58 protein-coding genes and 3 pseudogenes (2 of these 61 cut by a window edge) are annotated in these 54,201 nt (G+C 65.2%); 35 read left to right on the top strand and 26 right to left on the bottom strand.

From position 1 onward, the window contains the following. Positions 1 to 914 (bottom strand): annotated as a pseudogene (locus YP76_RS17120) (aldehyde dehydrogenase (NADP(+))); it reaches 663 nt to the left of the window's first position. Between the two features lie 32 nt (positions 915 to 946). Next, complete coding sequence (locus tag YP76_RS17115; protein ID WP_046764796.1) at positions 947 to 2,749, bottom strand: IlvD/Edd family dehydratase; 1,803 nt, start codon at positions 2,747 to 2,749, stop codon at positions 947 to 949. A gap of 121 nt (positions 2,750 to 2,870) precedes the next feature. On the opposite strand from YP76_RS17115, the pseudogene YP76_RS17110 reads away from it, so the two are divergent. Both YP76_RS17110 and YP76_RS17105 read left to right on the top strand, forming a co-directional pair. Then, positions 2,871 to 3,760 (top strand): annotated as a pseudogene (locus YP76_RS17110) (2-dehydro-3-deoxygalactonokinase). Between the two features lie 106 nt (positions 3,761 to 3,866). Next, complete coding sequence (locus YP76_RS17105) at positions 3,867 to 4,496, top strand: 2-dehydro-3-deoxy-6-phosphogalactonate aldolase (RefSeq protein ID WP_046764795.1); 630 nt, start codon at positions 3,867 to 3,869, stop codon at positions 4,494 to 4,496. Between the two features lie 25 nt (positions 4,497 to 4,521). Here YP76_RS17105 and YP76_RS17100 read toward each other — a convergent pair whose 3' ends face one another. Beyond that, positions 4,522 to 6,567: a hybrid sensor histidine kinase/response regulator gene (locus tag YP76_RS17100; RefSeq protein WP_046764794.1), complete on the bottom strand. Its 2,046-nt coding sequence runs from the start codon at positions 6,565 to 6,567 to the stop codon at positions 4,522 to 4,524. Between the two features lie 145 nt (positions 6,568 to 6,712). On the opposite strand from YP76_RS17100, the gene YP76_RS17095 reads away from it, so the two are divergent. From YP76_RS17095 to YP76_RS17070, 6 genes are all read left to right on the top strand, one after another. Then, positions 6,713 to 7,759 (top strand): COX15/CtaA family protein, encoded by a 1,047-nt coding sequence (locus tag YP76_RS17095; RefSeq protein ID WP_046764793.1) that lies wholly within the window; start codon positions 6,713 to 6,715, stop codon positions 7,757 to 7,759. Further along, positions 7,756 to 8,076 (top strand): divalent-cation tolerance protein CutA, encoded by a 321-nt coding sequence (cutA, locus tag YP76_RS17090; RefSeq protein WP_046764792.1) that lies wholly within the window; start codon positions 7,756 to 7,758, stop codon positions 8,074 to 8,076. Before YP76_RS17095 ends, cutA begins: the two co-directional genes overlap by 4 nt. Before the next feature lie 130 nt (positions 8,077 to 8,206). After that, positions 8,207 to 8,686 (top strand): 50S ribosomal protein L13, encoded by a 480-nt coding sequence (gene rplM / locus YP76_RS17085; RefSeq protein WP_046764791.1) that lies wholly within the window; start codon positions 8,207 to 8,209, stop codon positions 8,684 to 8,686. Continuing rightward, entirely contained in the window at positions 8,686 to 9,222 is a 537-nt protein-coding gene (rpsI, locus tag YP76_RS17080) for a 30S ribosomal protein S9 (RefSeq protein WP_052757470.1), read from the top strand. Before rplM ends, rpsI begins: the two co-directional genes overlap by 1 nt. Before the next feature lie 169 nt (positions 9,223 to 9,391). Further along, positions 9,392 to 9,574 (top strand): CsbD family protein, encoded by a 183-nt coding sequence (locus YP76_RS17075; protein ID WP_046764790.1) that lies wholly within the window; start codon positions 9,392 to 9,394, stop codon positions 9,572 to 9,574. A 124-nt stretch (positions 9,575 to 9,698) separates the two neighbouring features. Next, on the top strand, positions 9,699 to 11,021 hold the full coding sequence (locus tag YP76_RS17070; protein WP_046764789.1) for an aminopeptidase P family protein: 1,323 nt from the start codon (positions 9,699 to 9,701) through the stop codon (positions 11,019 to 11,021). Here the strand turns inward: YP76_RS17070 and YP76_RS17065 are convergent. Then, positions 11,018 to 12,391 carry an alanine/glycine:cation symporter family protein gene (locus YP76_RS17065; RefSeq protein ID WP_046764788.1) on the bottom strand — a complete coding sequence of 458 codons (1,374 nt, stop codon included), beginning with the start codon at positions 12,389 to 12,391 and terminating at the stop codon, positions 11,018 to 11,020. The genes YP76_RS17070 and YP76_RS17065 overlap by 4 nt on opposite strands. 90 nt (positions 12,392 to 12,481) lie before the next feature. Here YP76_RS17065 and glmM point away from each other — a divergent pair, with 90 nt between their 5' ends. The 5 genes from glmM to YP76_RS17040 all read left to right on the top strand — a co-directional run bounded on the left by glmM (position 12,482) and on the right by YP76_RS17040 (position 16,240). After that, a complete protein-coding gene (gene glmM / locus YP76_RS17060; protein WP_046764787.1) occupies positions 12,482 to 13,822 on the top strand; it encodes a phosphoglucosamine mutase in 1,341 nt (446 codons plus the stop codon). Further along, a complete protein-coding gene (locus YP76_RS17055; RefSeq protein ID WP_046764786.1) occupies positions 13,822 to 14,046 on the top strand; it encodes a DUF1272 domain-containing protein in 225 nt (74 codons plus the stop codon). The genes glmM and YP76_RS17055 overlap by 1 nt, the downstream gene beginning before the upstream one ends. Continuing rightward, positions 14,043 to 14,804: a bifunctional hydroxymethylpyrimidine kinase/phosphomethylpyrimidine kinase gene (gene thiD / locus YP76_RS17050; protein WP_046764785.1), complete on the top strand. Its 762-nt coding sequence runs from the start codon at positions 14,043 to 14,045 to the stop codon at positions 14,802 to 14,804. Before YP76_RS17055 ends, thiD begins: the two co-directional genes overlap by 4 nt. Further along, complete coding sequence (locus YP76_RS17045) at positions 14,797 to 15,396, top strand: ribonuclease HII (protein ID WP_046764930.1); 600 nt, start codon at positions 14,797 to 14,799, stop codon at positions 15,394 to 15,396. The genes thiD and YP76_RS17045 overlap by 8 nt, the downstream gene beginning before the upstream one ends. A gap of 199 nt (positions 15,397 to 15,595) precedes the next feature. After that, a complete protein-coding gene (locus YP76_RS17040; protein ID WP_046764784.1) occupies positions 15,596 to 16,240 on the top strand; it encodes a L,D-transpeptidase family protein in 645 nt (214 codons plus the stop codon). Between the two features lie 3 nt (positions 16,241 to 16,243). Here YP76_RS17040 and YP76_RS17035 read toward each other — a convergent pair whose 3' ends face one another. The 4 genes from YP76_RS17035 to betI all read right to left on the bottom strand — a co-directional run bounded on the left by YP76_RS17035 (position 16,244) and on the right by betI (position 19,797). Beyond that, on the bottom strand, positions 16,244 to 16,543 hold the full coding sequence (locus YP76_RS17035; RefSeq protein WP_046764783.1) for a hypothetical protein: 300 nt from the start codon (positions 16,541 to 16,543) through the stop codon (positions 16,244 to 16,246). 160 nt (positions 16,544 to 16,703) lie between these two features. Beyond that, a complete protein-coding gene (gene ahpF, locus YP76_RS17030; RefSeq protein ID WP_046764782.1) occupies positions 16,704 to 18,296 on the bottom strand; it encodes an alkyl hydroperoxide reductase subunit F in 1,593 nt (530 codons plus the stop codon). Positions 18,297 to 18,463: 167 nt separating this feature from the next. Continuing rightward, the gene (ahpC, locus tag YP76_RS17025) at positions 18,464 to 19,027 is read right to left on the bottom strand and encodes an alkyl hydroperoxide reductase subunit C (protein WP_046764781.1); all 564 of its coding nucleotides are present in this window, start codon (positions 19,025 to 19,027) and stop codon (positions 18,464 to 18,466) included. Positions 19,028 to 19,146: 119 nt separating this feature from the next. Further along, a complete protein-coding gene (gene betI, locus YP76_RS17020) occupies positions 19,147 to 19,797 on the bottom strand; it encodes a transcriptional regulator BetI (protein ID WP_052757469.1) in 651 nt (216 codons plus the stop codon). 128 nt (positions 19,798 to 19,925) lie between these two features. Here betI and YP76_RS17015 point away from each other — a divergent pair, with 128 nt between their 5' ends. Together YP76_RS17015 and YP76_RS17010 are read left to right on the top strand one after the other, a co-directional pair. Beyond that, positions 19,926 to 20,396 (top strand): hypothetical protein, encoded by a 471-nt coding sequence (locus tag YP76_RS17015; protein ID WP_046764779.1) that lies wholly within the window; start codon positions 19,926 to 19,928, stop codon positions 20,394 to 20,396. 67 nt (positions 20,397 to 20,463) lie between these two features. Then, complete coding sequence (locus YP76_RS17010) at positions 20,464 to 20,706, top strand: hypothetical protein (RefSeq protein WP_046764778.1); 243 nt, start codon at positions 20,464 to 20,466, stop codon at positions 20,704 to 20,706. 117 nt (positions 20,707 to 20,823) lie between these two features. Here the strand turns inward: YP76_RS17010 and YP76_RS17005 are convergent, their stop codons facing one another. The 4 genes from YP76_RS17005 to YP76_RS16990 form a co-directional block, all read right to left on the bottom strand. Further along, entirely contained in the window at positions 20,824 to 21,351 is a 528-nt protein-coding gene (locus tag YP76_RS17005) for a CarD family transcriptional regulator (protein WP_046764777.1), read from the bottom strand. Positions 21,352 to 21,633: 282 nt separating this feature from the next. Then, a complete protein-coding gene (gene fdxA, locus YP76_RS17000; protein WP_046764776.1) occupies positions 21,634 to 21,972 on the bottom strand; it encodes a ferredoxin FdxA in 339 nt (112 codons plus the stop codon). A 110-nt stretch (positions 21,973 to 22,082) separates the two neighbouring features. Then, a complete protein-coding gene (locus YP76_RS16995; RefSeq protein WP_046764775.1) occupies positions 22,083 to 22,379 on the bottom strand; it encodes an RNA-binding S4 domain-containing protein in 297 nt (98 codons plus the stop codon). After that, positions 22,372 to 25,074, bottom strand: coding sequence for a helicase-related protein (locus tag YP76_RS16990; RefSeq protein ID WP_408640448.1), 2,703 nt, complete (start codon positions 25,072 to 25,074; stop codon positions 22,372 to 22,374). The genes YP76_RS16995 and YP76_RS16990 overlap by 8 nt, the downstream gene beginning before the upstream one ends. 226 nt (positions 25,075 to 25,300) lie before the next feature. Between YP76_RS16990 and YP76_RS16985 the strand changes: the two genes are divergently transcribed. Further along, positions 25,301 to 26,854, top strand: a complete 1,554-nt coding sequence (locus YP76_RS16985) for a M23 family metallopeptidase (protein WP_046764773.1) — start codon at positions 25,301 to 25,303, stop codon at positions 26,852 to 26,854. 36 nt (positions 26,855 to 26,890) lie between these two features. Beyond that, positions 26,891 to 27,676, top strand: a complete 786-nt coding sequence (locus YP76_RS16980) for a nucleotidyltransferase family protein (RefSeq protein WP_046764772.1) — start codon at positions 26,891 to 26,893, stop codon at positions 27,674 to 27,676. Here YP76_RS16980 and YP76_RS16975 read toward each other — a convergent pair. Then, complete coding sequence (locus tag YP76_RS16975) at positions 27,673 to 28,014, bottom strand: ArsR/SmtB family transcription factor (RefSeq protein WP_046764771.1); 342 nt, start codon at positions 28,012 to 28,014, stop codon at positions 27,673 to 27,675. The genes YP76_RS16980 and YP76_RS16975 overlap by 4 nt on opposite strands. A 288-nt stretch (positions 28,015 to 28,302) precedes the next feature. Between YP76_RS16975 and YP76_RS16970 the strand changes: the two genes are divergently transcribed. The 3 genes from YP76_RS16970 (at position 28,303) to YP76_RS16960 (ending at position 30,980) form a co-directional block, all read left to right on the top strand. Further along, entirely contained in the window at positions 28,303 to 29,427 is a 1,125-nt protein-coding gene (locus tag YP76_RS16970) for a site-specific DNA-methyltransferase (RefSeq protein ID WP_046764770.1), read from the top strand. Positions 29,428 to 29,476: 49 nt separating this feature from the next. After that, the gene (folP, locus tag YP76_RS16965; protein ID WP_046764769.1) at positions 29,477 to 30,601 is read left to right on the top strand and encodes a dihydropteroate synthase; all 1,125 of its coding nucleotides are present in this window, start codon (positions 29,477 to 29,479) and stop codon (positions 30,599 to 30,601) included. Positions 30,602 to 30,734: 133 nt separating this feature from the next. Continuing rightward, positions 30,735 to 30,980 carry a hypothetical protein gene (locus tag YP76_RS16960; protein ID WP_046764768.1) on the top strand — a complete coding sequence of 82 codons (246 nt, stop codon included), beginning with the start codon at positions 30,735 to 30,737 and terminating at the stop codon, positions 30,978 to 30,980. A 120-nt stretch (positions 30,981 to 31,100) separates the two neighbouring features. On the opposite strand, the gene YP76_RS16955 is transcribed toward YP76_RS16960, so the two are convergent. Continuing rightward, positions 31,101 to 31,736, bottom strand: coding sequence for a hypothetical protein (locus YP76_RS16955; RefSeq protein WP_046764767.1), 636 nt, complete (start codon positions 31,734 to 31,736; stop codon positions 31,101 to 31,103). Positions 31,737 to 31,805: 69 nt separating this feature from the next. Next, positions 31,806 to 33,254 (bottom strand): sigma-54-dependent transcriptional regulator, encoded by a 1,449-nt coding sequence (locus tag YP76_RS16950; protein ID WP_046764766.1) that lies wholly within the window; start codon positions 33,252 to 33,254, stop codon positions 31,806 to 31,808. Positions 33,255 to 33,403: 149 nt separating this feature from the next. Here YP76_RS16950 and YP76_RS16945 point away from each other — a divergent pair, with 149 nt between their 5' ends. The 4 genes and pseudogenes from YP76_RS16945 to YP76_RS16930 all read left to right on the top strand — a co-directional run bounded on the left by YP76_RS16945 (position 33,404) and on the right by YP76_RS16930 (position 35,473). Beyond that, a complete protein-coding gene (locus YP76_RS16945; protein ID WP_046764765.1) occupies positions 33,404 to 33,535 on the top strand; it encodes an aa3-type cytochrome c oxidase subunit IV in 132 nt (43 codons plus the stop codon). A 119-nt stretch (positions 33,536 to 33,654) separates the two neighbouring features. Further along, positions 33,655 to 33,921, top strand: a complete 267-nt coding sequence (locus YP76_RS16940) for a proton-translocating transhydrogenase family protein (protein WP_046764764.1) — start codon at positions 33,655 to 33,657, stop codon at positions 33,919 to 33,921. Then, positions 33,921 to 34,745 carry an NAD(P)(+) transhydrogenase (Re/Si-specific) subunit beta gene (locus YP76_RS16935; RefSeq protein WP_084733221.1) on the top strand — a complete coding sequence of 275 codons (825 nt, stop codon included), beginning with the start codon at positions 33,921 to 33,923 and terminating at the stop codon, positions 34,743 to 34,745. The genes YP76_RS16940 and YP76_RS16935 overlap by 1 nt, the downstream gene beginning before the upstream one ends. Before the next feature lie 36 nt (positions 34,746 to 34,781). After that, positions 34,782 to 35,473 (top strand): annotated as a pseudogene (locus YP76_RS16930) (aspartate/glutamate racemase family protein). Between the two features lie 210 nt (positions 35,474 to 35,683). Here YP76_RS16930 and YP76_RS16925 read toward each other — a convergent pair. From YP76_RS16925 to YP76_RS16890, 8 genes are all read right to left on the bottom strand, one after another. Continuing rightward, positions 35,684 to 36,115 carry a DUF2147 domain-containing protein gene (locus tag YP76_RS16925; RefSeq protein WP_046764762.1) on the bottom strand — a complete coding sequence of 144 codons (432 nt, stop codon included), beginning with the start codon at positions 36,113 to 36,115 and terminating at the stop codon, positions 35,684 to 35,686. A gap of 134 nt (positions 36,116 to 36,249) precedes the next feature. Then, positions 36,250 to 37,242, bottom strand: a complete 993-nt coding sequence (locus tag YP76_RS16920; RefSeq protein ID WP_046764761.1) for a type II secretion system F family protein — start codon at positions 37,240 to 37,242, stop codon at positions 36,250 to 36,252. A 16-nt stretch (positions 37,243 to 37,258) separates the two neighbouring features. Beyond that, complete coding sequence (locus YP76_RS16915) at positions 37,259 to 38,257, bottom strand: type II secretion system F family protein (protein WP_046764760.1); 999 nt, start codon at positions 38,255 to 38,257, stop codon at positions 37,259 to 37,261. Positions 38,258 to 38,300: 43 nt separating this feature from the next. After that, positions 38,301 to 39,581, bottom strand: a complete 1,281-nt coding sequence (locus YP76_RS16910; protein ID WP_046764759.1) for a pilus assembly protein CpaE — start codon at positions 39,579 to 39,581, stop codon at positions 38,301 to 38,303. A 1-nt stretch (position 39,582) separates the two neighbouring features. After that, positions 39,583 to 40,239 carry a CpaD family pilus assembly protein gene (locus YP76_RS16905; protein WP_046764758.1) on the bottom strand — a complete coding sequence of 219 codons (657 nt, stop codon included), beginning with the start codon at positions 40,237 to 40,239 and terminating at the stop codon, positions 39,583 to 39,585. Positions 40,240 to 40,256: 17 nt separating this feature from the next. Continuing rightward, on the bottom strand, positions 40,257 to 41,756 hold the full coding sequence (locus YP76_RS16900) for a type II and III secretion system protein family protein (protein WP_046764757.1): 1,500 nt from the start codon (positions 41,754 to 41,756) through the stop codon (positions 40,257 to 40,259). 1 nt (position 41,757) lies between these two features. Continuing rightward, positions 41,758 to 42,777 carry a Flp pilus assembly protein CpaB gene (gene cpaB, locus YP76_RS16895; RefSeq protein WP_046764756.1) on the bottom strand — a complete coding sequence of 340 codons (1,020 nt, stop codon included), beginning with the start codon at positions 42,775 to 42,777 and terminating at the stop codon, positions 41,758 to 41,760. Positions 42,778 to 42,828: 51 nt separating this feature from the next. Further along, entirely contained in the window at positions 42,829 to 43,302 is a 474-nt protein-coding gene (locus YP76_RS16890) for an A24 family peptidase (RefSeq protein WP_046764929.1), read from the bottom strand. 42 nt (positions 43,303 to 43,344) lie between these two features. Between YP76_RS16890 and YP76_RS16885 the strand changes: the two genes are divergently transcribed. Genes YP76_RS16885 through YP76_RS27070 form a run of 3 tightly spaced genes read left to right on the top strand, consistent with a single transcriptional unit; the run spans position 43,345 to position 45,641 of the window. Beyond that, entirely contained in the window at positions 43,345 to 44,340 is a 996-nt protein-coding gene (locus tag YP76_RS16885; RefSeq protein WP_084733235.1) for an alpha/beta fold hydrolase, read from the top strand. Continuing rightward, complete coding sequence (locus YP76_RS16880; protein WP_046764755.1) at positions 44,337 to 45,440, top strand: NAD(P)/FAD-dependent oxidoreductase; 1,104 nt, start codon at positions 44,337 to 44,339, stop codon at positions 45,438 to 45,440. The genes YP76_RS16885 and YP76_RS16880 overlap by 4 nt, the downstream gene beginning before the upstream one ends. A gap of 24 nt (positions 45,441 to 45,464) precedes the next feature. Beyond that, the gene (locus YP76_RS27070) at positions 45,465 to 45,641 is read left to right on the top strand and encodes a YegP family protein (protein WP_084733219.1); all 177 of its coding nucleotides are present in this window, start codon (positions 45,465 to 45,467) and stop codon (positions 45,639 to 45,641) included. Between the two features lie 22 nt (positions 45,642 to 45,663). On the opposite strand, the gene rnhA is transcribed toward YP76_RS27070, so the two are convergent. From rnhA to ispH, 3 genes are read right to left on the bottom strand one after another with little or no spacing between them, the layout of a single operon-like run. Beyond that, complete coding sequence (gene rnhA / locus YP76_RS16875) at positions 45,664 to 46,110, bottom strand: ribonuclease HI (RefSeq protein WP_046764754.1); 447 nt, start codon at positions 46,108 to 46,110, stop codon at positions 45,664 to 45,666. Beyond that, positions 46,107 to 47,099: a homoserine kinase gene (gene thrB, locus YP76_RS16870; RefSeq protein WP_046764753.1), complete on the bottom strand. Its 993-nt coding sequence runs from the start codon at positions 47,097 to 47,099 to the stop codon at positions 46,107 to 46,109. The genes rnhA and thrB overlap by 4 nt, the downstream gene beginning before the upstream one ends. A 4-nt stretch (positions 47,100 to 47,103) precedes the next feature. Beyond that, entirely contained in the window at positions 47,104 to 48,063 is a 960-nt protein-coding gene (gene ispH, locus YP76_RS16865) for a 4-hydroxy-3-methylbut-2-enyl diphosphate reductase (RefSeq protein WP_046764752.1), read from the bottom strand. Between the two features lie 155 nt (positions 48,064 to 48,218). Here ispH and YP76_RS16860 point away from each other — a divergent pair, with 155 nt between their 5' ends. From YP76_RS16860 to tatB, 8 genes are all read left to right on the top strand, one after another. Continuing rightward, the gene (locus YP76_RS16860; protein ID WP_046764751.1) at positions 48,219 to 48,827 is read left to right on the top strand and encodes a hypothetical protein; all 609 of its coding nucleotides are present in this window, start codon (positions 48,219 to 48,221) and stop codon (positions 48,825 to 48,827) included. A gap of 107 nt (positions 48,828 to 48,934) precedes the next feature. Next, positions 48,935 to 50,662 carry an arginine--tRNA ligase gene (gene argS, locus YP76_RS16855; RefSeq protein ID WP_046764750.1) on the top strand — a complete coding sequence of 576 codons (1,728 nt, stop codon included), beginning with the start codon at positions 48,935 to 48,937 and terminating at the stop codon, positions 50,660 to 50,662. A 19-nt stretch (positions 50,663 to 50,681) separates the two neighbouring features. Further along, positions 50,682 to 51,398 (top strand): SPOR domain-containing protein, encoded by a 717-nt coding sequence (locus YP76_RS16850; protein ID WP_046764749.1) that lies wholly within the window; start codon positions 50,682 to 50,684, stop codon positions 51,396 to 51,398. 51 nt (positions 51,399 to 51,449) lie between these two features. Further along, positions 51,450 to 52,463 (top strand): beta-N-acetylhexosaminidase, encoded by a 1,014-nt coding sequence (nagZ, locus tag YP76_RS16845; RefSeq protein WP_046764748.1) that lies wholly within the window; start codon positions 51,450 to 51,452, stop codon positions 52,461 to 52,463. Positions 52,464 to 52,466: 3 nt separating this feature from the next. Then, positions 52,467 to 53,249 carry a segregation and condensation protein A gene (locus YP76_RS16840; protein ID WP_046764747.1) on the top strand — a complete coding sequence of 261 codons (783 nt, stop codon included), beginning with the start codon at positions 52,467 to 52,469 and terminating at the stop codon, positions 53,247 to 53,249. An 11-nt stretch (positions 53,250 to 53,260) separates the two neighbouring features. Next, on the top strand, positions 53,261 to 53,854 hold the full coding sequence (gene scpB / locus YP76_RS16835) for an SMC-Scp complex subunit ScpB (protein ID WP_046764746.1): 594 nt from the start codon (positions 53,261 to 53,263) through the stop codon (positions 53,852 to 53,854). A gap of 29 nt (positions 53,855 to 53,883) precedes the next feature. Next, positions 53,884 to 54,135, top strand: coding sequence for a twin-arginine translocase TatA/TatE family subunit (locus YP76_RS16830; RefSeq protein WP_046764745.1), 252 nt, complete (start codon positions 53,884 to 53,886; stop codon positions 54,133 to 54,135). A 29-nt stretch (positions 54,136 to 54,164) separates the two neighbouring features. Beyond that, on the top strand, positions 54,165 to 54,201 hold the 5' portion of the coding sequence (tatB, locus tag YP76_RS16825) for a Sec-independent protein translocase protein TatB (RefSeq protein WP_046764744.1). It continues 404 nt past the right edge of the window; 37 of the gene's 441 nt are visible here — the first part of the coding sequence; it begins with the start codon at positions 54,165 to 54,167; its stop codon lies off the right edge, out of view.

Here is a 54,201-nt window from a genome sequence, read left to right as displayed (position 1 = left end):
CATCCCCGGATTGGTGCAGAACTGGCCCGAAAACAGAGTCAGCGACCCGACGAAGGCCGTGCCCAGCGCCTCGGCGCGATTGGCCAGCGCACCGGGCAACAGCACGACGGGGTTGATGCTCGACATTTCGGCATAGACCGGGATCGGCTCGTCGCGTCCGCGGCGATCTTCATCAGGGCAAGGCCGCCGCCGCGCGATCCGGTGAAGCCCACGGCCTTGATGCGCGGATCGGCCACCAGCGCGCCGCCAAGGTCATTGGTCGTGCCGGGCAGGTAGGAAAACACGCCTTCATGCAGGCCGCTGGCCTTCACGGCCGCTGCGATGGCGCGGGCCACCAGTTCGCCGGTGCCGGGATGGGCCGGATGGCCCTTGACCACGACCGGGCAACCGGCGGCGAAGGCCGATGCGGTGTCGCCGCCCGCGACCGAGAAGGCGAGGGGGAAGTTGGACGCGCCGAACACGGCGACCGGGCCGACCGCCTGATTGACGCGGCGCAGGTCGCTGCGCGGCAGCGGCTGGCGCTCCGGCAGCGCCTTGTCGATGGTGGCGTCCAGCCAGTCGCCCTGCCGCACATAGCTGGCGAACAGGCGAAGCTGCCCGACGGTGCGGCCGCGTTCTCCCTCCAGCCGGCCGCGCGGCAGGCCGCTTTCGCTCATGGCCGTGGTGATCAGCAGGTCGCCAATCGCCATGATCTGGTCAGCCACGCCTTCCAGAAAGGCGGCGCGGGCATCGGGTGCCAGCGTCGAGAAGCCCTCGAACGCCGCATCGGCGAGCGCACATGCGTCCGCGACATCGGCGGCCGACGCGTTGTGGAAAGCGACCTCGCCCCTCGCGCCGGTCGACGGATCGACGGCGAAGAAGGGTTCGCCGCCCTGGCGCTCGGCAGCGCCGACAAGAATGGCTCCGTTGAACATGGGAATACTCCGGAAATAGGGGGATGGTTAATTCAATGATTGTCGCGGGGCAGGCCCTTGGTCTGGGCGATGCGCTGATATTTCTCGGCTCCCTCCAGGATCGCGCCGGTATCCATCTGGCCGACCACGGAGCGCTGGATTTCCTGCCAGGGCGTCTGCGACGCGGGATATTTGAACCCGCCCTCCGCTACCAGCTTCGCCCGGCGGCTTGCCAGTTCCTCGTCGGAAATCAGCGCGTTCACTTTACCCTTGTTCAGGTCCATGCGCACCCGGTCGCCGGTCCGGAGCAGCGCCAGCCCGCCCATGGCCGCCGCTTCGGGCGAGGCGTTGAGGATCGACGGGCTGCCCGACGTGCCCGATTGTCGCCCGTCGCCTATGCAGGGCAGGGCCGACACGCCCTCTGTGATAAGGTAGGCGGGCGGCCGCATGTTCACCACTTCCGCCGCGCCCGGATAGCCGACCGGGCCGGCGCCGCGCATGAACAGCAGCGTATCGGGTGTGATGCCCGTTGCCGGATCGTCGATCCGCGCATGATAATCCTCCGGCCCGTCGAACACGACCGCCGGGCCTTCAAAAGCATTGGGATCGTCGGGGTTGGAGAGATAGCGCTGGCGGAACTCCTCGGAGATCACGCTGGTCTTCATCACCGCCGCGTCGAACAGATTGCCCGACAGGACGAGGAACCCGGCCTCTTCCTTCAGCGGCTGGGCGAAGGGGCGGATGACCTTCTCATCCTCGATCGCCACGTCCCGGCAATTCTCGCCCATGGTCCGGCCGTTGACGGTCATCGCGTTCTCGCGGATCAGACCCTGCCCGATGAGCTGGCCCACCACGGCGGGCACGCCCCCGGCGCGATAATAATCCTCGCCCAGATATTCGCCCGCAGGCTGGAGGTTCACGAGCAGCGGCACCTTGTGCCCCACCGTCTCCCAATCCTTGAGCGGCAGGTCGACGCCGACATGGCGCGCGATCGCCGCCAGATGGATGGGCGCGTTGGTCGAGCCGCCAATGGCGGAATTGACGACGATGGCGTTATGGAAAGCGTCCAGCGTCAATATGTCGGAGGGCTTCAGATCCTCCGCCACCATCTCGACGATCCGCTTGCCGGTGCGATAGGCGACCTCCTGCCGGTCGCGATAGGGCGCCGGGATCGCCGCCGACCCGGGCAGCATCATGCCCAGCGCCTCGGCCAGCGAGTTCATCGTCGTCGCCGTGCCCATGGTGTTGCAATAGCCGGTCGAGGGGGCGGAGGAGGCCACCAGCTTGATGAATCCCTCATCGTCGATCTTACCCGCTGCCAGCAATTGCCGCGCATGCCAGACGATGGTGCCCGAACCCGTCCGCTCGCCCTTGTGCCAGCCGTTCAGCATCGGTCCCACCGACAGGGCGATGGCGGGAATATTCACGGTCGCCGCCGCCATCAGCAGCGCGGGCGTGGTCTTGTCGCAGCCGGTGGTCAGCACCACGCCGTCCAGCGGATAGCCATAGATCGCCTCGACCAGCCCCAGATAGGCGAGGTTGCGGTCCAGCCCCGCCGTCGGCCGCTTGCCCGTCTCCTGGATCGGATGCACCGGAAATTCCAGCGCGATCCCGCCCATTTCGCGGATGCCTTCGCGCACCCGCTCCGCCAGTACCATATGATGGCGGTTGCAGGGCGACAGGTCGCTGCCGGTCTGGGCGATGCCGATGATCGGCCGGCCGCTGCGCAATTCCTCCAGCGACAGCCCGAAATTCAGATAACGCTCCAGATAAAGCGCGGTCATGTCGATATTGTCTGGGTTGTCGAACCAGGCGCGGCTACGCAGCTTATGGGCAGGCTTGGACGAATCGCTCATTGAATAGGCACCCTGTCGCAGGAAATGGCAGATGGATTCTGGGGCACGTTGACGCGCTTGCCCTTCCAATATACTCATACAAATAGAAATTCAAGGATGCTTGGGCCCAGTGACAAATTTGATGAGCCAATATGCGGTCGTCGGGGACTGGGGGACCAGCCGCCTGCGCCTCTTCCGCATGGAGCAGGGCCGCGTCACCGCGCGTCACGACGGCCCGGGCATCGGCGCGGTGGGGCAGGAAGCAGAGGCCGCCTTCGCCGTCACCATCGCCCCCTGGCTGGAGGAGGGGGCGCCCAGGGAGATACGCCTCTGCGGCATGGCCGGCGCGCGCGGCGGCTGGGTGGAGGCGCCCTATGCCGATTGTCCCGCCGATGCCGAATCCTGGCGCGCCGCCGCGAAGCGGTTCGACTGGCGTGGCATGCCGGTCAGCATCATGGCGGGGCTCACCTGCGTCGGAGAGGATGGCGCGCATGATGTGATGCGCGGCGAGGAGACGCAGATTTTCGGCGCCATGGCCCGCGATCCGGCGCTGGCGCGGGGCGGCATCTCATCGTCCTGCCCGGCACGCACAATAAATGGACGGTGGTGGAGGATGGCCGCATCGCCTCCTTCCGCACCATGCCGACGGGGGAATTGTTCGCCCTGTTGCGGGACCATTCCACCTTGGGGCCGAAAACCGACCGGGCCCATCCGGCGCAGGAGGCGCTGGGGTTCGGCGAAGGGCTGGAGCGGGCGGGGGAGGGGCGGCTGCTGTCCTCGCTGTTCGCCGCGCGGGCGATGCGATTGCGGGCGGGACGCTCGGCCGAGTGGGCCACGGGTTATCTGTCCGGCCTCATCATCGGCTGCGAGATTGCGGAGATGCGTGGTACGCTTGAGGAAGTGGACGACATTCTCCTGATCGGGGACGCCCAGCTTGCGGTCCGCTATGCGCAGGCGCTCGGAAGGCAGGGGCTGGCGTCCCAATTGCTGGATGGCGATGCCTGCTCGCTCGCCGGGCTGGGATTGGTTTAGATGAGGGGATGGTAAGCTGTCATTCCCCATCCCGCAGGCGGGCGGGGAACGGCTGGAAATGACCAACGATAAACCGCCCCATAAGTCCATTGACGGAGCCCCTCCCATGACATTCGACGACCTGCTTGCCTCCGGCGCGCCGCCCATCTGCGCAATTCTGCGCGGCCTCAAGCCCGATGAGGCGATCGACATAAGCGCAGCGCTGGTCGAAGCGGGCATCCGCATCCTCGAAGTCCCCTTCAACTCCCCCGAACCGCTGAAAAGCATCGCCGCGATGCAGGCCGCATTCGGTGACCGCGCGCTGATCGGCGGCGGCACGGTGCTCTCTGTCGATGCGGTGGAGGGGCTGCATGGTGCGGGTGGCCGCATCATGATCACGCCCAATACGGACTCCCAGGTGATCGCCAGAGGGGTCGAACTCGGTCTTGAGCTGCTTCCCGGCTTCATGACTCCGAGTGAGGCATTCGTCGCCATCGGGGCGGGCGCGCGCCGCATCAAGCTGTTCCCGGCCGCGCTTATGGGTCCCGCTTATGTAAGGGCGCTGAAGGACGTGCTGCCCAAACAGGTCGGCGTCTGGGCGGTGGGCGGCACGGGCGCGGACACGGTCGGGGAATGGCTGGCCGCCGGTTGCGAGGGGATTGGTGCCGGCGGCGCGCTCTATCGGCCCGGCGACGGCGCCGGAACGGTCAGGGATCGGGCCCTGGAACTGGTCGCCGCGTGGAAGCGCACCCAATGACCATGGCATTGAAGGACCGGGCGCCTCACACCACCTGACGCGCCTCGGTGCGATCCAGCATATCCCGCACCTTCGCCGCCAGCTCGGCATAGGTGAAGGGCTTGGTCAGCAATTCCACCCCCGGATCGAGCCGGCCGTGGTGGATGATCGCATTGCGGGCATAGCCAGTCGCGAACAGCACCTTCAGGCCCGGCTGCCGCACCTGCGCCTCCTGCGCGATGTCGGCGCCGGTCATTCCGCCCGGCAGGATGACGTCGGTGAACAGCAGGTGGATCGGCTCCGGGGCCTCTTCCAGCGCCTGCAACGCGGCCGCGCCGTTGCCCGCCTCGATCACTTGATAACCCAGTTCCCTCAGCACATCGACGGTATAGGCGCGGACTTTCTCGTCATCCTCGCACACCAGCACCGTCTCGTCGCCGCCGCATATCGGCGGGGTCCGATGCTCCGCGCCCGTGTCGTTGTCCGGCAGGGGGCCGTAGAAGCGGGGCAGGTAGATCTTCACCGTCGTGCCGTGCCCGGCCTCCGAATAGACGCGGATATGGCCGCCCGACTGCTTGATGAAGCCATAGACCATGGAAAGGCCCAGGCCCGTGCCGCGCCCGACCTCCTTGGTGGTGAAGAAGGGTTCGATGGCGTGGCTCAGCACCTCCTCGTCCATGCCCTCACCGGTGTCCGATACGCTGATCAGCACATATTGGCCCGGCAACACCTCCGCCTCCTGCGCGGCATAGACGGCATCGATATGGGTGTTGGCGACCTCGATGGTCAGCTTGCCGCCCAGCGGCATCGCGTCGCGCGCGTTGACGGCCAGGTTCAATAACGCATTTTCCATCTGGTTGATGTCGATCTCGACCGCCCAGACCCGTGCCCCCTGGATCAGCTCGATCTCGATCGTCTCGCCCAGCGACCGTATCAGCATGTCGGACATGCCGCTCACCAACCGGTTGGGATCGATCCGCTCGGGCGCGAGCGGCTGGCGGCGGGAAAAGGCGAGCAGCCGCTGGGTCAGCAGCGCCGCGCGTTCGGCCCCCGCCATGGCGTTGTCCGCCGCCCGGCGCAATCGCGGCTGATCATCGTCGGAGATTTTTTCAAGACCGCGTTGCAACAGTTCCAGATTGCCGGTGACGATCTGGAGCAGATTGTTGAAATCATGCGCCACCCCGCCGGTAAGCTGGCCCAGCGTCTCCATCTTCTGCGCCTGCCGCAGCGCCTCTTCCGCGTCCGCCAGCGCCCTGGCATGGGCCCGCTGTTCCGTCACATCGCGGGCGACGCAATAGATGAGGTCGTTTTCCGGCACGGCGGTCCAGCTGAAATTGCGATAGCCGCCGTCCTTCGCGCGGAACCGGTTTTCGAAACGCACCGTCGGCCTGCCGCTCGCCAGACCGGCCAGTTCGCCCCGCGTCCTCTCCAGATCGTCGGGATGTTCCATCCATTCCGACGTGCGGCCGATCAGTTCCTGTTCGCTCCAGCCCAATATATCGGTCCAGGCGGGACTGGCGGCGATCCACACGCCGTTCCTGTCTGCGACCAGGAAAGGGTCGCGCGCCAGCGCCCACAGCCGGGCGCGGTCCGCCCGCATCTCCTGCTCGGCCCGCACGCGTCTGGTCGTCTCGCTGACGATGCAGAGCGCGCCGCCGATCGATCCGTCCGCCTCGAACACAGGGGAATAGCTGATGTCGAAGAACACCTCTTCCCCCTGGTCGCCGTCGCGCTCGATATAGAAGGGGCGATCCTTGGCATGCACCGACTGGCCGTCCTGGATCACGGACCGCAGCAACGGCTCCAGATCGTCCCATAGCTCTGCCCAACCCTCCCGCGCTGGACGGCCCAGCACGCGTGGATGCTTGTCGCCGATGGTGGGCATATAGGCTTCATTATAGAGGGCGCACAGGTCCGGCCCCCAGAACAGCACGATCTCGGCCGTGGACGACAGCATCAGCCGGACGGTCGATATCAGCGCGGGCGACCAGCCCTCTACCGGACCCAGCGGCGAGTTGGCATCGATCTGCGCGGTCAGGGCACCGATCGGCCCTTGCGCGGCGATCATGGCGGCAGTGCCGGCACTGCTCATCGCCTATCCTCGATCAATCTCCTCATGAGGCCCGATACGCCTGTCCAACCTTTTGTATCCGTTGCTGCGCGGGCCGTTATGACCTTTTGTCCATCTTCCGGGTTATCCTTGCAACAGGGCGAACAACAGCGCATGGATCGGCGCCATGACCGCGTTGACCCTCAGCCGCCCCGCCATAGCCGTCCCGCGTCCAGCATCGATCGCGCGCTGGCTGCTGGCCGTCGCCGCCCTCGTCTTCTGCATGGTCGTGGTGGGCGGCATCACCCGCCTGACCGAATCCGGCCTGTCGATCACCCAGTGGAAGCCGATCACCGGCGCCATCCCGCCGCTGACCCACGATCAGTGGATGGAGGCGTTCCGCGACTATCAGCAGATTCCCGAATATCAGCAGCTGCGGCAGGGCATGACGCTGGGCGATTTCCAGTTCATCTTCTTCTGGGAATGGGTCCACCGGCTGCTGGGGCGGCTGATCGGCGTGGCCTTCGCGTTGCCGCTGCTCTGGTTCGCATGGAAAAGGGCGATTCCGCAGGGCTATGGGCCGCGCCTCATCGCTTTGCTGGCACTGGGCGGATTGCAGGGCGCGATCGGCTGGTGGATGGTGAAATCGGGCCTGTCGGTGCGCACCGACGTCAGTCATTATCGCCTCGCCGTGCATCTGCTGACGGCATTGTTCATCATGGGCGGGCTCATCTGGACCGCGCTCGACCTGCTGACCCGGTCGAGGACGCCCTTCGCCAAGCCGGCTATGCTGCATCCCTTCGCGATCGCCGCGCTGGTCGCACTGCTGGTGCAACTCATGTTCGGCGCGTTCACCGCGGGGCTGGATGCGGGCTATGTGTCCAGCACCTGGCCGCTGATGAACGATCATTTCGTGCCGCGGGGCATAGAGTGGCTCGGCTCGCTCTGGGCCACGATATCGAGCGATCCCTATCTGGTGCATTTCATCCATCGCTGGTGGGCCTGGATCACGGCCGCCATGCTGATCCTGCTCGCCCGCATGGCGAAGCAGGCCGGGGATCGCGGTCCTTCGATCGCGCTCAATGCCGCCGTCGGTACGCAGATCGCGCTCGGTATCGCCACCGTCATCAGTGGCATCGCGCTGCCGCTCGCCGTGCTGCACCAGGCGGTCGGCGCGCTGGTGGTCGCCGCTGCCGCCTGGGCGGCGCACAGCCTTGGGGAACGGCGGGGATGAGCGCCGTCGCGCTCGTCTACACGCTGTTCGGCTCGCGCGACGCGGCGATGCGGGTGGCGCGCCGGCTGATCGAGGAACGGCTGATCGCCTGCGCCAACCTGCTGGGGGAGGCGACGTCCCTCTACGAATGGAACGGCGTTATGGAGGAGACGGCGGAGGTGCCCGTCCTCTTCAAGACCGCGCCGTCGCGCCGCGAAGCGCTGATGGCACGCATCGCGGAACTGCATGATTATGAGGTTCCCGCGATCCTCGCCCTGCCGGTGGAGGCCGCCGACAGCGGCTTCGCCCGCTGGGTGGGTGAACAGCTCGCCAAGTAACGGGTATTATTTTACCCGTCAGCAAAGCCGCCGAATCTCTTGACTTGTGCGGCCCCACCCGTCATTAGCGCGCATCTTCCGAAGGCCGGCGACGGCGATCGGTTTATGCATTTAACTGGAGATTGGCACCATGAAGGCGCTGATGAAGACCACCAAGCCGGCAACCCCGGCAACGGTCGAAAAGAAGTGGATCCTGATCGACGCGGAAGGTCTCGTCGTCGGCCGCCTCGCTTCGACCGTCGCGAACATCCTGCGCGGCAAGCACAAGCCGAGCTTCACCCCCCACGTCGATTGCGGTGACAATGTCATCATCATCAACGCTCAGAAGGTGAAGTTCACCGGCCGCAAGCTGACCGACAAGGTCTATTACAAGCACACCGGCTATGCCGGCGGCATCAAGGAAACCACCCCCCAGAAGGTTCTGGAAGGGCGTTTCCCCGAGCGCGTCCTGGAAAAGGCCGTTGAGCGCATGATCCCCCGTGGTCCGCTGGGCCGCCAGCAGATGCGCAACCTGCGCATCTTCGCCGGTGCCGAGCATTCGCACGCTGCGCAGAACCCCGAAGTGCTCGACTTCGCGTCGCGCAACCGCAAGAACAAGGTGGGTGCCTAATGTCCGATAACCGCCAGTCCCTGTCCGACCTCGCGTCGCTGACCGCCAACGCTCCGGCGCCTGCCGTCGCTGCCGAAACCGTCGCCGCCGACGCGCCGATCGCTCCGGTTCAGCCTTCGGCTCCGCTGCGCGCCCAGGAAATCGACAGCCTCGGCCGCGCCTATGCGACCGGCCGCCGCAAGGACGCCGTCGCCCGCGTCTGGGTGAAGCCCGGCACCGGCAAGATCACGGTCAACGGCCGCGATCAGGAAGTCTATTTCGCTCGCCCGACCCTGCGTCTGGTGATCAACCAGCCGTTCGGCGTCACCGAGCGCGAAGGCCAGTATGACGTGATCGCCACCGTCAAGGGCGGCGGTCTGTCCGGCCAGGCCGGCGCGGTCAAGCACGGCATCGCCCAGGCTTTGTCGAAGTACGAACCGGCGCTGCGCAGCGCGGTCAAGGCCGAAGGCTTCCTGACCCGCGACAGCCGCGCCGTCGAGCGTAAGAAGTACGGTAAGGCCAAGGCCCGCCGCAGCTTCCAGTTCTCGAAGCGCTGATCGGTTCGATCGGAACGACATTTGGGGAAGGGCCGGATTTTCCGGCCCTTTTCTTTTGGCGTCCAAAGGGCCGCCCCTGCCCAGGCCCACCATTTCGCTTTCGCACCGATGGCAACCTTCTGTCCGCCCCGCTGTTGATCCTGCAACAGCAACAGACAGGAGAAGTCCCATGGGTGAACTGACCGACAAGGCAAAGGCTGCGGGCAACAAGGCGATGGGCGCCGTGAAGGAAGCCGTCGGCAAGAACAGGCGTGATCCCGATCTGGTCGCGGAAGGCCAGGCACAGAAGGCCAAGGGCACGGTGCAGGACATCAAGGGATCAGTGAAAGGGGCGCTTGGCGACAAGATCTGATCCGCTTTACCCGCGCTTGGGAAGGCCCCGCCAATCGGCGGGGCCTTTACTGTATCATCGCCCTGATACGCCCTTGCCGATCATGCCCTTTCATGCTCCTGTCGGCGCAGCAAGGGAGATTTCTATGTATGATCGGCGGACCATGCTGACGGGTGCTACGGCATCCCTGGTCCTTTCCACGCGACTCTCCGCGCAGACAATGCCGCCGCAGGGCTTCGCGACCCCGGCGGGCACATCACCCTTCGCGCCTGACATATTCCGTGAGCGCCGCCGCCGCGTCATGGATGTGCTGAAGGACGGCGTTGCGGTCGTCTTTGGCGCCGATCCAGTGCAAAGCAGCGCCGCGGTGGCGCCGCCGTTCGTTCAGGACGGCGATTTTGCCTGGCTGACGGGCATCGTCGATGAGCCCGGCGCGATCCTGGTCATGGCGCCCGCCGAGCGGACGATCAAGGAATGGCTGCTGCTCCCCTCGCGCGATCCGGAGGCGGAACGCTGGGAAGTCGAGCGCCTGCCGCTGGGCACCGAACTGGAGCGTCGCACCGGCTTTGCCCGCGTGTCGCGGACGGGCGGCCTCGGCAGCCTCGTGACGACCCTCGCCGAACGCTCCAAGACGCTGCATTTCCTAGGGCCGATTGTCAGCGCTTCCGCCCCGGTGCCAAAGGCGCTGGAACTTTACGGCAAGGTGATGCAGCGGGTTCCGGGCGTCTCGCTCAAGGATGAAAGCGCCCTGTTGCCTTCGCTGCGCATCGTCAAGGAACCGCGCGAACTCGACCTGATGCGCAAGGCGGCGGCGGCCACGGCGCGCGGGCATATCGCCGCGATGAAGCAGGTGCGCCCCGGCATGACCGAAAAGCAGTTGAAGGCCATCCTGGAGGATGCCTTCCGTGCCGGGGGCGGGGAAGGATTGGCCTATGACAGCATCGTCGCGACGGGGCGCAACGCCGCTTCGCTGCATTATACCGGCGGCAGCGGCGTGATCGGGACCAACGATCTGATCCTGATCGATGCCGCCGCCTCGGTGGGTGGCTATGCCTGCGACGTGACGCGCACATTCCCGGCGAGCGGCAAATTCACCTCCGAACAGCGCGCCTCCTATGAACTGGTCCTCGCCGCCCAGGCCGCCGCCGCCGCGAAGCTCAAGGCCGGCGTCTATTATGAGGATCTGGTGGAGGCGGCGAAGGACGTCTTCCGCAAGGCCGGGCGGATTGACGACTTCACTCATGGACTTGGCCATCTGGTCGGTCTGGACGTGCATGATGTGGGGGACATGGCGAAACCGTTGCCGGCAGGTGCGGTCATCACGATAGAGCCCGGACTCTATGTCCAGTCCGCCAATATCGGCATCCGGATCGAGGACCTCTACCTGATCACCCAGACCGGATCGCAGCGGCTGAGCGAAGGCGTTCCCCGGACCGTGGAGGAGGTCGAGGCGGCGATGGCGCGTTAATCCTCTTCGGGCGTCGCCAGATAAGCCCGAACGTCGCGCCGCAATTCCCCGGCGCAGAGATAGAGTGCGATCACATTGGGGATCGCCATCAGGAAGAAGCTGCTGTCGACGATGCCGACCACCCGGCCGAGGTCGATGGCGGCCGCCGGTGGCAGGGCGACGATATAGAGGATCTTGTAGCTCCACTGCGCCTTCGGCCCGTTGCCGAACAGATAGCCCCAGGCCTGCAAGCCGTAAAAGCCCCAGGCGACCAGCGTCGAATAGGCGAACAGCACCACCACGACCGCCAGAAGCCAGGGGAAGGAGGGCGATACCTGCGCGAAGGCGGCGGAGGTGATCGCGATCCCTTCCAGCCCGCTCTTCCACGTCCCGGCGACCACCAGCGCCAGCCCGCCCAGCGCACAGACGATCATCGTCCCGAGCAGCGGCTCCAGCAATGCGACCAGCCCCTCGGACACCGGATGCCGCGCGCGGGCCAGACTATGGGCCATGACCGCCGACCCGACGCCCGCCTCGCTTGCGAACACGGCGCGGCGCATGCCCGCGACGAACGCGCCCACCGCGCCGCCGGTCGCGGCCTGCCCGCTCCAGGCGCCGTGCCAGATTTCCATCAGAGCCGCGGGGATGGCGGCGGCGTGCAGGATCAGCACCGTCGCGACGCCGATCAGATAGACCGCGACCTTGAGCGGCGTCAGCCGCTTCGCCACCTCGCCCAGCCATGCCGCGCCGCCGAGCGTTACCAGCGCCACCGCGCCAGCGAGGATGATGCCATAGGCCCAGCCGTTGCCGAAACCCGTGACCACCTTCACCTGCGCGAAGCTCTGGTTGACCTGTACCATCGGGATCGCGCCGAACAGCGCGAAAAAGGCGTATGATCCGCCCAATATCAGCCCGATCCTGGGCCAGCCCCGCGCCGTGCCCACCGCCTTGAGCACATACATCGGCCCGCCATGCACATGGCCTTGGGCGTCGAAGGTGCGATATTTGAGTCCCAGCGTCACCTCGGCCATCTTCACCGTCATGGCGAACCAGCCGATGACGAACATCCAGAGGATCGCGCCCGGCCCGCCCATGGTCAGTGCCACTGCCACGCCCGCGATATTGCCGAGGCCGATGGTCCCCGACAGCGCCGTGGACAGCGCGCCCCATTGGCTGACATCGCCCTTCGCCTCTCCTTCATGCGGTTGCGTCCGCAGGACGCGGATCGCCCGGCCCACCGCCGTGACATTGGGAAAGCCCAGCCACACCGTGAAGAACAGCATCGGCAGCGCCAGATAGAGCACGATCAGTTCGATCTGCGTCCCCAGCACGGGCACTTTCATGAAGACCGCGCCGGAAAGGGCGTCGATCGCTGCATTGAATCCGTCCATTTGCAAGGGGATGGCCGCTCCTTGCTGGAAAGTCGAACAAAGATTGCTATGGGAAGGGAACAGGGTTCACCGCACCGGCGGATGAGGATTATGAGCAGAAGATATTTCGGCACCGACGGCATTCGTGGGCGCACCAATCAATGGCCAATGACCGCCGAACTGGCGATGAAGGTGGGCATGGCCGCAGGCAAGCATTTCCAGCGCGGCACCCATCGCCATCGTGTGGTGATCGGCAAGGACACGCGGCTTTCGGGCTATATGGTGGAAAATGCGCTGGTCGCGGGCTTCACCGCCGTCGGCATGGACGTGGTGCAGTTCGGGCCGATCCCCACCCCGGCCGTGGCGCTGCTCGCCCATTCGATGCGCGCCGATCTGGGCGTCATGATCTCGGCCAGTCACAATCCCTATTATGACAATGGCATCAAGCTGTTCGGTCCCGACGGGTACAAGCTGTCCGACGAGGATGAGCTGAAGATCGAAGCGATGCTGGAACAGGAAATTCCACTCGCCGCGTCACAGGACATCGGCCGTGCCCGTCGTGTCGAGGACGCGCGGGGCCGCTACATCCATGCGGTCAAGTCCAGCTTCCCCGCCGATTTGCGGTTGGATGGGCTGAAGATCGTGGTCGATTGCGCCAATGGTGCGGCCTATCAGGTGGCGCCGTCCGCCTTCTGGGAATTGGGGGCGGAGGTGGTCGCGATCGGCGTCTCGCCCGACGGCACAAATATCAACGACCGTTGCGGTTCGACTTCGCCGCAGCTTTTGCAGGAGACGGTGGTATCGTCCGGTGCGGACATCGGCATCGCGCTGGACGGTGATGCGGACCGGCTGATCGTCGTCGATGAACATGGCACGATCGTCGACGGCGACCAGATCATGGCGCTGATCGCCGGGAATTTCGCGAAGGCGGGCACCCTGCGCGGTGGCGGGTTGGTGGCGACGGTCATGTCGAACCTCGGGCTGGAGCGCTTCCTCGCCGGGCAGGGCATGGCGCTGGAGCGGACCAAGGTCGGCGACCGCTATGTCCTGGAACGGATGCGCGAGGGTGGGTTCAATGTTGGCGGCGAGCAGTCGGGGCACATGATCCTGTCCGATTATGCGACGACCGGGGACGGCACGGTAGCGGCGTTGCAGGTATTGGCCGCGCTGGTGCGCTCGGGCAAGCCGGCGAGCGAGGTGCTGCACCAGTTCGATCCGGTGCCGCAATTGCTCAAGAATGTCCGCTTCTCAGGCGGCAAGCCGCTGGAACATGAGGATGTGAAGCGGGTGATCGCGCAGGCCGAGGCGGAACTGAACGGCAGCGGGCGGCTGGTGATCCGCCCTTCGGGGACGGAGCCGGTGATCCGCGTCATGGCCGAGGGCGACCGGGAGGAGCAGGTCAAGGACGTGGTCGAGCGCATCTGCGACGCCGTGGCGAAGGCGGCGGCCTGATGCTGGACATGCGCCCCGACTGCGAACGTTGCGGCATCGACCTGCCCGCCGATGAGCCGGGCGCATTCATCTGTTCCTTCGAATGCACCTATTGTGCGCCGTGCGCGGAAGCGTTGGACGACCGTTGCCCCAATTGCGGCGGGGAATTGATGGACCGGCCGACGCGGGTGGGGAATGCGCTGAAACGGCACCCGGCCTCGACGGAGCGCAAATACAAGGCATGAGCGTCGCGCGCATTCTCATCATTGCCGGGTCCGACAGCGGGGGCGGGGCGGGCATCCAGGCGGATATCCGTACCGTTACGCTGCTGGGCGGCCACGCCATGACCGCGATCACCGCGATCACGGCGCAGAACACGCTGGGGGTACAGGGCGTCCACCCCGTGCCGGTCGACATGGTGCTCCAGCAGATCGAGAGCGTCATCAGCGATATCGGCGTCGATGCGGTGAAGATCGGGATGATCGGATCGGCGGAGATTGCGGCGGCGGTGGCGGAGCGGCTGGCGGCGCTGGAGCATGTGCCGATCGTCTTCGATCCGGTCATGGTGGCGACGAGTGGGTCGATGCTCGCGGATGCTGCGACGATCGCTGCCTTTGAGAAGCTGATGGCGCTGGCGACGCTGGTGACGCCCAATATTCCCGAACTGGCGGCGCTGGGCGGCGAGGAGATCGCGATTCGCTTCGCGACCCATGTACTGGCCAAGGGCGGCCACGGCGAGGGGCCGATGCTGACCGACCGGCTGATCGGGCCGCGAGGCGTGCGCAAGGCCTGGAGCAATGCGCGGATCGACACGCCGCACACCCATGGTACCGGCTGCACCCTGGCCAGCGCGATCGCGACGGGCCTGGGGCAGGGATGGGACCTGATCGACGCGATCGAGCGGGCCCGCAAATATGTGCGGGAAGCGTTGAAGCTCGCGCCGGGGCTGGGGCAGGGGCATGGGCCGATGGGCGCGCCGTTCGGATTCCATCACCATGCCTGATTTTTTCCATGAACTGCTGCATCGTCCGGGACTGGTCGCCGGGGTGGACGAAGCGGGGCGGGGACCGCTGGCCGGACCCGTGGTCGCGGCGGCGGTGATCCTGCGGCAGGAGGATTGTCCGGAAGGCCTCAACGACAGCAAGCAGTTGAGTGCCGCCCGGCGCGCCGTGCTGGAGGGGGAGATCAAGGCGCGGGCCCTGTGCTGGGGGCTGGGCGTCGCTTCGGTCGACGAGATTGACAGCCTCAACATCCTCTGGGCGACCATGCTGGCGATGACGCGGGCGGTCGAGGCGCTCACCCAGGATTGCGCCCATGTGCTGGTGGACGGCAATCGTTGCCCGCAATGGCGCTGGGCTTCGACGGCGATCGTCGAGGGCGACGCCAAATGCCTGTCGATCGCGGCGGCCTCCATCCTGGCGAAGGAGGCGCGCGACCGGATGATGATCGAAGCGGCGGCGGCACATCCGCATTATGGCTGGGAAAGCAACAAGGGCTATGGCAGCGCCAAGCATCTCGCTGCGCTCAGGGAGCATGGGCCAACACCGCTGCATCGCAGGAGCTTTGCGCCGGTCGCGCAACTCAGCCTGCTGTAGGATTTCAGATGACAGCGCGATGAGGGCCCGGAAAGCCGGATTTTCGCGCCTTTTCCCTGCTTCATGGCGGACGGTCGAAGGTGCCGGCACGGCGTTGGGCGTGGACGATAGGACACCGATACTGGGCTGTCCCGCCTCGGGATGAGCGGCGGCGATATGGGGGCTGGCGCCGCCGCGCCTTGTGGTTAAAAAAGCGTATATGTCCTTTGTCCACCTCCTTCTCGGGCTGTTTGCCTGCCTGTTGCTGACGCCGCCAGTGCTGGCGGAAGAGGGACCCGTCGCGCCGGGGAGCTATCGTTGGATGGAGGAGGGGCCCTTTGCCGGACCGCTCTATCTGGTGATCAGCATCGAGCGGCAGACGGTGCACGTCTATGACGGCGACCGGCTGATCGGGGTCGCCAGCGTCTCGACCGGGATGAAGGGGCACCGCACGCCGACCGGGGAGTTCCCGATATTGCAGAAGCGCGAATGGCATCGGTCGAACATCTATTCGAACGCGCCCATGCCCTTCATGCAGCGGCTGACCTGGGACGGGATCGCGCTGCACGCGGGGCACAATCCGGGCTATCCGGCGAGCCATGGTTGCATTCGGCTACCCCATGCCTTTGCGCGCAGGCTGTTCGGAATGACGCAGGTCGGAACCCTGGTCAGCGTGACACCGGATCGCCTCAGTCCTGTGCTGATGGTGGACGCACTGGTGGTGGGCGATCCGGGGAGCGCCATCGTGACCTTTGCGCCGAAGGCCGCCCCCATGCTTCTGGCGCAGCGGACGGAGGGAGCGATTATGGCGCCGATGCTGGAGGTCGATCCGGGAATCTTCCGGTTGCGGTTGATGCGGCGATAGGCATCAGCAGAAGCGGGCGGACCGGATCCAGTCGTTGCACATCTGGCGGAGTTCGCCGCGGATCGCAGCGGCCTGGCAATCCGTTTGAGTGAGGGACGCGCGCAGGCGATGGATAGTGAGCAGCATGGCCTGGGCGCGAGGAATGAAGCTGTCGGTGGAACGATCGCCGTCCGCCGTGTCGATGAGGCGGGCCAGGGTGCCGATGGTGCCGGGCGGCAGGGCGCCGTCCTGGATGCAGACTTCATCCACCATGGCGTAGACCGCCGACAGCCATTCCGGATTGCGATAGGCACATAGCGCCATGACGACACCTGCTAGCGTAATTGATGCCTTTGAGAATCGCTGATCGTGGTGAAAAAGATATTAACCTTACAATATCGTGTCTTTTTCGTGACTTGCCTATGAAAAGGGCGGCAGGTCCCCTTTGGAACCAGCCGCCCTTGCGATTCTGTGGCCCGGATGATCAGGCCGCTTGCGCGGTTTCCTCGGCCGCGGGGAGGCGGATGATGTAATCGAAGGCGGAGAGCGCCGCCGTGGAGCCTGCGCCCATGGCGATCACGATCTGCTTGTAGGGCACGGTCGTGCAATCGCCTGCCGCGAAGATGCCGGGCTGGCTGGTTTCGCCGCGCGCGTCGATCTCGATCTCGCCGCGAGGGGAGAGGGCGATCGCGTCCTTCAGCCATTCGGTATTCGGGACGAGGCCGATCTGCACGAAAATTCCCTCCAGTTCGACATTATGCTCCGTGCCGCTGTTGCGGTCCTGATAACTGAGGCCCGTGACGCGTTCGCCATTGCCGTTCACTTTGGTCGTGAGGGCCGAGGTGATGATCCTGACATTCGGCAGGCTGGCGAGCTTGCGCTGGAGCACGGCGTCGGCGCGGAGCTGGCTGTCGAACTCGATCAGCGTCACATGGGCGACGATGCCGGCCAGGTCGATCGCAGCCTCCACGCCGCTATTGCCGCCGCCGATCACCGCCACGCGCTTGCCCTTGAACAGCGGACCGTCGCAATGCGGGCAGTAGGCGACGCCCTTGTTGCGATAGTCGTCCTCGCCCGGCACGCCCATCTGCCGCCAGCGGGCGCCGGTGGAGAGGATGACGGTCTTGCCCTTCAAGCTCGCGCCGTTTTCCAGCACGACCTCATGATAGCCGCCCTCGACCTTCGCCGGGATCAGCTTCGCGGCCTTCTGAAGGTTCATGATCTCGACATCATAATCCTTTACATGCGCTTCGAGGGCGCTGGCGAGCTTGGGGCCTTCGGTGCGGCTGACCGAGATGAAATTCTCGATGTCCATGGTGTCGAGCACCTGGCCGCCGAACCGCTCCGCCGCGACGCCGGTGCGGATGCCCTTGCGCGCCGCATAGATCGCCGCCGCCGCGCCAGCAGGGCCGCCGCCGACCACCAGCACCTCGAACGGGTCCTGGGCCTTGATCTTCTCGGCCGCGCGGGCTGCCGCGCCGCTGTCGATCTTCGCGACGATCTGTTCCAGTTCCATCCGGCCGCTGGCGAAGGGTTCGCCGTTCAGGAAGACGGTGGGTACGGCCATGACCTTGCGGGCGTCGACCTCTTCCTTGAACAGCGCCCCATCGATGGCGGTATGGCTGATGCGGGGGTTGAGGACGGCCATCAGGTTCAGCGCCTGCACCACGTCGGGGCAGTTCTGGCACGACAGCGAGAAATAGGTTTCGAAGGCGAAGTTGCCGTCAATGTCCTTGATCTGCTGGATCAGGTCCTGCGCCGCCTTCGAAGGGTGGCCGCCGACCTGGAGCAGGGCGAGGACGAGGGAGGTGAATTCATGACCCATGGGCAGGCCGGCGAAAGTCACGCCGATGTCCGTGCCGGTGCGGCGGATCATGAAACTGGGGACACGCTTGTTGCTGTCTGTGTTTGGGCCGGTCGTCACGGACACCTTGTCCGACAGTTCGGCGATTTCATCGATCAGCGTTTTGAGTTCACGGCTTTTCGCGCCGTCGTCCAGCGACGCTACCAACTCGATCGGCTGGGTGATGTTTGCCATATAGGCCTTGAGCTGACCCTTGAGATTTGCGTCCAACATCTTGTTCTCCGTGGGTTGGGCGCGCCGATCCGGGGCGCGGCTTGTCAAGCGCCGGGAAGGTGCGACCCGAACACCCGGCTGACAGATAATATGAAATTCTTGCATAAAACCCCGCCGGGCCGGGGAGTGTGCCTCGACCCGGCCCGGCGGAGCGCCGTTTCAGGTCTTTAGATCTTGCCGACGAGGTCGAGCGAGGGAGCCAGCGTGGCTTCGCCTTCTTCCCACTTGGCCGGGCAGACTTCGCCGGGGTTGGCGGCGACATATTGCGCAGCCTTCACCTTGCGGAGCAGTTCGGTCGCGTTGCGGCCGACGCCTTCCGACGTGATTTCCATGAACTGGATCACGCCTTCGGGATCGACCAGGAAGGTGGCGCGGTCAGCCAGGCCGACGCCCGGACGCATCACGTCGAAATTGTTGGTGATGGTGCCCGACTGATCGCCCAGCATGAAATAGTTGATCTTGCCGATCGCCGGCGAGGTGTCGTGCCAGGCCTTGTGGCTGAAATGCGTATCGGTCGACACCGAGTAGACCTCGACGTTCAGCTTCTGAAGCGTCGGGTAGATGTCGGCCAGATCCTCCAGCTCCGTCGGGCAGACGAAGGTGAAATCGGCGGGATAGAAGAAGAAGACGGCCCACTTGCCCTTCACATCGGCGTCGGTGACGTCGACAAACTTGCCTTCCTTATATGCGGTGGCGGTGAACGGCTTGATGGTCGTATTGATAAGAGCCATGGGCTTTCCAGTTCCTTTTAACGGGTTGCTGTGTGCCCGACCTACCTAGGGAGGATGACGATTCAGGGGAAATTGGTTTTATTACCAATGTTGATTGATAAAACCGATAAGTGGGCCGCTTATTGATCGATCGACCCGTTTCTCGGCTTGCTGAGGACATAGTTCATCGCTTCCTCCACCATGCCCAGCGCTTCCTGGATGGTGAAGGTGGATGAATCTAGGCACAGTTCCAGCCACAGCCCATCGACCATCGCCGTCAGGCCGATCGCCGCGATGCGTGCGTCAGGGCGCGGAATCTGAGGCGCTGCCTCGCGCAGCAGCACTTCCAGATGCTCCCGCACGCTACCATAGGTTTCGGCATGGGTGGCCGCGATGGCCGGGTTGGTCTTGTTGAGACTCCAGAAGGAAATCCAGGTGGCCAGCAGGTTGGGATCCAGCACCGGCGGCTGGAAATTGGCGCGCAAATAGGCCCAGAGGCGATCGCGTGGGTCGGGTCCGGCCTCTGCCACCGCCCGTTCCATGGCGGCACCGACCTTTTCGCCGACGTCGCGATAGGTAGCGAGGATCAGGGCATCGACGCCGTCGAAATAATGGGTGAGCAGGCCCGCCGACACCCCGGCATAGGCGCAGATCACGCGGACGGAGGTGCCGCCCACGCCCTTTTCGGCCAGACAACGTGCCGTCGCCTCGATCAAGGCCTGCCGCCGCACATCGGCGGATTCGCGCACAAATCGCGCCCTTTCGGGGCGCCCCTCTATCTTTTGCTCCATCATCTTTCCCCGCCCATTACCCTGCTCCCCATCGGACTGGCTGGCAAGCCGTCCGTCCCCTGCATGGAAAGAAGGATCGAATAGCCGCGTTCAGCCGTTCGGCGTGATAAATGCAAGGAGAAATGTGGATGAAGCGCAGGAATCGTGCGTGTGCCCTCTTTCCGGCGATGCTGTTGTTCCACAGCTTGGGTGGCTGCGCCAAGAGCGATGACAAGGCGGCGGTGGACAATGCCGTTTCGGCGGCGCCCGGTGTGGAGGCGATCGACGAACCCGATGCGGTAACTGTGGGAACCAACGAAGTGACGGGCCTGCCCACGGACGATTGGATCGGACGGTGGAACGGGCCGGAGGGACTGTTCCTCGACATCCAGCTCTCGCCCGACGGCAAACCGGGCCATTATGCGATCACCAACAAGGATAATCTGGACCGCCAAGGCGATTATGGCGGCGTGGCCGAGGGAACCGACATCCGTTTTGTGCGTGACGGCCGGGACCTGACGATCCGTCCGGGAATCGGGAGCGAAACCGGCTTCAAATATCTGGCAGGGCGGAAGGACTGTCTGATCGTCGTGCCGGGACGGGAGGGATATTGCCGCTGATGCGCGAGGAACCCGCTCGCCTGTCTGTGCATTGATGAGGCGGGCGGCAAAACGAGAGGAGGATTATATGGCGGATTATCAGGAGCGTCCGGCGGCGACCACGACGGTCATTGAAAAGCGTGGCGGCGGCGGCACCATGGTAGCCGTTCTCTTGTTGGTGGTTGTGGTGGCGATTGCCGCTTTCTTCCTGATCACCAGTCAGACCCAGAAGGATAGCGCCGTCGAAGGCGCCGCATCACAGGTCGGCCAGGCCGCGAGCGATATCGGCGATGCGGCAAAGGATGCAGCCGGGGCGGCGAAGAATCAGTGACAATATGGCAAAATCCGGGCCGGTGACGCCGGCTGTCGAGGATCATGCAAAAAGGGCGTCCCTGTCGGGACGCCCTTTTTGGGATTGGCCTGCCGTTACCAGCACGCCCAAATCCCGTCAGCCTTCCACCTTCGCATGCTTGGGTGCGGCTTCGTTGAGGATGCGCAGGATCTTCTTGAGCGCGTTCGGCTCGTCCGTCTCTTCCATCGCCGCGAGTTCGCGGGCGAGACGGCTGGAGGCGGCCTCGAAAATCTGCCGTTCCGAATAGCTCTGCTCCGGCTGATCGTCAGCGCGGAACAGGTCACGGGTCACCTCGGCGATCGACACCAGGTCGCCCGAATTGATCTTCGCTTCATATTCCTGGGCACGGCGCGACCACATGGTGCGCTTCACCTTGGGCTTGCCCTTGAGCGTCTCGACCGCTTCCTCGAGCGTCTTGTTGGACGACAGCTTGCGCATGCCCACGCCTTCGGCCTTGTTTGTGGGCACGCGAAGCGTCATGCGCTCCTTTTCGAAGCGGAGCACGTACAGCTCCAGTTCCATGCCCGCAATCTGCTCCTTCTGCAGCTCTATGACGCGGCCAACGCCATGTTTGGGGTAAACAACATAATCACCAACGTCAAAGGACAGCGCCTTGGCAGCCATTTGAAACCTTTCCATGTCTTCGGGGGAGCGGTGGCATTCGCGTTGCAGGTGCGAAAGGACGCACGAGCCGAGGGGGATACGGCGCCACCATCAAGTCATCAGGCATTTGTCTCCGTAGCGGACGCGACCATGTCCACCTGTTGGCGCCTGTTTAGCAGATTCGTAACAAAATTGCCACCCCTGGACACAAAATCCGGGAGTGGACCGGGAAATAAAACGCAATAGCTGGTTTTCGGGGTGCCATTCGCAGCCCAGAGGCGGGCCGCGCTGCGCCGCGTCAGATCAGCTTCCGGTGCCGGGTTCGGGCGAGAAGAACTGCTCCAGCTTGTTTTCGACGCCCTTCATGGCGTCGGCGTCGGCGGGGGCTTCGCCCTTGACCGTGATGTTGGGCCATTCGGCGGAGAATTTGGTGTTGAGCTCCAGCCATTTCTCCAGGCCGTTCTCGGTGTCGGGCAGGATCGCCTCGGCCGGGCATTCCGGTTCGCACACGCCGCAGTCGATGCACTCATTGGGATTGATGACCAGCATGTTCTCCCCCTCGTAGAAACAGTCCACGGGGCAAACCTCGACGCAATCCATATATTTGCAGCGGATGCAGTTATCGGTCACGACGTAGGTCATGGGTCAGCACTCTTGGTATGGAAACGATCGGCGCCCTGCTATGCGCGGTCGCCCGGAAGGTCAATGAGGATATTTTTGCGCTGCTGATGGCCGTGCTTGGATTGGCGGCTTCAGGCCCCGACGGTCAGCTCCTCATAGCAGGTCTGCGCCTCCGGGGCGGGACCTCTGCGGTGGGGGAGCTGCATCACGCGGACGACGCGAACACCGCTGGGATGGGGGAAGGTGATGAGGTCGCCCGCGCGCACCGGGGCGTGCGCCCGTTCGATGCGGCGGCCGTTCAGGCGGATATGACCGTCCTCCGCCAGTTTCTGCGCGGTCGAGCGGCTTTTGGCGAGCCGCGCGAACCAGAGGAACTTGTCGATGCGCAGGCTTGGTCCGTGGACCGAGGCCGTGCCCGCGTCAGCCATTGCGGCCCAGCAATTCGGCGAGACCCGCAAAGGCATGGTTGCCGGCGGGCGCGGGGCCGGACGAGGCGGCGGGGCGGGGTGCCCGGTCACCGCGCGGCTTGCCCTGGGACGGGTGCTGTGCCTTGCCCTGGCCGGGACCACGTTTGTCGCGGTTCTGCTGATGGTGGTGCGGTCGGAGTTTCTGACGGCCGCGGAAGACCCAGTTGGGGCCCCCTTCCTCGGGGGCTTCGATGGGGCGGAAACCGGCAAGGCGCATCAGTTGCAGGAATGCCTCCTCCGACAGGCCGAGCGAGACGATCTGGGGGCTTTGGGCGGTAAAGGCTTCGTTCTTCGCAATCGCCTCATGCGCGGTGCGGGCCATGCGTTCGGCCATGTCGATGCGCAGCATCTGTTCGCCGAAACCCCGGAAACCGGCGATGCGGGCGCCCATCTGGTCAGGCTTTTCGCCCGCGGGGATCAGGGTCAGTCCGGGGCCGGGGAGGGGGAGGCAGGGCTTGGCGATCCGCGCGGCGAGCAGGGCTGCGCGCCAGCGGGCCGAACCGGGCTTCAAAAGGCCCGGATGGTAGATGTCGAGCACGCCGATATCGATCCCGGCGCGACGCAGCAGATGCCGCTGGTCCTTGTCGAGATGGCCGAGCGCCGAATCGAGGTCTGTGCGGGCGATCAGGCCGCCCGCATCGGCGAGCTGGGCAAAAACGGCGCGGACGACGGCGGGAACTTCGGCATCCTGCGAACTGGCGACCATCTTGGTCAGCGGCAGGAGATGCTTTTCCTTCTGCGTGTCGAACCATGCCGTCAAGCGGGCGCCGATCTGCTTCTGCACATCCTGACCCAGCGTCAGAAGCGCGCGATCCAGCCGGATTTCCGGGGTCAGCAGCGTGGCGCCGCCATGCAGCGTGGCCACCGCATTGCCCTGCCAGCTTATGCCGGGGGCCTGTCCTGCCTCGTCCATGAGCGCGAAATCAGTATCGGGTGCGCCCAGTAATTCTTCAGCCTTCACTCGCAATATCCTTCCAAGGCGCCGTTCAGCGGCCGCCAACAGCATCTTCCTGTCCTGATGCCGGGTAGCGGGATCGACCGAGAAACGAAATCCGTCAAGTCGCCCGATCGTCTCGCCATCGACGCAGACTGTCCCATCCTGCTCTATTTCGACCGGCAGATTGGCCGCGCTCTGGCCGATATCCCTTAGCAGAACCGTGGTGCGGCGGTCGACAAAACGCTGTGTCAACGCGGCGTGGAGGGCATCGGACAGCTTTTCCTCCAAAGCCCGCGTGCGCTCCGCCATTTCCGCGGGATGGGCGAGCCAGTCGGCGCGATGGGCGATGTAGGACCAGGTGCGCGTCGCGGCGATCCGTCCGGACAGGGTGTCGATGTCGCCCTGCACCGAATCGAGTCGCGCGATTTGCTGGGCGAACCAGTCACGGGGAATGTGGCCCGTTCCCTCCGAAAGGAAACGCCAGATCCGGCCGACGGTGCGGGCATGATGTTCGGCGCCGAGCTTCTGGAAATCGGGCAGGCCGCAGGCGGCCCAGAGGCGTTCGACCTGTTTCTGGCCCCTGACGCGCTCGATGACGAGCGGGTCATCGGCGAGCCGTTTGAGGACGGCGAGATCGACCGCCTCGGGCGCCGCGCGCAGTTCCGGGCGCTCCGGCTTCTGCTCCAGGTCGAAGAGGAGATGGTCGAGCCGGTCGGTACGCGGAGTGCCGTCGCGCCAGAAAAGCTGATCGACCGGAGGGAAGCGGTGCGCCTCGATCGCTTCGATCTCTTCGGGGGTAAAGGCGGCATCGCCATCTTCATGGCCCAGGCTGCCGAAGGTGCCGTCCTTATGATGGCGCCCGGCGCGACCCGCAATCTGTGCCATTTCGCTGACGGTGAGGCGGCGGGTGCGGCGGCCGTCGAACTTGCGCAGCGAGGCGAAGGCGACATGGGCGACGTCGAGGTTGAGGCCCATGCCGATGGCGTCGGTGGCGACCAGATAATCGACCTCGCCGTTCAGGAACATCTGTACCTGCGCGTTGCGGGTGCGGGGGGACAGCGCGCCCATCACCACCGCCGCTCCGCCCCGGAAGCGGCGGAGCATTTCGGCCACCGCATAGACCTCCTCGGCGGAGAAGGCGACGATGGCGGAACGCTTGGGCAGGCGGGAGAGCTTTTTCGCGCCCGCATAGGATAGGGTGGAAAAGCGCGGGCGGCCGATGATCTCGGCGTCGGGGACGAGCGTCTTCACCACGCGGCTGATGCTGGCCGAGCCGAGGATCATGGTTTCCTCGCGGCCTCGGGCGCGCAGCAGCCGGTCGGTGAAGACATGGCCCCGTTCCGGGTCCGAGCCGAGTTGGGCTTCATCGAGGGCGACGAAGGCATAGTCCTTGAGGCCCTCTTGCGCAGATTCACGGCCCCCGCCGCTGTGTTGTGCAGCTCCGGCCTGCTGGCCTACGCTGATGGGCATCGATTCCGCCGTGCAGAGGAAATAGCGGGCGCCGGGTGGGACGATCTTCTCCTCGCCGGTGATGAGCGCGACCTGGTTGGCGCCCTTCATGCCGACCACCCGGTCATAGACCTCGCGTGCCAGCAGGCGCAGCGGAAAGCCCATCATCCCGGAGGAATGGCCGCACATGCGTTCGACCGCGAGGTGGGTCTTGCCGGTGTTGGTGGGGCCCAGCACGGCTGTGATGGGTGAGCGGGCGAATAGGGCCATGACCCCCGCTATGTCGGGCATGGATCGGATAAGGGCAAGGGCAAAGGCCGGGTAAATCGGCGGAGTGCCCCATTTCGGACCGCCGGTCGGTCGTCGGGCACGTCCGACCGCAGAAAAAGGGTTAAAAAAGCCGCGTTTATTTGACTTTAACCTTGTGCTTTTACAAAATCGCTGATGAACGCGCGGCGGGGGTCGTGGCGATTTGCCCCGGGGGCCTGTTTTTTCCGTGTTTCATGGCAGTCAGATCAATGCCCAGCAGGGAGGCGCTTCCGCGTCCTTGTGGTTGACTGACTCCATCCGCCATGCCGGGCCGGTCGAGGATCAGCGTGGCTGGCGAGAGAAGCTGCGCGACTGGGCCGAGGATGTGGAGCTTGTCCCCGACCTTGGCCAGCGGGTGGGAAGTTTCACCTGGTTCCGGGGCCTTGCGACCTGTTTCGGGCTGTGCGCGGCGGCACTTTACCTCTCGCCCGGTTTCCATGCGCTGCCCGGTGAACCGCAGCCTTTACTGGCGTCCACACAGTTTGACGAAGTGCGCAGCCAGATGATCATGCCGCTCGCCATGGGCGCGGACAGCGGCCGGCGCATGGGGCCGACGGACGCGGTGCAGCCGCTGCGCGAGACGCCGGAGCGGCCGCAGATCGAATTGCGCGCGCAGATCGGCGGAAGCGATTCGCTGGGTCGTGCGCTGGCGCGGGCAGGGGTCAGCGGCCGCGATGTGGCAACGGTGACGAGCCTGGTGGCGGGCGATACCAGCAACGGACTGAAACCGGGGACGCCGCTGGACATCGTGTTGGGCCGCCGGGCGAGCCGGGACATGCCGCGCCCGCTGGACAGGCTGGCGTTCCGGGCACGACTGGACCTGGGGATAGAAGTGTCGCGGGTCGGCGGAGTGTTGCAGGTGCAGCGGACGGCCATCCATGTAGACGACACGCCACTGCGCATCCAGGGCGTGGTGGGCGAGAGCCTCTATCATTCGGCGCGGGCCGCTGGGGCGCCGCCCAAGGCGATCCAGAGCTTCCTGCGTGTGGTGGCGCAGCAGATCGATCTTGGATCGGTTTCCGCGGGTGACCGCTATGACATCATCACCGAATATCATCGGGCCGACACGGGCGACGTGGAGGTAGGCGATTTGCTGTTCGCCGGCCTGCACAGGGCGAGCGGACGTGGCATCGACATGCTGAAATGGTCGCAGGACGGGCGGACCCAGTGGTTCGAGGCGTCGGGCGTGGGCGAGCGGCGCGGCGTGCTGTCGTCGCCCGTGGCTGGGCGCATGTCGTCCAGCTTCGGCATGCGGCGGCACCCGATCCTGGGCTATACGCGCATGCATGCCGGCATCGATTTCGCGGCATCCTACGGCTCGCCCATCTATGCCGTGACCGACGGGGTGGTGTCTTATGCCGGGCGGCATGGCGGGCATGGCAATTATGTACGGCTGGAACATGGCAACGGCCTGGCCACCGGCTATGCGCATATGAGCCGGATCGCTGCGGCGCCGGGGCAGCGGGTGCGGCAGGGACAGGTGATCGGCTATGTCGGTTCGACCGGCCTGTCGACCGGACCGCATCTGCATTATGAACTCTATCGCAACGGGCAGGTGGTCAATCCGCTGTCGGTGCGTTTCACCACCACCGCGCAGCTTGCCGGGCGGGAACTGGCGGCGTTCCGGGCGCGGCTGGTGCAATTGAAGAGCCTGCGCATCGGATTGCCGGTGCAGGTGGCGCAAAAACGGCCGGCCCCAGGTGCGACGCCGAATGCGGTGCCCGCGGCGACCGGGAAATAGCTTTGCCTGCGTGACCGGCTCCGCTAACGGGCGGCCATGAGCGCGACGCCTTCCAACATCACCGCCATTCTGCTCGCCGGTTCGCGGCCCGGCACCGATCCGTTGGCAGTGGCCGCGGGCGTGGCGGTGAAGCCGCTGGTGCCGGTTGGCGGCGAGCCGATGATCAACCATCCGGCGCGCGCCTTGTTGGCGCATCCGGCGATCGGGCGGGTGATTGTCCTGACGCAGGCGCCGGAGCTGTTTGCGGGAGATCCGGCCACGGCCTGGCTGGCGGAGCATCCCAGGGTGCGGTTTGAGACGAGCGGGGGCGGGATTGCTTCCTCGCTGATGGCTTTGCTGGACCGGGCGGATTTGCCCTTTCCGCTGCTGATGACGACGGCCGACCATGTGCTGCTGGACGGGGCGATGCTGGACCAGATGGTGCGGGAGGCTTCGGGTGCCGACATTGCCGTGGCGATGGTGGAGCGCAGGATATTGCTGGCGCGCTATCCGGACTCGCGGCGGACCTGGCTGAAGTTTCGGGACGGCTGGTGGTCGGGGGCGAACATCTTCTGGTTCGGGAGCGCGAAGGCGCGGCCGGTGATCGCTTTGTGGCAGGAGGTGGAACAGGACAGGAAGAAGGGGTGGAAGATATTGTCCGCCTTCGGACCCTTGGCCTTGCTGGGGGCGGTGCTGCGGATTTCCACGCTACGCGGTGGGATCGCGCGGGTGGGGCGGCGCTTCGGCCTGTCCGCCCGGCTGGTGGCGATGGACAAGGCGGAAGCCTGTATCGATGCCGACAAGCCGGACGATGTGGTACTGATCGAGCGGATTCTGGCTTAGTAGCCGTCCAGCTCTTCCAGCGCGGTGAAGCGCTGGGACCAGAGCGCGCCATAGACGGCCATCCATTGCACCACCGGGGCAAGGCCCTTGGCCCGGGCGGTATAATAGGTTTCCCGGCCTGCCCTGCGGGCCGTCACGAGGCTGGCGCGTTTCAGCTTGCCGAGGTGGCGCGACACCATGGGCTGCGATACGCCGGAAATGGCGGTCAGGGCATGGACGCTCTGCTCGCCCTCGCGCACCAGATATTCGAGCAGCGTGCGCCGGGTGCCGTCGGACAGGGCCTTGAAAAGCTCGTCGCAGGAGGCCGAGCGATCCCCCTTCAAAATATGTGTCGTCATCGGCTTCTCATAATCAGATGGTTATGAAATGGTCAAGCGAAGGGCCGTTTTTCGCTGCCGAGGCGGCGTTAACCAAAAAAACTTTCCCGGCCTTTCCTCCTGAGTCTTTTGAGTCACACTACTTCATCTTGAGTCCGGCGAGTCGCGCTTGGCTCAATATGTCGTGGCTACCCGGTTCGTTCCGGCGCGTGTTAACCATTTTCTGAGGCTCTTGTGCTAAGTAGCTGATCTTGACGGCGGACTCTCGAGGACTCATCGCTGGGCCTCAGAACGAAGGGGGTCACTTAAATGGGTGTCATGGAACGCGTCGCACCGCGGCGGAAAAAGGCGGTTGCGCCGGTCTCGATCGAGGCCGACCGCCTGCTGCGGGGCGATTGCATCTCCGAAATGGCGAAGCTGCCGGACGCCTGCATCGACATGATCTTCGCCGATCCGCCCTATAATCTTCAACTGGGCGGCGACCTGTTCCGGCCCGAGGGCAGCCGCGTCGATGCGGTCGACAATGATTGGGACAAGTTCGATACGCTGGGCAGCTATGACCGCTTCACCAAGGCCTGGCTGCGCGAGGCGCGCCGCATCCTGAAGCCGAACGGCTCAATCTGGGTGATCGGCAGCTACCATAATATCTTCCGCGTCGGCACGGCGTTGCAGGATGAGGGCTTCTGGATCCTCAACGACATCATCTGGCGCAAGTCCAACCCCATGCCGAATTTCAAGGGTACGCGCTTCACCAATGCGCATGAGACGCTGATCTGGGCGAGCCAGGGCGAGGACGCGAAATACACCTTCAACTACAAGGCGATGAAGACGCTGAACGACGAGTTGCAGATGCGCTCCGACTGGGTGCTGCCGATCTGCGGCGGGCAGGAGCGGCTGAAGCGCAACGGCACCAAGGCGCATCCGACGCAGAAGCCCGAGGCGCTGCTCTATCGCGTGATGCTGGCCTGCACCAAGCCGGGCGATGTGGTGCTCGATCCCTTTTTCGGCACCGGCACGACGGGCGCGGTCGCCAAGCGCCTGGGCCGCAAGTGGATCGGCATCGAGCGCGAGGACGATTATATCGAGGTCGCGCTGGAGCGGATCGAGGCGGCGTTGCCGCTGGATGAATCATCGCTCACCATCATGCAGACCGCGCGGCAGCAGCCCAAGGTGGCCTTCGGCACGCTGGTCGAGACGGGCTATTTGCAGCCCGGTTCCGTGCTGACCGACGCCAAGCGGCGCTGGCAGGCGGTGGTGCGGGCGGACGGTTCGCTCAGCGTCGGGGCGGATACGGGGTCGATCCACAAGATGGGCGCGACGCTGCAAGGGGCGCCGAGCTGCAATGGCTGGACCTTCTGGCATCATGAGGCCGATGGGGCGTTGAAGCCGATCGATACGTTGCGCCAGACCTATTTGCTGGCGAACGAGCCGTAATCCGGGCCGCGGGTCGACAGGTGCGGTCTGAGAGGATTAGAGGGCGGGCATGACATTCTCCTCCATTCCCGCCGATGCGCGGCTTTATCTGCGCCCCACATGGTTCGTGCCTTCGCCCATCGGCCTACCGGATGGGTCGTCGGCACGGATGGCGAACGGCCTGCTGTGGTTTCAGGGCTATGAGCTGACCGCGCGCAAGGACGGTCAGCGGGTGGCGCGGGTGACGGTGCCGGTCGCGGGCTTTGCCGAGGCGGTGGCGGGCTTGCCCGATCCCCTGGCGGAGCGGGCGCAGCGGCTTGCCGGCCATATCTCCGCCCAGCGGCAGCCGCTGGCGCTGGGGGAGCGGACCATCCGTTTCGACGCGCCGCAGGTGATGGCGATCCTCAACATCACGCCGGACAGCTTTTCCGACGGCGGCAGGCATATGGACGACCCGCAGGCGGCGGCCGATGCGGGCTTTGCCATGGCGGCGGCGGGGGCGGCGCTGATCGATGTCGGTGGGGAATCGACCCGGCCCAAGGCGCCGCGCCTGTGGGAAGGGGATGAGATCGCGCGCGTGGTGCCGGTGATCGAACGGTTGGCGGCGGCGGGCATCGCCATGTCCATCGACACGCGCAAGGCGGCGGTGATGGAGGCCGCGCTGGCCGCCGGGGCGCATGTCGTCAACGATGTGAGCGCGTTGATGCACGATCCGCGGGCGATGGAGGTCGCTGTCGCTGCGGGATGCCCGGTGATCCTGATGCACGCCCCATCCGCCGGGGACGATCCGCATGAAAATCCTGGCGGCTATGGCGATGTCGTGGCCGATGTGTTCGACCATCTGGAGGCGCGGGTGGAGGCTTGCCTGGCGGCCGGTATTCCGCGCGAGAAGATCATGGTCGATCCGGGGCTGGGCTTCGGCAAGTCGCTGGCCGACAATCTGGCGTTGGTGAACGGCCTGGCGACCTTCCAGGGGCTGGGCGTGCCGCTGCTGTTCGCGGGGAGCCGCAAACGGCTGATCGGTGCCCTCTCCAACGAGGCGCCCGCGCCGGACAGGCTGGGTGGATCGGTGGCGCTGGCCTTCCGCGCGGCGGAGCTGGGCGCGCAGATGGTGCGAGTGCATGATGTCAGGGAAAGCGTCCAGGCGTTGCACCTTTGGCGGGGTCTGGTGGACGTGGGACTAAGTTCGGTCTGATCCTGAAACGAAGCTGCGTCATTTTTGTCGCAGTGGCATGAAAAGTTTTGGGTGCGTTGACTCGACTCGGCAGGATGACCAGCTTCCCCTACGGAATGCGAGAAAAATCGCATCCAAATGGAGAGGATGTCCCATGGCAACCATGCAGCCCTTTTCGGCAAAGCTTTTCCATTCCCTGCTGATCCAATGCATCGCGGAAGAGCGCAGCCCCACCGATGCCGAAATCGACTCCGTTGCCTCGAAAATATGGCAGGACAGCCATGGTGCGACCACGGGTCAGGACTGGCTCGACGTGGCACGCGGCAGCGACGCCCATGTGCAGATGATCAACGCGGCGCGGATGGCCTTTGGCTGCCATGAGGGTGCTGTGGCGGCCTGATGGCGCGCTATCAACGGCTCAGGGCCAATCGATTCCATTAAATGCTTGCCTGCCGCCATGCGCGGAAAGAATGGCGGCACGCGTATCTCGTCCTCCTTCACATAGGAGGGTGCGGGCGCATCAGGGCGTTGCGGTGTTGGCGGGAGCAGGGGCGGCGGCTTCCGGGGCCGTGCCTTCGGGCGTCTGCGTCTTGGGCGCGAAGACGTGCAGGCTGTCGAGCGTCCTTTCCGCCATGGCCGAATATTGCTCGCTCAGCATTTCGGGATAGACGAAGCTGGCGGTGACGATCGAACCGTCGGCCTGTCTGATCATGCGCAGCGCGACATTATTGCCCTCGCCGTCATTGGCTGTGCCGCGATATTCATTGTCGCCGATGAAATCACCGCTGACCCCTTCGGAGCCCTCGTTTACGGTTCCGACGATCTGTTGCAGCGTCCGATCGCCGTCCTTCTTCTGCCAGACGATCCGGACATCCGCGCCCGCGCCGGGGTCCTGATAGACCACGCCGTCGGCATTGCTGGAAGACGCGTCCTTTTCCCAGCCTTCGGGGAAGGTGATGGAAAAGCCCCGCTCCACATTCACATAATTGCGGGACGCGGGGGTGTCGCTCTTCGCCTTGGCCATCGCGGCGGCCGCAGCGACATTGGCGGCGTTGGCCAGTTCGTCCTGGCTGGGCAGGTCTTCCACCGGCTCCGCCCGACCACAGGCGACCAGCAACAGGAGGGGCGAGGCGATGGCGAGGGAGGCGATCTTCATGCCTTCTCCCAAAGCATAGCCGCCGCGACATTTCAACGCCGGAACCGCCACTTGAACGACGGGATGGGCTTATGCCGCGCTGTCGATCCCCAGTTCGGCCAGCTTGCGATAGAGGGTCGAGCGGCCGATCCCCAGGCGCCGGGCCACTTCGGTCATGCGTCCGCGATAATGGCCGATGGCCAGGCGGATGACGTCGGCCTCGATCTCGGCAAGCTGACGGACATGGCCGTCGCCTTCGAACAGGGTGATGCCGGCTGCCTCGCGATGCGCCTGTGGCACGGCGCGCAGCCTGCCATGGGACGCATCGCCATGGGCACGTCCGTTGAGATGGGCGGCGATCTGCGGGAAATCCTGCGCCGTCAGCGCATCGCCCTCGCAAAGCACGGCAGCGCGGAACAGCGCGTTCTGCAACTGGCGGACATTACCCGGCCAGTCATGCTGCATCAGCAGCGCCAGCGCATCGTCGGTCAGGCCCAGGCCGCGCAGTCCCGGCTGGGTGGCGATGCGTGCGAGCAGATGGCGGCAGAGGGCCGGCACGTCGCCCAGCCGCTCGCGCAAGGGAGGGATGGTGAGCTGCACGACGTTGAGGCGGTAATAAAGATCCTCCCGGAAGCGTCCCGCCTCTATCTCGTCATGCAGCCGCTTGTTGGTGGCGGCGATGACGCGGACGTCGACATGGATCGGACGGCGCGCGCCGATCGGCTGGACCTCGCCATCCTGCAACACGCGCAGCAGCTTCACCTGCGCGTCGAGTGGCATTTCGCTGACTTCGTCGAGGAAGATGGTGCCCATGTCGGCGGCGACGAACTTGCCCACCTGCCGGTCGAAGGCGCCGGTGAAGGCACCGCGCTCATGACCGAACAGGTCGGATTCGACGAGGTTGGCGGGAATGGCGCCGCAATTGACCGTCACCATATTCTGCTTGTGCCGGGGGGAGGCGGCGTGGATGGCGCGGGCGATCACATCCTTGCCGACGCCGCTTTCGCCCTCGATCAGGACGGGGACGCGGGCGCGGGCGGCCTTGGCCGCGATGGCGAGCGCGGCGCGGAATTGGGGGGCGGCGCCGACCACATCCTCGAAGGAAAGGGCGGCGGAAATCTTTTCGGTCAGCGGGCGCAACTCGCCCTTGCCATGTTCGCCGTTCAGCGTCGCGTTGAGCGCGGCGAGCAACCGTTCGGGCGCGATCGGCTTGGCGAGATAGTCTGTGGCTCCAGCACGCATCGCATCGACCGCGACGGCGACATTGTTGTGGGCGGTCAGGATCAGGATCGGCAAAGCCGGGCGGCGCGCGCGTAACTCGCGGATCAGGCCGGTCGGCTCATAGCTGGGGCTCCATTGGTCGAGGATCACGGCGTCAAGCCGCATCCCGTCCTGCGTGCCGAGCGTGGCGATCGCCATGTCGCCGTCATTGGCGAAGATCGTGCGCCAGCCCGCGCGGGCGGCCAGGGCGGACACCAACCTGCGCTGTGCCGGCTCGTCATCGATCAACATCAGCATGGGAACGCCGTCGCGCGCCATTCTACCCCCTTATTTGCGAACCTGTCCGCCATGGTAGTGAGAAGGGGTAAAAAGCGGCTTAACCGGAAAGATTTTCTTGTTCGTCCCGGCTTGAGGGGGCAAGGCTTGACGATAAGAGAGGGCCGGCAACAGGTGGAGGAGAGCCGGGCATGGCTTCTGAAGGGAATATCGAAAGCGCGAACCAGACCTATGCGGGATTCCTGTCCCTCATGAAATGGGGCACGATTGCCTCGGCGCTCGTGGCAGCCCTGGTCGTGGTGCTGATCGCTCACGGACACTGACGGGTAGGCGACCGGCCGGGCGGCGTGACCTTGGAGGAGCGCTGCTTCGAATGTCGCGACAGCCTCGTCCGGCCCGGCGGGCTTGACCATCGGCGGCTTCCTGCAATGAGGAGGAACAGATGACCCTGTTCCTCCTCATTTGCTTTTCTGCTGCCTCGCTCTTGGGCTTCGCCATCGCCTGGCGAGCGCGGCCGGAGGATGGCTGGACATTGGTAGCGATGCTACAACTGCTGTCGTCCGCGATACTGGTCGGCGGGTTGATCGTCGCGGCGGAGGCGGGCAGTGCGGCGGTGCGGATACTGGGGCTGCTGGCCATCGCGGCGGGCAGCGCGGGACTGTGTGGCGGCTGTGCCGCTGCCGGGCGGATGGACGCGCCGGGGCCGTGATGGAGGGCGCGAATCCGACGGTCCTCGCCGGTTGGTCGATGGCGGCGCTGCTGTTCGGGCTGGCGCTGCCGGCGTCGTTCGGCGGCGGGCTGCGGCGGGGCGCGCATCTGATGATGGCGGGCATGACGGTGATCGGCGCGGTGACGCTCTACAGCCATGATGTCATGTCCATGCCGCAGATCTTCGCGGCGCTGATCATGGGCGGGGCGGTCGGGCTGGTGCTGGGACGGGGCATGCCGCGGGCGGCGATTCCGGCATTGCTGATCGGTTTGATCGGGCAGACGGGGCTCGCGGCGATGTTCGTCGGCGTGGCTGCCTGGCGCAATCCGCGCGCTTTCGGCTTGCTGGACGAGATGACGGACCAGTGGTTCGCTGACGATGCGGCAGCCATTGGGGTTGGGGTCGCTCTTGGCGCGATGGCCTGTGCGGGCGCGGCGGCGATATTGTGGTGCAGGATGGGGCGGCGAGGCAAGGGGCGGCCGGGCGCGCCGTTTTTCACCGGGGCGATGCTGGCGGGCACTTGCGGGGCGGTTTTAGCCTTCGTCGCGTCGCCCACGACCGACCGGTTGCTTCCCTTGGCCGGAGTCGCGTTGCTGGCCGGATGGGGGCTGGCGAAATGGACCATGGGCGCAAGGATGGGGCCTGCCGCGGCGCTGGTCGGTGGTCTTTCTGGCTGGGCCGTCGCTGTCCTGGCCTATCTACTGGAAAATATCGGAATGGCCGTTGCCGGAGGACTTGCGGGCGCTGCGGGCGGTCTCTTCGCGCTTCGTCTTTGCGGTGGAGCGGACAGGAAGGGGCTTGCCGAGGGGGGGGCGCGTCCCTAACGCTTTGCGGAAGGAAGCATTGGGGTAGGCGGATTCATGAAGAAGCTCGGTCTGATAGGCGGTCTTAGCTGGACGTCGACGGCGCGCTATTATCAGATCATCAATCAGGCCGTCTATCGCGCCCGTGGCGGGCAACATAGCGCCCCGCTGCTGATCGAGAGCCTGGATTTCGCGGATATCGGCCGTTCCACCACGGACGAGGAATGGGCTCACGCGGCCGAAGTCTTGACGGCTTCTGCGCGGCGGCTGGAGCAGGGGGGGCGGCGGCGCTGCTGATCTGTGCCAACAGCATGCATCGCGTCTATGACGAGGTGCAGGCGGGGGTCGACATTCCGATCATCAACATCGCCGAGGCGGTGGGACGAAAGATGCAGGCCGACGGCATCGAAAAGGCAGCGCTGATCGGTACGCGCAATGTGATGACCGAGAAATTCTACCGCCAGCGGCTGGTGGCCCACGGCATATCGCTTCTGCCGCCCGACATGGAACTGGCCGAGCGGATCGACAGGATCGTCTATGACGAGCTGACCATCGGCAAGGTCAGCCGCGAGTCCGAACGCTATATGAAGTCGGAACTGACCGACATCGCCAAGGAGCATGTACAGGCGGCGATCCTGGCCTGCACCGAACTGGAGATGATCGTCGACGTGAAGGCGAATGTGCTGCCGATCTATGATGGCACCAGCATCCATGCCCGCGCCGGCGTGGATGTGATTTTGGGGGACTAAACACCTAGAGCGCGCGGCGTTAAATCGTACGCGAGCCGCCCGCTCTCAGCTTTTGTTGTCGCATCGCTTTAAGCGCAAAACCGGTTCCCACTTTTGCGCACGATGCTCAAGAGCCTGTTTTGGCCAGGGGCGGGCGCCAACAACATCCGTCATTCCGGCGACAGCTGGGATGACGGACCAGAGGCGGGAAACCACCCATAACGGCAATGTCTATCGCAGCGGCGTCCAGGTCTGGGTCTTGCAGAAGAACATGATGCAGCCCTGCACCTTGAGCGTGCCGTCGCCGTTGCGGCTGACCTTGCTGTTATAGGTCTTGCCGCTTTCCGGGTCGTAGATCGACCCCTTCCACAGGTCCCCTGCATCCTGGAACCCGGTGAGCAGCGCCAGTCCCGCCAGCGGCTTGCTGCGCAGTGCCGGGTCGGGGTTCTTGATGTCGGTCTGCGGACGGCCGGGGGTGGGCTTCACGATCTTTTCGATGCGGCCGCAGAGCGTCTTGCCGCAGGGCGCGATCTGGACGATGGCCTTGCCGTCGACCGTGGCCCAACGGCCGGTGATGGGCTGCGCGGCCTCGGCGGGCAGGGCCGCAGCCAGGGGCAGGATGAACAGCGCGGCGCGGGCGGCGATGCGGGTGATGGCGACCATGGACCTCTCCAAATTGCGTCTTTACAGCAGGAGATAGGGCAGGAGCGGGCGCCCCGCCAAGGCCGAAAATCACCGAGTTCCGGCCGATTCCGAAGGGACGCTACGGCAGCGTCCCTTCGCCTCTCTCAATTTTTTTAGAAGGCCTTGCTGATCGAACAGGCGGCCGGGCCCAAAATGACCACGAACAGAGTCGGCAGGATGAAGAGAATCAGCGGCACTGTCATGATCGCGGGCAGGCGCGCGGCCTTTTCCTCGGCGCGCATCATGCGTTCGTGACGGAATTCGGCGGACAGCACGCGCAATGCCGAGGCGAGCGGGGTGCCGTATTTCTCCGTCTGGATCATGGTCGTGACCACGCCTTTCACAGCGTCCAGCTTGACGCGGGTGGCGAGGTTCTCGAACGCCATGCGCCGTTCGGTGAGGAAGCTGAGTTCGATCGCCGTCAGGTGGAATTCGTCGCCCAGTTCGGGATAGGCCTTGCCCAGTTCGCGGGCGACGCGGCTGAAGGCGGCGTCGACAGTCAGGCCCGCCTCGGCGCAGATCACCAGCAGGTCGAGCGCGTCGGGCAAGCCTTTGCGGATCGCGGCGGATCGCTTGGCGATCTTGTTGTCGATGAATATGTCGGGTGCCTTGTAAGCCAATAGCAGCGCGGCGGCGAACGCCATGAAGCGCTTGGCGCCGCCCCATTCGGGGTAGATGCCCACGACATAGAGCAGCAGCGCGGCCAGGCCGCCGACCACGATCGGCAGGATCAGGCGGCCGAAGATCACCGCGACGGCCCAGTCCTTCGACCGGATGCCCGCCTGCGCCAGCTTGATCTGCGCATCCTTGAGCTGGTCGTCCTGCAACACCTTGAGGCTGGAGAGGAAGGACCGCATCCGGTCCGTCGTCTGATTCTTCTGCATCAGCTTGGCGCGGCGGCGGCCCGTGGAGGCGGTGATGCCCGCCTTCAACTGTTCGCGCCGTTCGTTGAGCGCCTTGACGCGCTTGGCCATGGGATCGCGCACGGTCATCACCGCATAGAGCGCGAAGAGGGTCGCCAGCGTCGCCAGCGCGGCGAGCAGCGTGCCGAAATCGGTGGCGGTCAGACCGAACAGGGTGCCGGCGGGGACGGGAACATTTTCCATCTGGTCGGCTTCCTCGTCAGATCTCGAAGTTGATCATCTGTGCCATGATGAAGGCGCCGATCGCCATCCAGCACATGCCGCCGATGCCGATGACCTGCATGGTCGAAAGGCCGAATACCCCTGCCGGATCGGGCGTGAAGAAGGGCGACATATAGTTGTAGTTGATATAGCAGATCAGGCCGAAGACCAGGAACGGCAGCACGCCGATGATATAGGCGGACGCCTTCGATTCCGAGGACATGGCGCGGATCTTGAGCTTCATCTGCGATCGCTGGCGCAGCACGGTGGCCAGGTTGGACAGGGTTTCAGCGAGGTTGCCGCCCGTCTCGCGCTGGATCGCCAGGCTGATGACGAAGAACTGGAATTCCGGCGTGCCGAGGCGATCGGCGGTTTCCTGAAGCGCCTGGTCCATGGTCTTGCCGATCTTGATGCGTTCGGTGATCAGCTTGAATTCCTCGCCCACCGGCCCCGGAACTTCGCTGGACACGACGTTCAGAGTCTCGGCGATGGGAAGGCCCGAGCGCAGGCCGCGCGTCAGCAGTTCCAGCGCGTCAGGGAATTTGGCGTTGAACTTCTGGATACGGCCCTTGATGAGGCGGCTTACCCACATATGCGGCAGGGCAAGACCGACGGCGAGCCCCAGCATCACCGCGAAGAGCGGCGGGAAGCCACGCAGCATCAGCAGCGCGCAGAGCAGCAGGAAGATGACCGAGCAAGCGGTCATATATTGGCTGACCGTCCATTTCTTGCCGGTCATGCGGATGCGCTTCGCCAGATTTTCCGGATTGGGCACCAACGACACCAACATGGTGGATTCGGTGCCGGTGGGGCGATTGGAGATCGCCTTGCGCATGCGCGCTTCCAGGATCGCGTCGGTGGAATCGCTGTGCCGGCCGCGGATCAGGTCGATGCGGCGCTTCTGCGCCTTTTCCGGCGACGGGCCGGAAAAGGCCATGACGACCAGGCCCAGCATGACCGCGAGCAGCACCGCTATCAGGATCATATTGCCGTTCATCTGCCTGTCTGCTCCAAATCCGCTTCCATTGATGGCCGTCAGTTCACGCCGAAGTCTTGGCCTTGCGCGAGGGGATCATGCTCTTGAGATCGGTGATCTTGCCGAGCAGGGAATCGCCCTTCTTGGCGGGGGGCGCATTGTTGTCGGCCTCGCTCTCTTCCGCCGCGCCCAGCACGGCGTCGAGCAGTGCGGCGCAACCCGCGCCGACCTTGCTGCCCTTGGCCGTTTCAGCGAGCGTCTTGCCGAGCTTCGCCGACTGCGCCGCCACCTTGAGGTCGAAGGGGATGAGGATGTCGACCTTGCGCTCGATCGACTGTTCGAAATCCTTGCGGCTGATTTCCGGCATGCCGGCATGGACGCGGTTGGCGACGACCAGCACGCGCGTCTGCGGCGCGTTGGTCTTGAGCCATGAGAGAATGCGGATCGAATCGCGCGCCGCCGCCAGCGTCAGTTCGGTGACGACCACGGCCACGTTCACGTCGCTCATCAGATGCGGATGCTGGATCAGCATGCCGCGCGGCAGGTCGATGATGCTGCATTCGAAGGCGGCGCGGAATTCCTCCAGCAACTGGTAGAAGGCGCCGCCATCGGTCAGCATCGGCTGGCTGATCGGCGCCTCGGCCGACAGGATCGCCAGATTGTCGCTGGCGCGGACCATGGCGCGTTCGATGAAGAGGCCGTCGATGCGGCTGGGATTTTCGATGGCGTCGGTCAGGCCGCGGCCCGGCTCCAGGTCCATCGCCAGCGCATTGGTGCCGAAATGGACGTCGAGATCGAGCAGCGCGGTCGAGCGCTTCTTCTTTTCACTGAGCAGCCAGGCGAGCGATGTGGCGAGACTGGACGCACCGACGCCGCCGCGCGTGCCTATGACGGCTGTGGTCATGTGCGGATGTTCGGGCGCGGCATCGCGGGGCGCGAAGAACACCGCCTGCGCCTGCGCCAGCGCGTCGCGCAACTGGTCGGCGCCGAAGGGCTTGAGCAGATAATCCTGAATGCCGCTGGCCAGCAGGTCGCGATAGAGGCGCACATCATTGACCTGGCCCGCCGCGATGACGACCGTGCCGGGTTCGCACACTTCGGCCAGGCTGTTGATGTCGCCCAGCGGATCGCCGCTTTCCGACATGTCGATGAACAGGATCTGCGGCGAGGCGGTGACCGACAGGCTTTGCACCGCATTGCGCATGCCGCCCTTGTTCACCTTTTCAGGCGCCCAGCCCATTTCGGCCGCCACGACGCGCAGCAGGTCGAAGCTGTGATCGTCGCAGACGAAAGCGTGGAAGGGGTCGCGCTGACCGGTTGCGCCGGGTCTCCAGGGTGCGTTCATCTTATTTGCCTCCCGACAGGGTCTTGAGGTCGCCGGAGCCGGTGGGCGCCTTTTCGCGATAGGTGGAAATGGCGCGGTTCGAGGTTGCCGTGCGCAGGTCGCTGTCGGTGGTCTGGCCGCGGACCAGATCCTCCGGATTGGCGATCATTGCAGCGAGGGTGCCGTTCACGCCGCAGCCGAAATTGGTCGATGCGCCCAGTTGCTGGTCGGTTTCCGGCTTGTCCGACCAGTCGGGGCAGCCTGGCACGCGGGCGACGGCGCGGCGCACGATCAGACGGACGGCGCCCTGCGGCGCGGTGCCTGCAGCGGCCGAGCTGTCCTCCGCCACCAACATGCCATGGCGTGCGACGACATCGGCAATGCCTTCGCGAAGGGCGGGGCTGGCGCCGGCGGCGTCGGTCGCGATCGCGACCTGATCACCATAGCCAAGGCCGATGGAGACGAACCAGTCGTCCAGGCGGCGGGCCTCGGAGATGGTCATACCGCCGTCCGGGCCGGCCTGGACATCATAGGTGAAGGCGGTGTGGCTGACGACCGGCTGGTGTACCGACTGGACGCCGCGATTGGCGCCCCCGTCGGTCTGGCATGCAGCAAGCGGCAGCGCCATCAGGGCGAGAGCGCTGAGGCGAAAGATAGTTTTGCGGGCCTCAAAAGTCATGTCTTTCGTCCTTCGGATCAGAAGCTGAAGCCCGGCGCGGCGTCCTTGGAACGCTTGCCGGTATCGCGGGCGGCCAGGGGCGGCAACGCGGCCGAGGATTGCGGACCGGGCGCAGGCGCCGGACCGTCGGACCCGCGGCGTGGCATGGGAGCTCGCACGCCGCTGACGCCGTCATGGCCCTGTTGCAGGAACAGGCCCTGGCCTTCATTCGCGTTGCGGAAGCCGTCGGTCGGTAGGCGCACGTCCGAAGCGTTGATCGGCTTCACCAGATAGGGGGTGACGACGATCACCAGTTCCGTTTCATGGCGCTGGAAATTGCGCGACTTGAACAGGCTGCCCAGGATCGGCAGATTCCCGAGGCCGGGGACCTTGCTGATGTTGTTCGCGGCATCGTTGTTGAGCAGGCCCGCGATCATGAAGGCCTGGCCCGAACCCAGTTCCACCGTGGTTTCCGCGGTACGGCTCTTGAGCGCGGGAACGCTGGAGCTGACCGAGAAGTCGAGGCTCGACACGGTGGGACGGACACGCAGCGAGATGCGGCCGTCGGCCAGCACGGTCGGCGTGAAGGCCAGTTGCACGCCATATTGCTTGAATTCGATGCTGTTGCCCTGGGTGCCGTTGCTGACGGTGTAGGGATATTCGCCGCCCGCCAGGAAGCTTGCGGTTTCACCGGAAAGCGACGTCAGATTGGGCTGGGCGAGGGTGGTGGCAAGGCCGCTCGATTCAGCGAGGTCCAGCACCGCGCCGACATCCAGACCCAGCACGCGGGCGACACCGCCAATGCTGTAACCGCCATCTGCGGTGAAGTTGAATGTACCCCCTCCACCGGCATTGAAGGTGAGGGCATCGCGCGTACCGCCGCCGATACCGCCCGCCCACTTGCCTCCGCTGGAGTCTTGCGATTTCCAGTTCATGCCGATCTTGTGACCGACATCCTTGCTCACCTCGGCGATCTTGACCTGGAGCATGACCTGAAGCGGGGTCGCGGTGCGCAGGCGGCTGACCACCGTCACATCCTTGCCGACGAAGGCCTGCGTCAGCCGTTCGGCCTCGGCCGCGTCTTCCGGCGCGGCGATCGTGCCGGTCAGCAGGACCATGCCGTTCATCTTGTTGACCGCTATATCGGCGTTCGGCATCGCCAGCTTCAGCATCTGATCGATGCTGGTGAGGTTGTTGCCGACCCTGACCGTGCCGGAGAACAAAACCTTGCCGTTGGTCGCCGTGACGAAGACGGTGGTTTCGCCCGCCGCCTTCGCGATCAGATAGAGCTGGTTCTGCGAGCGGACATGGACGTCGACGATATTGGGATCGCCGATCACCACGTCCGACATCTTGGCCGGCAGGTTGATGACCTTGGTACCGCCGACCGAGATCAGGATCGCATTGTCCTGCATCGAGGCGGGCGCCGCATTGAGCGCAGTGGTCGGCGCAGCGGCGGCGGCAAGCGCCAGGCCGAGCGCGATGGCCGGACCGAGCAGCGGCCTGGCCGCGCCGGCGTGGATTATGAACCCCTTCATCTTACTTCCCCCCGACCGGAACGACGGTCACGCTGGTGCCGCGAGCGACGCGGATCACTGGGCCCTGGCCGGCAATGCTTCCGCCGATGGGCACGCCCACCGCCGGGGCACCGCCCGCGCCCATGGCCTGCAAAGGCTTGGCGGGGACGCTGCTGCGCTGGTAGCGCGAGACGTCGGCGCCTGTGGAATAGGTGCCGCCCTTGTCGACCGGACGGGCCGAGAGGCTGGCGAGCAGCTTCTTTTCGGCATTGGGATTGCTGGCGGCGGACAGGTCGACATCGCTGCCCGCGATGGCCGCATCCAGTTCAGAGCTGTTGTCGGCCAGCGAACGCAGCGACAACGAGAGTGAACCGATGGTCTGGGCGACCGCGATCTTTTCCGCGATCTTGGGCGTCACTTCGATGGTGACGTTGGAATAGGTCTGGACGACGGGCTTGCCGTCCGCGCCCAACGCGTCCATGCGCTGGTCGGTGGCGAGCACGCGCAGGTTGCGCAGGATGGTTTCGGAAACCTTGAGCGGATCGCCGTCGCCGCCGCCGCTGACGCTTTGCGTGAGCATCAGGTCGACGCGGTCGCCCGGGAAGACGAAGCCCGCGACCGAATTTTGCGCCGATACCGGAACCGTCACGGCGCGCATGCCGGGCCCAAGGGCGGCGGCCAGGAAACCGCGCTCACCCGGCTTGATCACCGAACCCAGCGTCATCGGCTGGCCGGCGGAAATGGCGGTGCGGATGACGCTGCCCACCAGCTTCTGCGGATCGGACTGGCCCTTCAGATAATAGGCCTGTTCGATGAGATCCTTGGGCCAGGGCTGGAAGCGGAAGCTCTCAGCGTCCAATATGGTGCCCACCGGCAGGGCCTTGGTCGCGACCAGCACATGGGGTTGGTCCGCCTCGACCGGCATGGACGATGCGCCCGCCTGCGGTGTGCTTGACGAACTCAGCATGTTGCGTGCAAGCAAGGCTGTAGTGACCGCTATGATAAGCGCCCCCACCAGCAGCACGATCTTCTTGGCATCCATGATGAAATTCGCCTCCCTCAATCAGACGAGTTGCGTCTGAGCCCCTTCGTTTCACGCAAATTGGTTAATATATCGTTCGCCAAGCAGCCAAAGCGCCGCGACCGATATGGCAATGCCATAGGGGATTTGCGGCTGCCCCAGCCGCCGGGTCATGCGATGGTGCACGACTGTCACGATGGTGACGATGCCCCCCAGCACCGCCATCAGCATCAGCATGGTCAAGGTTGCCTGCCATGGGAACCAGAGCGCCAGCGCGCCCAGCAGCTTCACGTCGCCGCCGCCCATGCATCCAAGCGCGAACAGCAGCGCGAAGGCGACGAACACGATCAGCGCCACCAGCAACTGCACCGCCATGCCCGGCCACAGCGGTAGGCCGCAGGCCAGCCACCAGAACGGCGCCAGCGCGGCCACTGTCAGGTTCAGCCGGTTGGAGATGATGCGTGCCCGCAAATCAGTGACCGAAGCCACGATCAGCAGCAGTGCCAGGGCGCCGATCAGCGCCATTCTGAAAATATCCCCCGTCATGAGTTCGAAACTGTAGACCCGATGGCTTACCAAAGCGTAACCATGCCGCCGATGGATTCGCCCCGCTTCGTTACCCCGCCTTTCGACCGCCGCGCGTGGCCCATGGATGGGCGGCTGGATTATTGGAACGCGCCCTCCAGCCCAGACGAATCCGGCTGGCCGTTGCGGCGCTATCGGCTGGGCAGTGGAGCGCGCGGGCGGATGCTGGTGCTGGGCGGCCGGGGCGACATGATCGAGAAATATCTCGAAGTGATCCACCATTGGGCCGAACGCGGCTGGGCCGTTACCAGCTTCGACTGGCGAGGACAGGGCGGATCGGGGCGGCTGACCGATGATCCCTTTTGCGGGCATATCGAGGATTTCGGCCAGTGGATTGCCGATCTCAACGCCTTTACCGCCGACTGGCGGGCGGAAGGGGAGGGACCGACGGCGATTGTCGCGCACAGTATGGGCGGGCATTTGCTGCTCCGTGCGCTGATCGAGGGGATGGGGGCCGAGAGGATGATTGCGCCCGATGCCGCTGTGACGGTCGCACCGATGATGGGCGTGCACAGCGCGCCCCTGCCCCGATGGTTGGCCGTGGCCATTGCCGAGACGATGTGCGCCCTGGGTTTTGACCGGAAACAGGCCTGGACGCAGAAGGAGGAGTCGGAACGGCAGCGGCATATGCGGCAAAAGCGGCTGACCCATGATCCGGAACGCTATGCCGATGAACTGTGGTGGCGCGACCATAGCCGCGACGTGGCGCTGGGGCCGCCGAGTTGGAGATGGGTCGAACAGGCGCTGCATTCGACTCATCTCCTGGCGACGCAACCGGGGCTGGAACGGATCGCGGTGCCGCTGCTGATGCTGGCGGCGCAGAATGACCGGCTGGTATCGACCCCTGCGATCAGGCGGACGGCGGCGCGGGTGCCGGGCGCGCGGCTGCATGTTTATGGGCGTGAGGCAGCGCACGAGATATTGCGCGAGTTGGATCCGGTACGGCTGGATGCTTTGGCGCGGATCGACGGCTTTCTGGATGAAGTCGCGCCCCGATGAACCGGCCCGATATCGTCATCGTCGGCGGCGGGATCGCCGGGGCGAGCCTGGGTGCGGTGCTGGCGGCGCGGGCGCGCGTGCTGCTGCTGGAGATGGAGGCGAGCGCGGGCTATCACGCCACGGGGCGCGCGGTTTCCTTCTGGGAGGAAACCTATGGCGGGCTGGCGGTCCAGCCTTTGACCACCGCATCCGGACCGATGCTGGCCGCGCCTGATCCGGAATTTTCAGAAGCGTCGTTCCTCTCGCCGCGCCGGACATTGCACGTCGGACGGGCGGGCGATGCAATGGCGCGGGACCGGCTGATGGCGGAGTTCGGCGGCAAGGTGGTCCTGCGCGCGGTCGATCCGGCCGTGCTGGTGCCGGGATTGCGGCCGGACTGGACGCTGGGCGTGCTGGAGCCGGGGGTTTGCGACATCGACGTGGCGGCGCTGCATGCGGCTTGGTTGCGGCAGTTCCGGCGACATGGTGGCGAGGTGCGGCTGGGAACGGCGTTGCGGCGGGCCGAAGCGCGGGGCGGCAGCTGGCGGGTCGAAACGGATCAGGGTGCGATCGACTGCGGCCTGATCGTCAATGCGGCTGGCGCCTGGGCGGACGATGTCGCCAAAACCTGCGGCGTGGCGCCGATCGGCATCACGCCGCTGCGGCGGACGGTGGTGCAGTTGCGCGTGCCCGCCATGCCGTCGGCGGATCTGCCGCTGGTCATGGATCTTGGCTCGCAATTCTATTTCAAGCCGGAGGGTGAGGCGCGCGTCTGGCTCACCCCGCATGATGAGGAGCCGTCGGTCCCCTGCGATGCTGCGCCGGAGGAACTGGCGGTGGCGCAGGCGATCGCCCGTTTCCAGGCGGTGGTCGACTGGCCGGTCGAGGCGGTGGAGCGTAAATGGGCGGGACTGCGCAGCTTCTCCCGCGACCGGGCGCCGGTCTATGGGTTCGATCCGGCGGTTCCGGGCTTCTTCTGGTTTGCGGGGCAGGGTGGTTTTGGCATCCAGACGTCGCCTGCGGCGGCGATTCTGGCTGCGGGCATGATCGGTGGCGGGGCGTTTCCCAAGGCGGTTGCCAGCATAGATGCCGCAGTCTATTCTCCGTCCCGGTTTCGGTAACGCAACAAGTCCGGGAGATCGGCCGTGGCGCACAAGTTCGTGATCGAGAAGAATAAAGCTGGTGAGTTCGTCGCCAAGTTCAAATATAATAGCGAAACGATCTTCTGGACCGAAGGCTATGCCAACAAGGCGGGCGCGAAGAATGCGATCGACTCGATCCTGAAGAACGGGCCGGGCGCGGCGGTCGAAGAGGCGGAATAGGGGTTTACCCGACCCCGCTTCCTCACCCGCGAAAACTTTCCGCCGCGGCACAGGCAAGCTGGTCGGCGCGTTCGTTTTCGGGATGGCCGGCATGGCCCTTGACCCATTGCCAGGTCACCTTGTGGCGTGCGGCGGCCTTCACCAACAGCTGCCAGATTTCGGCATTTTTGACCGGCTTCCTGTCGGCGGTCTTCCAGCCGTTCTTCTGCCAGCCGAAGACCCATTTGGTGATACCGTCCATCACATATTTGCTGTCGGTGTAGAGCGTTACCCGGCAGGGGCGCTTCAGCGTTTCCAGCGCCTGCACCGCCGCCATCATCTCCATGCGATTGTTGGTGGTCTGCGCCTCTCCGCCCGAAATTTCCCGTTCCTTGTCGCCAAAGCGCAGCACCGCGCCCCAGCCGCCGGGGCCGGGATTGCCCTTGCATGCGCCATCGGTGAAGATTTCGACCTGGGGCAGTTCGCTCATGCGCCGAGCAGGTCCGCCGGATCGGCGCCGGCGTAGAAATCGAGGCGGCGCAGATAGGCGAGGGGATCCTTGCGTGTCACCATCGCGTCGGCGGGCGTGTTGATCCAGTCATAGGCGCGCGTCAGCAGGAAGCGCAGCGCCGCACCCCGGCACAGGACCGGGAAGGCTGCGCGTTCGGCTTCGCTGAGGCCGTGGGTCGCCGCATAGCCCGCACCCAGTGCCGCAGCACGATCCGCGAACCAGGTCGCGCCATCATTGCTGAACACCCAGGCGCTGTGGGTGACGGCCAGGTCATAGGCGCGGATGTCGGTGCAACTGAAATAGAAGTCGATAAGGCCCGTCACCTCATCGCCCAGCATCAACACATTGTCGGGGAAAAGGTCTGCATGGATCACCGACCGGGGCAGGTCGGCGGGCCAGTGCGCGTCGAGGAAGGCCAGTTCCTGCGCCACGCGCGCGCCGAGGCCGGGAGCGATCCGGTCGAAATCCCCGCCGCATTTTGCCGCCAGATCGTGCCAGCCGGGGAGGTCGAGGGCATTGTGCCGCTGCGCGGTGAAGCCCTGCGCGGCGCGATGCATCTCGCCCAGGGCTGCGCCGGCGGCGCGGGCCTGGCCCACGGTCGGTTCGGTGACGGAAATGCCGGTCAGGAACTCGATCAGGCAGGCCGGGCGCCCGGCAAGCTGCTGGAGCCGCTTGCCTTCCCTGTCCGCGATGAAGCGGGGGACGAGGCAGCCGCGCGCGCCGAGATGATCGAGCAGGTCCATGAAGAAGGGCAGGTCGGCTTCATCCACCCGCTTTTCGTAGAGCGTCAGGATATAGCGGTGGCCCCCCCCGGAAGCAGAAGCGCCATCGGCGCCGGTTGTTTCGAGGAGGTAGTTGCTGTTCTCCACCCCCTCGGCAATGCCCTTGGCGGACACGAGGTGGCCGACGTCATAACGGGCGAGGAAGGCGTCGATCTCTTCGGCGGGAACATGGGTGTAGACGGCCATGGATTTACGCCGGCTCCAGTCCGCGGGGGAGTTTGAAGGAGATGCTTTCGCGCGCGGTTTCCACCTGCTCTTCCGTCAGGTCGAAGCGTTCGCCGATCCGGTCGACGACCTCGCGCACCAATATTTCCGGAGCGGACGCGCCTGCGGTGAGGCCCAGGGTACGCACGCCCTCCAGCCAGGCGAAATCGATCTCTTCGGCACGTTGGATCAGGCGGGCGGGGGTGCCTTCGCGTTCCGCCACCTCGACCAGTCGCAGCGAATTGGAACTGTTGGGCGCGCCGATCACATAGACCGCGTCGCAGGCGGAGGCGATCGCCTTGACCGCCGCCTGGCGGTTGGAGGTGGCGTAGCAGATATCCTCGCCCCTGGGCGCGTGGATCGCCGGGAAGCGGCGCTGTAGCGTCGCAACGATGGCGGCGGTATCGTCGACCGAGAGCGTCGTCTGTGTCAGGAAGGCGAGATTGGCGGGATCGGCGGGGGCGAAGGCTTCGGCATCCTCCACCGTCTCGATCAGGGTCATATGGCCCGCATCGACCTGGCCGAAAGTGCCGATGACCTCCGGATGGCCTTTATGGCCGATGAAGAGGATATGGCGCCCCGCCTCCACCTGCCGCTCGGCCTGTCGGTGGACCTTGCTCACCAGCGGGCAGGTGGCGTCGAGATAAGAGAGGCCGCGTTCCTCGGCCTTGGCGGGAACCGCCTTGGGCACGCCATGGGCGGAAAACACCACCGGCACGCCGTCGGGCACCTGATCCAGTTCCTCCACGAAGATCGCGCCTTTGGCCTTCAGGCTGTCGACCACGAACTTGTTATGGACGATTTCATGGCGGACATAGACCGGCGCGCCATATTTCTCGATCGCCCGCTCGACGATGACGATGGCGCGGTCGACACCGGCGCAAAAGCCGCGCGGGGCGGCGATCAGCAGTTTCAGGGCGGGAGGGGCAGGGATCGGAGACGTCATGTCGTGCGGCTTAGGCGAATGTGGCCTGGGAGGAAAGCGGCTTCCTCTGGGTCGCGTGCGGTTTGAGTTGCGTGGGGAGTGGGCTATGGATAAGAAGCCCAACGCCTGTTCCCAAGGGATTGCCTGTGACCTTTTCTCGAATTGCGCTGACCGGAATGCTTGCCCTGGCCCTCGCCGGCTGTTCGCAGCGGGGTGAAATCGACCCGACCGGCGGTATCGTGGCCGTACGATCGGCCTGTCCGGTGGCGGCGATCCCGGCCCAGACCGGGGATGTCACCCTGTTCAATCCGGTCGGCAGCACCGACGCCCGCGCCATCGACGTTGTGGCGGACATCACCAATTTGCGGTCGACCTGTTCCGACGGCGAGCAGCTGTATACCGAGGCGACCTTCACTGTGAACGCCCGCCGCAGCGATGCCAGCGCGGCTCGGCAGGTGACGCTGCCTTATTTCTCCGCCGTGGTGCGGGGTGGCAATGCCGTCGTCGCCAAGCGTATCGGCCAGGTGACGCTGGATTTCCCGGCCGGCCAATATCGCGCCAGCGTGAACGCCAAGGCCGGGTCCTATGTCAACAAGGCCGCCGCGACGCTGCCTGAAACCATCCAGGCGATGATCACGCAGAAGCGCAAGGCAGGCGATGCCGACGCCGCGATCGATCCCTTCGCGCAGCCGGACGTCAAGGCGGCGTTGCAGCGAACCAGCTTCGAGTTGCTCGTGGGGTTCAACCTGACCCCGGATCAGCTCCGTTACAACGCTACCCGTTAAGCCCGTTTTACCGTTCGGGCTGAGACTGGTCGAAGCCCCTTTCTTGAGGAACAGGGTAGCCTTTCGACAGGCTTGGAACGAACGGTCTTTGCTAGAAAGTTCGTTCCGTGTCCCTGTATAACCGCTTCACCGCCCATCTCGACGCCGTACTCGACGCGCTGGAGGCCGATGGTTCGCTTCCCGGCGGCCTCAACCGCAAGCCGGTGACGGTCGAGCCGCCGCGCGACCCCAGTCATGGCGACCTGGCCACCAACGCCGCGATGGTGCTGGCGAAGCCGGCCGGCACCAATCCGCGCGCGCTGGCGGAAAAGATCGTCGCGGGGCTGGAGAAGCTGGACGAGGTGGAGGGCGCCTCCATCGCCGGGCCGGGCTTCATCAACCTCCATCTCACCGATGCCACCTGGCGGGCGGAACTGGCCGCGATCCATGCGGAAGCGGACGATTATGGCCGTTCGGCCAGCGGCGAGGGCGTGACCGTCAACGTCGAATATGTCTCCGCCAACCCGACCGGTCCCATGCATATGGGCCATTGCCGGGGCGCGGTGGTGGGCGATGCGCTCGCCACGCTGCTGGAGCATGTCGGGCACAAGGTCATCCGGGAATATTATATCAATGATGCGGGGGGGCAGGTGGATGTGCTCGCCCGGTCGGCGCATGTCCGCTACGCGCAAGCGCTGGGCGAGGCCGTGGGGGAAATCCCCGAAGGTCTCTATCCGGGCGATTATCTGGTGCCGGTCGGGCAGGCGCTGGCGGCCGAATTTGGCGACCGATATGTCGGCGCGCCGGAGGGCGAATGGTTGGTGCCGTTCCGCACCCGCGCCGTCGCCGCGATGATGGAGATGATCCGCAGCGATCTCGCCCTGCTGGGCATCCATCATGATATCTTTTCATCCGAAGCCGAGTTGCAGGCGGCGGGCAAGCCCGAAGCCGCCGAGAAGTGGCTGCGCGCGCACGACCTCGTCTATGACGGCGTGCTGGAAGCGCCCAAGGGCGAGACGCCGGAGGATTGGGAGCCGGTCGAACTGCCGCTGTTCCGCTCGACGAAATTCGGGGACGATCAGGACCGTCCGATCAAGAAGTCGAACGGCAGCTGGACCTATTTCGGCGCCGACATGGCCTATCATTTCCAGAAGGCGCAGACGGCGGACCAGTTGATCGACATCTGGGGCGCCGACCATGGCGGCACGGTGAAGCGCATCCAGGCGGCGGTCGCCGCGCTGACTGAGGGAAAGGCGCGTTTCGACGTCAAGCTGATCCAGATGGTCCGCCTGCTGCGCGACGGCGAGCCAGTGAAGATGTCCAAGCGCGCGGGCAATTTCGTGACGCTGGCCGACGTCGTGCGCGAGGTTGGCAAGGATGTGGTCCGTTTCACCATGCTGACGCGCAAGGCCGACGCGCAGATGGACTTCGACTTCGCTAAGGTGGTGGAGGCGTCCAAAGATAATCCGGTCTTCTACGTCCAATATGCCCATGCGCGGATCAGTTCGCTCGGACGGCGGGCGGAGGAAGCCGGGATAGGCCTGCCTGCGCCCGACCTGTCCCGCCTTGGGACGGAAGAACTGGGGCTGGTGAAGCTCGCCGCGCAGTTTCCGCGCGTGGTGGAGGGGGCCGCTGCGGCACGTGAGCCGCATCGTATTGCCTTCTATCTCAATGACTTGGCTTCGGCATTCCATGGCTGGTGGAACCTGGGCAACGACAACCCGCAGGCCCGGGTCATTCTGACGGATGATCCGGCCACTACCTCTGCGCGGCTTTTCTTGAGCCGGGGAATCGGGCAAATCATCCGCAATGGCCTCGCGCTGATGGGCGTTGCGGCCCTGAATGAGATGCAATGACCGGCGGAGTTTTGGACTGATGGGCGACTATGTGCGGGGACGGCTGGACCTGGACGACGATGAACGTCTGCCCTGGCTCGAACCCGCCATCGAGGATGAGGAGGAGCAGGGGCTGTCGCCATTGCGGCTGCTGGGCTTCATCCTGTTCGGGCTGGCACTGATCGGCGCGGTCGTCGCGGGCGTGTGGCTGATCCAGAATCACTCCGGCGGCGCCAGCGGTGAGGGCAAGCTGATCGCCGCTCCGGCCGGCGAGTACAAGATTCCGGCCAAGGAAGCCGACGCCAAGAAGTTCGATGGTGAGGGCGACGCCAGCTATGCCGCCAGCGAGGGTGTGGCGCGCGACGGGCGAATCGATCCGACTCGGGTGCCGGAAGCGCCGATCACGCCGACGGGCGCGGCTGGCAGCGCCAAGACCGCGATGTCCGGCAAGCCCGCGCAGAGCGTGACGGCCAAGGTGGCCGACGAAACCAACATCAAACCGGTCGCGGCGGCGGCCCGCGCCTCCGGCGGTGGCACCATCCAGCTTGGCGCCTATGGCAACCAGGCCTTCGCGAAGGATGCATGGAAGCGGCTGTCCAAACGCTTCACCTATCTGGAGCCGCTGCCCATGTCGATCGAACAGGCGGAGGTCGGCGGCAGCACCGTCTATCGCCTGCGCGCGGCGGCGGGCGGGCAGGCCAGCACGCTCTGCGGTAAGCTGAAGGTGGCGGGCGAGAGCTGCATGGTGGTGAATTAAAGGGTCCGAAACCCCTTCGCAGCGGGCTGTCGAGCCGCTACCATTCACCCCATGAAACCCGTTATCTTCGGCCTTTCCGGCGAGACACTGACCGCGGATGAGCGCGCCTTCTTTGCGGCCGCGGAGCCCGCGGGCTATATCCTGTTCCGGCGCAATATCGTCGACAAGGACCAGCTTCGGGCGCTGACCGACGATCTGCGCGCGCTGCATGGCCGCGACGATCTGCTGATCATGATCGATCAGGAAGGGGGGCGAGTCGCCCGGATGCAGGCGCCGGTCTGGCCCAGCTTCCCGCCCGGCGCGGTGTTCGACCGGCTTTATGAGGTCGCGCCGTCCAGCGCCATCGCCGCCGCCCGTGCCAATGCGCGGGCCATTGCGACCACTCTGGCGGAGGTGGGGATAAGCGTGGATGCCCTGCCTTTGCTCGATGTCCGGCAGGACGGAGCGAGCGACATCATGGGCGACCGGACGCTGGGTGCCGAGCCGATGCGTGTCGCGGCACTGGGACGGGCGGTGATCGAGGGGCTGGCAGACGGCGGCGTGGTCGGCATCGTCAAGCATATGCCGGGCCATGGCCGGGCGATGGTCGACAGTCATCATGAACTGCCGATCGTCACTGCCGACGAGGAAGCGCTGGCCGTCGACCTGGCGCCGTTCCAGGCGTTGAAGGACGCGCCCATGGGGATGACGGCGCATGTCGTCTATACTGCATGGGACCCGGACTTGCCCGCCAGCCTGTCGCCCTCGGTGATCGAAACGATCATCCGGGGACGCATCGGTTTTGACGGGCTGCTGATGTCCGACGATCTTGACATGAAGGCGCTGAAGGGCAGCATCCCTGAACTGGCGGTGGCCACGGTGGCGGCGGGGTGCGATCTGGCGCTCAATTGCTGGGGCCGGATGGACGATATGGTAGGCATTGCAGACCTGCTGCCGGCGATCACGGGGCAAGCCAGGGCGCGGCTGGATCGGGCGATGGAGTCTACGCATCGGCTGATGGATGGACCGTCGCTGGAGGAATTGCTCGCGACCCGCGATGCGCTGCTGGCGCCGGTCATGGCCTAAAGAGTGGACGATCTTTTCACGCCTCCGGCCATGCCCCGGCCCGAAACGCTCACCGTCAGCTTCGAGAGCTGGGAAGGGCCGCTCGACCTGCTGCTGGCGCTGGCGCGGACGCAGAAGGTCGACCTGCGCGAAATCTCCATCCTCGCGCTGGTCGAGCAATATCTCGCCTATATCGAGGGTGCGCGGAAGCTGAAGCTGGAACTGGCGGCCGATTATCTGGTGATGGCGGCTTGGCTGGCCTATCTCAAATCGGCGCTGTTGTTGCCCAGGGAGGCGCAGCCCGAACCCAGCCCCGAGGAATTGGCGCTGCGGCTGCAATTGCGGCTCCAACGATTGCAGGCCATGCGGGAGGCGGGCGCCCGGCTGATGGCGCGGGACCGGATCGGCCGCGACGTTTTCGTGCGGGAGAAACCCGAAGGCCTGCGCCTTGTCCGCAAGGCGAAATGGGCGGCGAGCCTGTTCGATCTGATCCAGTCCTATGGCCAGATTCGCGCACGGACCCAGCCCGTCGTGCACATGGTCGCGGTGCGTCCGGTGATGACGCTGGATGAGGCGATCCAGCGGGTCGGTACGTTGGTCGGTGCGGCGATCGACTGGACCGCGCTTGAAGCCTTCCTGCCGACCGGGCAGGATGGGCCGATGGCCCGATCGGCGCTTGCCAGCAGCTTCGTCGCCGCGCTGGAACTGGCGCGGCAGGGACGGCTGGAAATCCAGCAGGAGGGGATTTTCGAACCCATATTCCTGCGTGCCGCCGTGCCGGAACCGAGTGCGGGGCGCCTGTTGTGAACCAAGATACTGTGATGGAAGAACCGGATGATTTCCTGCGCGCGGTGGAGGCTGTGCTGTTCGTGTCGGAACAGCCGCTGACGCTGACCGAATTAAAGCTGCATGTGGGCGAGGCGGGTGATCTGCCCTCGGTGCTCGCGACGCTCAGCGATCATTATGCGGGACGCGGCATCAACCTGGTCGAGCGCGGCGGGCGCTGGCATTTCGAGACGGCGGCCGACCTTGCCCATATCCTGCGCCGGGAAAAGGACGAGACCCGAAAGCTGTCCCGCGCCGCCATGGAGACGCTGGCGATCATCGCCTATCATGAGCCGGTCAGCCGTGCCGAGATCGAGGCCATTCGCGGGGTTCAGGTTGCGAAGGGCACGCTCGATGTGTTGATGGAGGCCGGTTGGGTCCGCCCCGCCGGGCGCCGGGAAGTACCGGGACGGCCGCTGATTTATGCGACGACCCTCGAATTTCTGTCACATTTCGGGCTTAGCAGCCGCCGCGACCTGCCGGGCATCGACGATCTGCGCGCTGCGGGTCTGCTTGATCCCGTCGATTTGGCACTTGAGGGTCTGGGCGCCCAATCCGTTGTGGAAAATGACGAGGAAGAGGCTTAGATAGGCGGCAGTTTCAGGAGAAAGTTAAAATGGGTTCCTTTTCGCTGATGCACTGGGTCATCGTTCTCCTGGTGGTCATGCTGCTGTTCGGTGGTGGCCGGATTTCCGGGTTGATGGGTGATGTCGCCAAGGGCATCAAGAGCTTCAAGAAGGGCATGGCGGACGATGACGATGATGTCGCGGCGGCCAAGCCCGCGACGCGTATCGAGGGCCATCGCGTGCCGGAACAGGACGCGCCGGGTGCCACGTCAAATTCGGCAGACGAAAAGACCAAGGCCTGATTTTCCTCCGGCCGGGGCGGTAGGCACGCATGTTTGGTATCGATTCGTCTGAACTTCTGGTGATCG

The sequence above is a fragment of the Sphingobium chungbukense genome (genome assembly GCF_001005725.1).
GTDB lineage: Bacteria > Pseudomonadota > Alphaproteobacteria > Sphingomonadales > Sphingomonadaceae > Sphingobium > Sphingobium chungbukense.
The sequence above is the reverse complement of the archived record's forward strand: the minus strand, read 5'-3'. Positions and strand labels throughout refer to the sequence as shown.

Bases quoted from the DNA above. Each gene is read 5' to 3' on its own strand.
- YP76_RS17115 (WP_046764796.1), bottom strand. From the start codon at position 2,749: ATGAGCGATTCGTCCAAGCCTGCCCATAAGCTGCGTAGCCGCGCCTGG.
- YP76_RS17105 (WP_046764795.1), top strand. From the start codon at position 3,867: ATGACATTCGACGACCTGCTTGCCTCCGGCGCGCCGCCCATCTGCGCA.
- YP76_RS17100 (WP_046764794.1), bottom strand. From the start codon at position 6,567: ATGAGCAGTGCCGGCACTGCCGCCATGATCGCCGCGCAAGGGCCGATC.
- YP76_RS17095 (WP_046764793.1), top strand. From the start codon at position 6,713: ATGACCGCGTTGACCCTCAGCCGCCCCGCCATAGCCGTCCCGCGTCCA.
- cutA (WP_046764792.1), top strand. From the start codon at position 7,756: ATGAGCGCCGTCGCGCTCGTCTACACGCTGTTCGGCTCGCGCGACGCG.
- rplM (WP_046764791.1), top strand. From the start codon at position 8,207: ATGAAGGCGCTGATGAAGACCACCAAGCCGGCAACCCCGGCAACGGTC.
- rpsI (WP_052757470.1), top strand. From the start codon at position 8,686: ATGTCCGATAACCGCCAGTCCCTGTCCGACCTCGCGTCGCTGACCGCC.
- YP76_RS17075 (WP_046764790.1), top strand. From the start codon at position 9,392: ATGGGTGAACTGACCGACAAGGCAAAGGCTGCGGGCAACAAGGCGATG.
- YP76_RS17070 (WP_046764789.1), top strand. From the start codon at position 9,699: ATGTATGATCGGCGGACCATGCTGACGGGTGCTACGGCATCCCTGGTC.
- YP76_RS17065 (WP_046764788.1), bottom strand. From the start codon at position 12,391: ATGGACGGATTCAATGCAGCGATCGACGCCCTTTCCGGCGCGGTCTTC.
- glmM (WP_046764787.1), top strand. From the start codon at position 12,482: ATGAGCAGAAGATATTTCGGCACCGACGGCATTCGTGGGCGCACCAAT.
- YP76_RS17055 (WP_046764786.1), top strand. From the start codon at position 13,822: ATGCTGGACATGCGCCCCGACTGCGAACGTTGCGGCATCGACCTGCCC.
- thiD (WP_046764785.1), top strand. From the start codon at position 14,043: ATGAGCGTCGCGCGCATTCTCATCATTGCCGGGTCCGACAGCGGGGGC.
- YP76_RS17045 (WP_046764930.1), top strand. From the start codon at position 14,797: ATGCCTGATTTTTTCCATGAACTGCTGCATCGTCCGGGACTGGTCGCC.
- YP76_RS17040 (WP_046764784.1), top strand. From the start codon at position 15,596: ATGTCCTTTGTCCACCTCCTTCTCGGGCTGTTTGCCTGCCTGTTGCTG.
- YP76_RS17035 (WP_046764783.1), bottom strand. From the start codon at position 16,543: ATGGCGCTATGTGCCTATCGCAATCCGGAATGGCTGTCGGCGGTCTAC.
- ahpF (WP_046764782.1), bottom strand. From the start codon at position 18,296: ATGTTGGACGCAAATCTCAAGGGTCAGCTCAAGGCCTATATGGCAAAC.
- ahpC (WP_046764781.1), bottom strand. From the start codon at position 19,027: ATGGCTCTTATCAATACGACCATCAAGCCGTTCACCGCCACCGCATAT.
- betI (WP_052757469.1), bottom strand. From the start codon at position 19,797: ATGGAGCAAAAGATAGAGGGGCGCCCCGAAAGGGCGCGATTTGTGCGC.
- YP76_RS17015 (WP_046764779.1), top strand. From the start codon at position 19,926: ATGAAGCGCAGGAATCGTGCGTGTGCCCTCTTTCCGGCGATGCTGTTG.
- YP76_RS17010 (WP_046764778.1), top strand. From the start codon at position 20,464: ATGGCGGATTATCAGGAGCGTCCGGCGGCGACCACGACGGTCATTGAA.
- YP76_RS17005 (WP_046764777.1), bottom strand. From the start codon at position 21,351: ATGGCTGCCAAGGCGCTGTCCTTTGACGTTGGTGATTATGTTGTTTAC.
- fdxA (WP_046764776.1), bottom strand. From the start codon at position 21,972: ATGACCTACGTCGTGACCGATAACTGCATCCGCTGCAAATATATGGAT.
- YP76_RS16995 (WP_046764775.1), bottom strand. From the start codon at position 22,379: ATGGCTGACGCGGGCACGGCCTCGGTCCACGGACCAAGCCTGCGCATC.
- YP76_RS16990 (WP_408640448.1), bottom strand. From the start codon at position 25,074: ATGGCCCTATTCGCCCGCTCACCCATCACAGCCGTGCTGGGCCCCACC.
- YP76_RS16980 (WP_046764772.1), top strand. From the start codon at position 26,891: ATGAGCGCGACGCCTTCCAACATCACCGCCATTCTGCTCGCCGGTTCG.
- YP76_RS16975 (WP_046764771.1), bottom strand. From the start codon at position 28,014: ATGACGACACATATTTTGAAGGGGGATCGCTCGGCCTCCTGCGACGAG.
- YP76_RS16970 (WP_046764770.1), top strand. From the start codon at position 28,303: ATGGGTGTCATGGAACGCGTCGCACCGCGGCGGAAAAAGGCGGTTGCG.
- folP (WP_046764769.1), top strand. From the start codon at position 29,477: ATGACATTCTCCTCCATTCCCGCCGATGCGCGGCTTTATCTGCGCCCC.
- YP76_RS16960 (WP_046764768.1), top strand. From the start codon at position 30,735: ATGGCAACCATGCAGCCCTTTTCGGCAAAGCTTTTCCATTCCCTGCTG.
- YP76_RS16955 (WP_046764767.1), bottom strand. From the start codon at position 31,736: ATGAAGATCGCCTCCCTCGCCATCGCCTCGCCCCTCCTGTTGCTGGTC.
- YP76_RS16950 (WP_046764766.1), bottom strand. From the start codon at position 33,254: ATGGCGCGCGACGGCGTTCCCATGCTGATGTTGATCGATGACGAGCCG.
- YP76_RS16945 (WP_046764765.1), top strand. From the start codon at position 33,404: ATGGCTTCTGAAGGGAATATCGAAAGCGCGAACCAGACCTATGCGGGA.
- YP76_RS16940 (WP_046764764.1), top strand. From the start codon at position 33,655: ATGACCCTGTTCCTCCTCATTTGCTTTTCTGCTGCCTCGCTCTTGGGC.
- YP76_RS16935 (WP_084733221.1), top strand. From the start codon at position 33,921: ATGGAGGGCGCGAATCCGACGGTCCTCGCCGGTTGGTCGATGGCGGCG.
- YP76_RS16925 (WP_046764762.1), bottom strand. From the start codon at position 36,115: ATGGTCGCCATCACCCGCATCGCCGCCCGCGCCGCGCTGTTCATCCTG.
- YP76_RS16920 (WP_046764761.1), bottom strand. From the start codon at position 37,242: ATGGAAAATGTTCCCGTCCCCGCCGGCACCCTGTTCGGTCTGACCGCC.
- YP76_RS16915 (WP_046764760.1), bottom strand. From the start codon at position 38,257: ATGAACGGCAATATGATCCTGATAGCGGTGCTGCTCGCGGTCATGCTG.
- YP76_RS16910 (WP_046764759.1), bottom strand. From the start codon at position 39,581: ATGAACGCACCCTGGAGACCCGGCGCAACCGGTCAGCGCGACCCCTTC.
- YP76_RS16905 (WP_046764758.1), bottom strand. From the start codon at position 40,239: ATGACTTTTGAGGCCCGCAAAACTATCTTTCGCCTCAGCGCTCTCGCC.
- YP76_RS16900 (WP_046764757.1), bottom strand. From the start codon at position 41,756: ATGAAGGGGTTCATAATCCACGCCGGCGCGGCCAGGCCGCTGCTCGGT.
- cpaB (WP_046764756.1), bottom strand. From the start codon at position 42,777: ATGGATGCCAAGAAGATCGTGCTGCTGGTGGGGGCGCTTATCATAGCG.
- YP76_RS16890 (WP_046764929.1), bottom strand. From the start codon at position 43,302: ATGACGGGGGATATTTTCAGAATGGCGCTGATCGGCGCCCTGGCACTG.
- YP76_RS16885 (WP_084733235.1), top strand. From the start codon at position 43,345: ATGCCGCCGATGGATTCGCCCCGCTTCGTTACCCCGCCTTTCGACCGC.
- YP76_RS16880 (WP_046764755.1), top strand. From the start codon at position 44,337: ATGAACCGGCCCGATATCGTCATCGTCGGCGGCGGGATCGCCGGGGCG.
- rnhA (WP_046764754.1), bottom strand. From the start codon at position 46,110: ATGAGCGAACTGCCCCAGGTCGAAATCTTCACCGATGGCGCATGCAAG.
- thrB (WP_046764753.1), bottom strand. From the start codon at position 47,099: ATGGCCGTCTACACCCATGTTCCCGCCGAAGAGATCGACGCCTTCCTC.
- ispH (WP_046764752.1), bottom strand. From the start codon at position 48,063: ATGACGTCTCCGATCCCTGCCCCTCCCGCCCTGAAACTGCTGATCGCC.
- YP76_RS16860 (WP_046764751.1), top strand. From the start codon at position 48,219: ATGCTTGCCCTGGCCCTCGCCGGCTGTTCGCAGCGGGGTGAAATCGAC.
- YP76_RS16850 (WP_046764749.1), top strand. From the start codon at position 50,682: ATGGGCGACTATGTGCGGGGACGGCTGGACCTGGACGACGATGAACGT.
- nagZ (WP_046764748.1), top strand. From the start codon at position 51,450: ATGAAACCCGTTATCTTCGGCCTTTCCGGCGAGACACTGACCGCGGAT.
- YP76_RS16830 (WP_046764745.1), top strand. From the start codon at position 53,884: ATGGGTTCCTTTTCGCTGATGCACTGGGTCATCGTTCTCCTGGTGGTC.